At 57.6% G+C, this 57,671-nt stretch carries 50 protein-coding genes and 1 other RNA gene (1 of these 51 running past the window's edge); 12 read left to right on the forward strand and 39 right to left on the reverse strand.

The features are described 5' to 3' along the window. On the forward strand, positions 1–1,345 hold the 3' portion of the coding sequence (locus tag RGU44_RS15230; RefSeq protein ID WP_322181774.1) for an AmpG family muropeptide MFS transporter. Its footprint begins 215 nt before the window's first position; 1,345 of the gene's 1,560 nt are visible here — the last part of the coding sequence; the start codon falls outside the window, past its left edge; it ends in the stop codon at positions 1,343–1,345. A 60-nt stretch (positions 1,346–1,405) separates the two neighbouring features. Here the strand turns inward: RGU44_RS15230 and RGU44_RS15235 are convergent, their stop codons facing one another. Both RGU44_RS15235 and RGU44_RS15240 read right to left on the reverse strand, forming a co-directional pair. Continuing rightward, positions 1,406–2,248, reverse strand: a complete 843-nt coding sequence (locus RGU44_RS15235; RefSeq protein ID WP_322217929.1) for a mechanosensitive ion channel family protein — start codon at positions 2,246–2,248, stop codon at positions 1,406–1,408. Positions 2,249–2,259: 11 nt separating this feature from the next. Continuing rightward, entirely contained in the window at positions 2,260–2,739 is a 480-nt protein-coding gene (locus RGU44_RS15240) for a YajQ family cyclic di-GMP-binding protein (RefSeq protein WP_219062239.1), read from the reverse strand. A gap of 175 nt (positions 2,740–2,914) precedes the next feature. Between RGU44_RS15240 and RGU44_RS15245 the strand changes: the two genes are divergently transcribed. From RGU44_RS15245 to RGU44_RS15255, 3 genes are all read left to right on the forward strand, one after another. After that, on the forward strand, positions 2,915–3,832 hold the full coding sequence (locus RGU44_RS15245) for a putative 2-dehydropantoate 2-reductase (RefSeq protein WP_322217932.1): 918 nt from the start codon (positions 2,915–2,917) through the stop codon (positions 3,830–3,832). Positions 3,833–3,911: 79 nt separating this feature from the next. Next, complete coding sequence (locus RGU44_RS15250; RefSeq protein WP_322181781.1) at positions 3,912–5,948, forward strand: sensor histidine kinase; 2,037 nt, start codon at positions 3,912–3,914, stop codon at positions 5,946–5,948. A 2-nt stretch (positions 5,949–5,950) separates the two neighbouring features. Next, on the forward strand, positions 5,951–6,526 hold the full coding sequence (locus RGU44_RS15255) for a cob(I)yrinic acid a,c-diamide adenosyltransferase (RefSeq protein ID WP_322217934.1): 576 nt from the start codon (positions 5,951–5,953) through the stop codon (positions 6,524–6,526). A gap of 11 nt (positions 6,527–6,537) precedes the next feature. Here the strand turns inward: RGU44_RS15255 and RGU44_RS15260 are convergent, their stop codons facing one another. The 4 genes from RGU44_RS15260 to secA all read right to left on the reverse strand — a co-directional run bounded on the left by RGU44_RS15260 (position 6,538) and on the right by secA (position 12,280). Then, on the reverse strand, positions 6,538–7,482 hold the full coding sequence (locus RGU44_RS15260) for a Nudix family hydrolase (RefSeq protein WP_322181785.1): 945 nt from the start codon (positions 7,480–7,482) through the stop codon (positions 6,538–6,540). After that, complete coding sequence (locus tag RGU44_RS15265) at positions 7,479–8,111, reverse strand: glutathione S-transferase family protein (RefSeq protein ID WP_322217936.1); 633 nt, start codon at positions 8,109–8,111, stop codon at positions 7,479–7,481. Before RGU44_RS15265 ends, RGU44_RS15260 begins: the two co-directional genes overlap by 4 nt. 90 nt (positions 8,112–8,201) lie before the next feature. After that, a complete protein-coding gene (argJ, locus tag RGU44_RS15270; RefSeq protein WP_322181789.1) occupies positions 8,202–9,419 on the reverse strand; it encodes a bifunctional glutamate N-acetyltransferase/amino-acid acetyltransferase ArgJ in 1,218 nt (405 codons plus the stop codon). Between the two features lie 125 nt (positions 9,420–9,544). Continuing rightward, positions 9,545–12,280 carry a preprotein translocase subunit SecA gene (secA, locus tag RGU44_RS15275; protein WP_322217939.1) on the reverse strand — a complete coding sequence of 912 codons (2,736 nt, stop codon included), beginning with the start codon at positions 12,278–12,280 and terminating at the stop codon, positions 9,545–9,547. A 306-nt stretch (positions 12,281–12,586) separates the two neighbouring features. Between secA and RGU44_RS15280 the strand changes: the two genes are divergently transcribed. After that, positions 12,587–13,042, forward strand: a complete 456-nt coding sequence (locus RGU44_RS15280) for a DUF721 domain-containing protein (protein WP_322181793.1) — start codon at positions 12,587–12,589, stop codon at positions 13,040–13,042. A gap of 93 nt (positions 13,043–13,135) precedes the next feature. Here RGU44_RS15280 and RGU44_RS15285 read toward each other — a convergent pair whose 3' ends face one another. The 22 genes from RGU44_RS15285 to rsmI form a co-directional block, all read right to left on the reverse strand. Further along, complete coding sequence (locus RGU44_RS15285; protein ID WP_322217941.1) at positions 13,136–13,903, reverse strand: DUF6708 domain-containing protein; 768 nt, start codon at positions 13,901–13,903, stop codon at positions 13,136–13,138. A 415-nt stretch (positions 13,904–14,318) separates the two neighbouring features. Further along, positions 14,319–17,759: a toxin VasX gene (locus RGU44_RS15290; RefSeq protein ID WP_322217943.1), complete on the reverse strand. Its 3,441-nt coding sequence runs from the start codon at positions 17,757–17,759 to the stop codon at positions 14,319–14,321. Further along, positions 17,756–18,631 (reverse strand): DUF4123 domain-containing protein, encoded by an 876-nt coding sequence (locus RGU44_RS15295; RefSeq protein ID WP_322217945.1) that lies wholly within the window; start codon positions 18,629–18,631, stop codon positions 17,756–17,758. Before RGU44_RS15295 ends, RGU44_RS15290 begins: the two co-directional genes overlap by 4 nt. After that, positions 18,624–20,666: a type VI secretion system tip protein TssI/VgrG gene (gene tssI, locus RGU44_RS15300; RefSeq protein WP_322217947.1), complete on the reverse strand. Its 2,043-nt coding sequence runs from the start codon at positions 20,664–20,666 to the stop codon at positions 18,624–18,626. The genes RGU44_RS15295 and tssI overlap by 8 nt, the downstream gene beginning before the upstream one ends. 201 nt (positions 20,667–20,867) lie before the next feature. Next, complete coding sequence (gene lpxC, locus RGU44_RS15305) at positions 20,868–21,779, reverse strand: UDP-3-O-acyl-N-acetylglucosamine deacetylase (protein WP_219062250.1); 912 nt, start codon at positions 21,777–21,779, stop codon at positions 20,868–20,870. Between the two features lie 112 nt (positions 21,780–21,891). Beyond that, positions 21,892–23,082 carry a cell division protein FtsZ gene (ftsZ, locus tag RGU44_RS15310; protein WP_219062251.1) on the reverse strand — a complete coding sequence of 397 codons (1,191 nt, stop codon included), beginning with the start codon at positions 23,080–23,082 and terminating at the stop codon, positions 21,892–21,894. Positions 23,083–23,148: 66 nt separating this feature from the next. Next, positions 23,149–24,402 (reverse strand): cell division protein FtsA, encoded by a 1,254-nt coding sequence (gene ftsA, locus RGU44_RS15315; protein WP_219062252.1) that lies wholly within the window; start codon positions 24,400–24,402, stop codon positions 23,149–23,151. A gap of 14 nt (positions 24,403–24,416) precedes the next feature. After that, the gene (locus RGU44_RS15320; RefSeq protein WP_322181807.1) at positions 24,417–25,283 is read right to left on the reverse strand and encodes a cell division protein FtsQ/DivIB; all 867 of its coding nucleotides are present in this window, start codon (positions 25,281–25,283) and stop codon (positions 24,417–24,419) included. 4 nt (positions 25,284–25,287) lie between these two features. Continuing rightward, positions 25,288–26,247 (reverse strand): D-alanine--D-alanine ligase, encoded by a 960-nt coding sequence (locus tag RGU44_RS15325; RefSeq protein WP_322181809.1) that lies wholly within the window; start codon positions 26,245–26,247, stop codon positions 25,288–25,290. After that, complete coding sequence (murC, locus tag RGU44_RS15330; RefSeq protein ID WP_322181811.1) at positions 26,244–27,704, reverse strand: UDP-N-acetylmuramate--L-alanine ligase; 1,461 nt, start codon at positions 27,702–27,704, stop codon at positions 26,244–26,246. The genes RGU44_RS15325 and murC overlap by 4 nt, the downstream gene beginning before the upstream one ends. After that, positions 27,697–28,767 carry an undecaprenyldiphospho-muramoylpentapeptide beta-N-acetylglucosaminyltransferase gene (murG, locus tag RGU44_RS15335; RefSeq protein WP_322181813.1) on the reverse strand — a complete coding sequence of 357 codons (1,071 nt, stop codon included), beginning with the start codon at positions 28,765–28,767 and terminating at the stop codon, positions 27,697–27,699. Before murG ends, murC begins: the two co-directional genes overlap by 8 nt. Then, positions 28,757–29,968 carry a putative lipid II flippase FtsW gene (ftsW, locus tag RGU44_RS15340; protein ID WP_219062358.1) on the reverse strand — a complete coding sequence of 404 codons (1,212 nt, stop codon included), beginning with the start codon at positions 29,966–29,968 and terminating at the stop codon, positions 28,757–28,759. The genes murG and ftsW overlap by 11 nt, the downstream gene beginning before the upstream one ends. Further along, positions 29,968–31,314 (reverse strand): UDP-N-acetylmuramoyl-L-alanine--D-glutamate ligase, encoded by a 1,347-nt coding sequence (gene murD, locus RGU44_RS15345; protein ID WP_322217951.1) that lies wholly within the window; start codon positions 31,312–31,314, stop codon positions 29,968–29,970. Before murD ends, ftsW begins: the two co-directional genes overlap by 1 nt. 5 nt (positions 31,315–31,319) lie before the next feature. After that, a complete protein-coding gene (gene mraY / locus RGU44_RS15350; protein ID WP_322181817.1) occupies positions 31,320–32,402 on the reverse strand; it encodes a phospho-N-acetylmuramoyl-pentapeptide-transferase in 1,083 nt (360 codons plus the stop codon). Continuing rightward, on the reverse strand, positions 32,402–33,769 hold the full coding sequence (locus tag RGU44_RS15355) for a UDP-N-acetylmuramoyl-tripeptide--D-alanyl-D-alanine ligase (RefSeq protein WP_322217953.1): 1,368 nt from the start codon (positions 33,767–33,769) through the stop codon (positions 32,402–32,404). Before RGU44_RS15355 ends, mraY begins: the two co-directional genes overlap by 1 nt. After that, on the reverse strand, positions 33,762–35,225 hold the full coding sequence (locus RGU44_RS15360) for a UDP-N-acetylmuramoyl-L-alanyl-D-glutamate--2,6-diaminopimelate ligase (RefSeq protein ID WP_322181821.1): 1,464 nt from the start codon (positions 35,223–35,225) through the stop codon (positions 33,762–33,764). The genes RGU44_RS15355 and RGU44_RS15360 overlap by 8 nt, the downstream gene beginning before the upstream one ends. Further along, a complete protein-coding gene (locus RGU44_RS15365; RefSeq protein WP_322182851.1) occupies positions 35,225–36,961 on the reverse strand; it encodes a penicillin-binding protein 2 in 1,737 nt (578 codons plus the stop codon). Before RGU44_RS15365 ends, RGU44_RS15360 begins: the two co-directional genes overlap by 1 nt. Then, on the reverse strand, positions 36,961–37,254 hold the full coding sequence (ftsL, locus tag RGU44_RS15370) for a cell division protein FtsL (protein WP_322181823.1): 294 nt from the start codon (positions 37,252–37,254) through the stop codon (positions 36,961–36,963). Before ftsL ends, RGU44_RS15365 begins: the two co-directional genes overlap by 1 nt. Continuing rightward, positions 37,251–38,192, reverse strand: a complete 942-nt coding sequence (gene rsmH / locus RGU44_RS15375; RefSeq protein WP_322182853.1) for a 16S rRNA (cytosine(1402)-N(4))-methyltransferase RsmH — start codon at positions 38,190–38,192, stop codon at positions 37,251–37,253. The genes ftsL and rsmH overlap by 4 nt, the downstream gene beginning before the upstream one ends. A gap of 2 nt (positions 38,193–38,194) precedes the next feature. Further along, entirely contained in the window at positions 38,195–38,650 is a 456-nt protein-coding gene (mraZ, locus tag RGU44_RS15380; protein WP_322181825.1) for a division/cell wall cluster transcriptional repressor MraZ, read from the reverse strand. Between the two features lie 308 nt (positions 38,651–38,958). Then, an RNA gene (rnpB, locus tag RGU44_RS15385) (RNase P RNA component class A) lies at positions 38,959–39,316 on the reverse strand. Positions 39,317–39,402: 86 nt separating this feature from the next. After that, positions 39,403–40,257, reverse strand: a complete 855-nt coding sequence (gene rsmI, locus RGU44_RS15390) for a 16S rRNA (cytidine(1402)-2'-O)-methyltransferase (RefSeq protein ID WP_322278452.1) — start codon at positions 40,255–40,257, stop codon at positions 39,403–39,405. Positions 40,258–40,546: 289 nt separating this feature from the next. On the opposite strand from rsmI, the gene RGU44_RS15395 reads away from it, so the two are divergent. The 4 genes from RGU44_RS15395 (at position 40,547) to RGU44_RS15410 (ending at position 44,042) form a co-directional block, all read left to right on the forward strand. After that, positions 40,547–42,361, forward strand: coding sequence for a penicillin-binding protein activator (locus RGU44_RS15395; RefSeq protein ID WP_322217955.1), 1,815 nt, complete (start codon positions 40,547–40,549; stop codon positions 42,359–42,361). Then, a complete protein-coding gene (locus RGU44_RS15400; protein WP_322181829.1) occupies positions 42,361–42,732 on the forward strand; it encodes a YraN family protein in 372 nt (123 codons plus the stop codon). Before RGU44_RS15395 ends, RGU44_RS15400 begins: the two co-directional genes overlap by 1 nt. Positions 42,733–42,873: 141 nt before the next feature. Next, positions 42,874–43,467, forward strand: coding sequence for a phosphoheptose isomerase (locus RGU44_RS15405; protein ID WP_219062266.1), 594 nt, complete (start codon positions 42,874–42,876; stop codon positions 43,465–43,467). Then, positions 43,464–44,042, forward strand: coding sequence for a BON domain-containing protein (locus RGU44_RS15410; protein WP_322181831.1), 579 nt, complete (start codon positions 43,464–43,466; stop codon positions 44,040–44,042). The genes RGU44_RS15405 and RGU44_RS15410 overlap by 4 nt, the downstream gene beginning before the upstream one ends. A gap of 93 nt (positions 44,043–44,135) precedes the next feature. On the opposite strand, the gene RGU44_RS15415 is transcribed toward RGU44_RS15410, so the two are convergent. The 7 genes from RGU44_RS15415 to rplM all read right to left on the reverse strand — a co-directional run bounded on the left by RGU44_RS15415 (position 44,136) and on the right by rplM (position 49,091). Then, positions 44,136–44,549 (reverse strand): ClpXP protease specificity-enhancing factor, encoded by a 414-nt coding sequence (locus RGU44_RS15415; protein WP_322181832.1) that lies wholly within the window; start codon positions 44,547–44,549, stop codon positions 44,136–44,138. Between the two features lie 17 nt (positions 44,550–44,566). Next, a complete protein-coding gene (locus RGU44_RS15420) occupies positions 44,567–45,184 on the reverse strand; it encodes a glutathione S-transferase N-terminal domain-containing protein (protein ID WP_219062269.1) in 618 nt (205 codons plus the stop codon). A gap of 232 nt (positions 45,185–45,416) precedes the next feature. Then, positions 45,417–46,196 (reverse strand): cytochrome c1, encoded by a 780-nt coding sequence (locus RGU44_RS15425; protein ID WP_322181834.1) that lies wholly within the window; start codon positions 46,194–46,196, stop codon positions 45,417–45,419. Then, a complete protein-coding gene (locus RGU44_RS15430; RefSeq protein WP_322181836.1) occupies positions 46,196–47,407 on the reverse strand; it encodes a cytochrome bc complex cytochrome b subunit in 1,212 nt (403 codons plus the stop codon). Before RGU44_RS15430 ends, RGU44_RS15425 begins: the two co-directional genes overlap by 1 nt. Then, a complete protein-coding gene (gene petA, locus RGU44_RS15435; RefSeq protein ID WP_219062272.1) occupies positions 47,407–48,000 on the reverse strand; it encodes a ubiquinol-cytochrome c reductase iron-sulfur subunit in 594 nt (197 codons plus the stop codon). Before petA ends, RGU44_RS15430 begins: the two co-directional genes overlap by 1 nt. 255 nt (positions 48,001–48,255) lie before the next feature. Continuing rightward, positions 48,256–48,648 carry a 30S ribosomal protein S9 gene (gene rpsI, locus RGU44_RS15440; protein WP_219062273.1) on the reverse strand — a complete coding sequence of 131 codons (393 nt, stop codon included), beginning with the start codon at positions 48,646–48,648 and terminating at the stop codon, positions 48,256–48,258. Between the two features lie 14 nt (positions 48,649–48,662). Further along, positions 48,663–49,091, reverse strand: a complete 429-nt coding sequence (gene rplM, locus RGU44_RS15445; protein WP_322181840.1) for a 50S ribosomal protein L13 — start codon at positions 49,089–49,091, stop codon at positions 48,663–48,665. 249 nt (positions 49,092–49,340) lie between these two features. Here rplM and RGU44_RS15450 point away from each other — a divergent pair, with 249 nt between their 5' ends. Then, positions 49,341–50,378: an NADP(H)-dependent aldo-keto reductase gene (locus RGU44_RS15450; protein WP_322217957.1), complete on the forward strand. Its 1,038-nt coding sequence runs from the start codon at positions 49,341–49,343 to the stop codon at positions 50,376–50,378. A 17-nt stretch (positions 50,379–50,395) separates the two neighbouring features. On the opposite strand, the gene RGU44_RS15455 is transcribed toward RGU44_RS15450, so the two are convergent. Beyond that, positions 50,396–51,532 (reverse strand): acyl-CoA dehydrogenase family protein, encoded by a 1,137-nt coding sequence (locus RGU44_RS15455; protein WP_322217960.1) that lies wholly within the window; start codon positions 51,530–51,532, stop codon positions 50,396–50,398. 219 nt (positions 51,533–51,751) lie between these two features. Between RGU44_RS15455 and RGU44_RS15460 the strand changes: the two genes are divergently transcribed. Then, on the forward strand, positions 51,752–52,672 hold the full coding sequence (locus RGU44_RS15460; RefSeq protein ID WP_322278453.1) for a GlxA family transcriptional regulator: 921 nt from the start codon (positions 51,752–51,754) through the stop codon (positions 52,670–52,672). Between the two features lie 38 nt (positions 52,673–52,710). On the opposite strand, the gene zapE is transcribed toward RGU44_RS15460, so the two are convergent. From zapE to RGU44_RS15475, 3 genes are all read right to left on the reverse strand, one after another. After that, positions 52,711–53,805, reverse strand: coding sequence for a cell division protein ZapE (zapE, locus tag RGU44_RS15465; RefSeq protein ID WP_219062277.1), 1,095 nt, complete (start codon positions 53,803–53,805; stop codon positions 52,711–52,713). Positions 53,806–53,872: 67 nt separating this feature from the next. Then, entirely contained in the window at positions 53,873–55,216 is a 1,344-nt protein-coding gene (locus tag RGU44_RS15470) for a tryptophan--tRNA ligase (RefSeq protein WP_322217963.1), read from the reverse strand. 54 nt (positions 55,217–55,270) lie between these two features. Further along, the gene (locus tag RGU44_RS15475) at positions 55,271–55,900 is read right to left on the reverse strand and encodes an alpha/beta hydrolase (protein ID WP_322278455.1); all 630 of its coding nucleotides are present in this window, start codon (positions 55,898–55,900) and stop codon (positions 55,271–55,273) included. A 145-nt stretch (positions 55,901–56,045) separates the two neighbouring features. Between RGU44_RS15475 and RGU44_RS15480 the strand changes: the two genes are divergently transcribed. Then, positions 56,046–56,480 (forward strand): YhcB family protein, encoded by a 435-nt coding sequence (locus RGU44_RS15480; RefSeq protein WP_322181852.1) that lies wholly within the window; start codon positions 56,046–56,048, stop codon positions 56,478–56,480. Positions 56,481–57,671: the final 1,191 nt, after the last annotated feature.

A 57,671-nucleotide genomic window follows, 5' to 3' on the forward strand; every position in this document is an offset into this window, starting at 1 on the left:
ATTGGACCAATGGCGCCTGCCTTTTCTTGGCAAACTTGGCCGCCGACGATCATGGCTGGTGTTGTCTCAATCCCTGATAGTGCTTGGCTTGATCGGCATGGGTTTTTGCGACCCACAAAAACACCTGTCCTGGCTGATTGCTATTGCCGTGCTGGTTGCGTTCTCGTCTGCGACGCAAGACATCGCCATCGACGCCTATCGTCTGGAAATCGCTGAAGACAGCCGCCAGGCCGCCCTGGCAGCGAGCTACATGTCCGGGTACCGCGTTGCGGCTCTGCTTTCCACTGCGGGGGCGCTGTATTTTGCCGAAGGCTTCGGCTCGACTGGCTTCAGCTACAAACATTCGGCGTGGGCGGGCACTTACATTCTGTTCGGCCTTTTGATGCTGCCCGCACTGGTCACCACGATGGTCATGCGAGAGCCACCGGTACCGTTGCGCACCCAGCTGTCCGCAGCGCGCTATGGATTCAACCACCAGTTGGCGTCAGTCTTTGTGCTGATCATCTTGCTGGTTTCAGTACCCGCGATGTTCACCCAGCTGTACTACACGGACTTTGCCAGCGTGCTGTTCAACGGCACCAGCTGGGTCACTCTGCTGCTCGAAGACCGAGCGTTTCTACGCGCCATCCTGTACATCACACTGACCACCCTGTGCCTGTCATCCTTTGGTCGACGCGGGCTTGCACCCGTCCTGACTCCCGTTAACGACTTCATCAGGCGCTATCGCTGGCAGGCTTTTCTGCTGTTAGGTCTGATCGCAACCTATCGAATGTCAGACACGGTCATGGGTGTCATGGCTAACGTATTTTATATCGACCTGGGCTTCACCAAGGACCAGATTGCCAGCGTCAGCAAGCTCTTCGGCCTGGTCATGACCCTGTTGGGCGCGGGCTTTGGTGGGTTGTTGATCGTTCGTTTCGGCATTCTGCCGATCCTGTTCATCGGCGGCTTTGCCTCAGCGGCCACTAATCTGCTGTTTTTAATGCTCGCAGACATGGGCCCGAACCTGCGGATGCTCATAGTGACCATCTCCCTGGACAACTTCAGCGCAGGGATGGCTACGTCTGCTTTCGTCGCCTATCTGTCGAGCCTGACCAACCTCAAGTTCTCGGCGACACAATACGCGCTACTCAGCTCGATCATGCTCTTGTTGCCGCGCCTGATAGGTGGCTATTCCGGGGTAATGGTAGAAAGGTTTGGCTACCACACCTTCTTCCTGATCACCGCCGTGCTCGGGTTACCAACCCTGGTGATGATCGCCCTGCAATGGGCTCAGGAGGCACGACGGGCCAAAGCGGTGCAGGTGCCGGAAGCGATTGAAACATCGGTCAGCGAACAGCCTTAGGTTGCGCGGCAAGCAAAAAGCCCCGACTCGCGGGGCTTTTTGTTTTTCAGCAGAGCCGGCTTATTGTGCGGCCGACTCCTGCACCACGCGAACCATCCGCTGTGGTGCAGGGATATTGATGTTGGCGGCCTTCAAACGATCCCGCGCTTCAATATTGAAATGAGCGACGACATCGGCATAGTCGCCGGTCTTGGTCCATGCACGCAACGACAGGGTAATAGCATTCTCGCCCAACGTCGTGACCACCGCCTGAGGCGCCGGATCCTGTAGCACGCGAGGATCCTGAGCCATCTCCAGCAACACCTGCAGGGCTTGCCGCAGATCAGCGTCATGCTCCACACCAATGTCAAAGACCACCTTGCGAGTTGGCTGACGGTTGGTGTTGGTGATGATGCCATTGGACAGGATGCCGTTAGGCACGATCACGGTCTTGTTATCACCCGTGCGCAGAACCGTATGGAAGATCAGGATGTTGTCGACCGTGCCGCTGATGTTTTGGGCTTCGATCCAATCACCAATGCGGAACGGGCGAAACAGCAAAATCAGCACACCGCCAGCGAAGTTCGCCAGACTGCCCTGCAACGCCAGACCGATGGCCAGACCCGCAGCACCGATGGCGGCCACGAACGAGGTCGTTTCGACACCGATCATCGACGCGACGCTGACGATCAGCAGCACTTTGAGGACGATGTTGGCCAGGTTGCTGATAAATCCCTGTAACGCCAGGTCGGCATTGCGCAACGCCAGTAGCCCACCCAGTTTGCGCGTCACTTTGTTGATCAGCCACCAGCCGATACCCAGAGTAACCACGGCCAGCAACACTCGGCTGCCATACTGCAGAAACATGGGAACCCAAGACTGGGATACCTTTACCAAATGATCAACTTCAGCATTCAAATCCATTGAGGTCACCTTTAGTCGCGAAAGTTGTTGAACTGCAGGGGCATGCCGAACTCATGACCCCGCAGTACCGCCATCGCTTCTTGCAAATCATCACGTTTCTTGCCGGTCACACGGACTTGCTCGCCCTGAATAGCGGCCTGCACCTTAAGCTTGGCGTCTTTGATATGAGCGACGATTTTCTTCGCCATCTCTTTATCAATGCCTTCCTTGAGGGTGGCTTCCTGCTTCATCAATTTGCCGGACGCATAAGCATCCTTGAGCTCAAGGCATTGCACATCAATCTTGCGCTTGACCAGGCACAGCTTGAGGATTTCGACCATCGCCTCTAGCTGAAAATCTGCCTCGGCGGTGAGGTTCACGGTCAACTCCTTGAACTCGAATGTGCCTTTGCCTTTAAGGTCGTACCGACGATCCAGCTCTTTGATGGCATTGTCGACGGCGTTAGTGACTTCGTGTTTATCCAGTTCGGACACTACGTCGAACGAGGGCATGTAATTTCTCCAGATAAACGGCGCGGCTCGATATGAAGATGGAGCACGCCTGACTTGACGGTATGAATGCGCCGTCATTATAACGAGACTTTCCCCACCGTCGCTGCGAGCCTGCCATGTTGAATTCCAATTCCTTCATTCAACACCCCGTCATGCCTTCGCCAGTGAATGGCTGATGGCTGTTATCTGGCACGTTTTGGGCGTCGGCAGCCTCGGCAGCCTGTGGGCGACCCGCCTGGCGCGCGCCGGATTACCGGTACGCCTGATTTTGCGCGACCCAACGCGTCTGACGGCCTACAAGGCCGCCGGCGGTCTGACCCTGGTCGAGCAAGGCCACGGCCACACCTTGGCCATCCCCGCGCAAACATTCGACGCCGCCGAACCCATTGAACGCCTGCTGGTAGCGTGCAAAGCCTATGACGCCGAAGCCGCCGTCGCTCGTCTGGCTCCGCGATTGAGCGCCAATGCTGAACTGATCCTGTTGCAAAATGGCCTCGGCAGTCAGGATGCGGTCGCGGCAAAGGTGCCCCATGCCCGCTGTATATTTGCATCGAGTACCGAGGGTGCTTTTCGTGACGGCGACTGGCGTGTGGTATTTGCCGGCCACGGCTACACCTGGCTCGGCGATGCCAAGGACCCGACGCCGCCCACATGGCTGAACGAGCTACAGGCCAGCGGCATCCCTCATGAGTGGACCCCGGACATCCTCACCCGGCTCTGGCGCAAGCTGGCGCTGAACTGCGCGATCAACCCACTGACCGTACTCCATGACTGCCGCAACGGCGGGCTGGCAACCCACCACTGCGAAGTCGCGACACTGTGCGCTGAATTGACCGAACTGCTCGGTTGCTGCGGCCAGACCGCGGCAGCCGAGGACTTGCACAGCGAGGTCGAGCGGGTGATTCAGGCGACGGCAGCCAACTATTCGTCGATGTATCAGGACGTCGCCCACGGCCGCCGCACCGAAATCAGCTATCTGTTGGGCCACGCCTGCGCGGTAGCGGCGCGTCATCAGTGCTCGCTGCCGCACCTGACTCAGCTGCAAGCGCGACTGATCGCCCATTTGCAGTCACGCGGGTTGCGCACCGACTAGATTACGGCGCGGCCAATATTGCTCAGTGCCTGAACCCCGCGTTACCCTGCGGGTTCATCAATCGCCTGTGATTTGCCCGATGCCATTGCGCCAGCGCCTAGAAAACCTACCGGTAGGACAGAAGCTTCTGGCCGCCTTGCTGGTCTTGTTGACCACGGTATTGTTGGTGGCCAACCTGACCTTCATCAGCGCCGCCTATTACATCTCCCAAGAAAGCATGGCCCCACAAGCCTTGCAGACCATTGGCCGACTGCTCAGCAACCCCGGTCTCAGCCAGGACGCGTTAACGTCGGAAAGCAACGCCAAAGCTTTGCTCAAGGAGCTCAAGAGCTATAGCTCATTGCGTGCGGCAGCACTGTACGACAACAACGGTGAGCGTCTGGCGCAGGTACAGCAGGGCGAAAAACTCAACTTGCCCGAACGCTACAAGAACATAGAAGGTTGGCGCCTGACCGAGTTTCGCAGCACTCAACTGATTCCCATCCCCAAAGCAGGAGAAGCTCCAGGCTACCTATTGCTGGTGGCCAGCAGTGAGCTGCCGATGGCGTTTTACACCGGCACGCTCACCGCCAGCCTGGGGATTCTGGTATTCAGCGTATTGCTGTGGCTGATCATCGCCCGGCAGATTCGGCGCCTGATCACCGAGCCGATCTACCAGCTCGAACAGCTGTCGCGCCAGGTGACCCGCGAGGAAAACTACGCACTGCGTGCCAAACGAGGCAACGACGATGAAATCGGCAGCCTGGCGGAAGCCTTCAACACCATGCTTTCGCGTATTGAAGCCCGGGAGCAGCAACTCAAACGTGCGCGGGACGACTCTCAAGACGCCTACGACCAAGCACAGGGCCTGGCAGAAGAAACCCGCCACACCAACCGCAAACTCGAACTCGAAGTGCAGGTGCGCAGCAAGATCGAGAAGAAACTCACCGGCTTCCAGAACTACCTCAACAGCATCATCGACTCGATGCCGTCAGCGCTGATCGCGCTGGACGAACAGCTGTATGTCACGCAATGGAACCAAGAGGCCAGCGCCCTCTCCGGCACACCTCTGGATGAAGCCCTCAATCAGCCGATTTTCCTCGCCTTTGAGCCAATGAAAGCTTTCCTGCCGAAGATCAAACACACGGTCGAGCGACACACGGTCACCAAGATCGAGCGGGTCACCTGGATCAAAGATGAAGTCCCTCACCACTATGCACTGACCTTTTATCCGCTGACAGGCGGCGCAGGCCGTGGCGTGGTGATCCGCATCGATGACATCACCCAGCGGCTGTCGCTGGAGGACATGATGGTGCAGTCGGAGAAGATGCTGTCGGTCGGCGGGCTTGCGGCCGGCATGGCGCATGAAATCAACAACCCCCTAGGCGCAATCCTGCACAACGTGCAGAACATTCGCAGACGCCTGTCGCCGGATCTGCCGAAAAACATCGAGCAGGCCGAACAAAACGGCATTGATCTGGCGCAGGTCAATCGATACCTGGAAAGCCGTGAAGTGCCTAAATTACTCGAAGGCATCCAGCAGGCCGGCGCCCGCGCCGCCAAAATCGTCAGCCACATGCTCAGTTTCAGCCGACTCAGCAACCGACAGATGGCGCCCTGCGACTTGCCCGCCTTGATCGATCAGGCCGTAGAGATCGCCAGTAACGACTTCGACCTGACCATCGGCTTCGACTTCAAGGGCCAGGCCATCATTCGCCAGTTCGACCCCAACCTGGGCCCCGTACCCGGTACGGCTAACGAGCTGGAGCAGGTGCTGCTCAATTTGCTGAAGAACGCCGCGCAGGCCATCCATCAACGTGCAAATGATAGTGAACCGGGACGCATCATCCTGCGTACCCGCCTAAACCCGCCTTGGGCCGAGATCCAGGTCGAAGACAATGGCATCGGGATGTCTGAGAACGTACGAAAACGCACCTTCGAGCCGTTTTTCACCACCAAGGAAATCGGTCAAGGCACAGGGCTCGGTCTGTCCGTGTCGTACTTCATTATCACCAACAACCACAAAGGCCAGATGGAAGTGCAATCGACCCCAGGCCAAGGCACTTGCTTCACCCTGCGCCTGCCGCTGGCCGGCAGCGCAATCAACGTTCAGGAACAGTCCCTTTCGGAGTTATAACCATGGGCTTTCGCCTGTCGAAAATTTACACACGTACGGGCGACAAAGGCGAAACCGGCCTTGGTGATGGCCGCCGCGTACCCAAGGACCACCCGCGTATCGAGGCCATTGGCGAGGTCGACACATTGAACAGCCAAGTGGGCGTATTGCTCGCAGGGTTGGCGGAGCAGGTCGAGCATTATCCGGGCTTGAGCGAGCTGATCGAGGTACTGACGCCTTGCCAGCATCGGTTGTTCGATCTGGGTGGCGAGTTGGCGATGCCTGCGTATCAAGCGCTCGACAACGCTGAAATCGAGCGCCTGGAGGCAGCCATCGATCTATGGAACGAGACGCTGGGTCCGCTGGAAAACTTCATTCTGCCGGGCGGTTCAGCATTGATCGCGCAGGCCCACGTATGTCGCAGCCTGGCCCGCAGCGCCGAACGCCGTTGCCAACACCTGAATGCCCTCGAACCACTGGCAGGGGTTGGCCTGGCCTACATCAACCGACTGTCGGACCTGCTGTTCGTGGCGGCGCGTTTGATTTCCAAGCGTCAGGGCATTGCCGAGATTCTTTGGCAGGCGGCGCCAAAACCGTAGGGGCGAGGCGGTCAGACCTCTGGCCAAAACGCCCGAATCCCTGCCACGCCCTGCGCGCCGCTTTCCCAGGCGCGCTGACGATCATCGACACCGACACCGCCTAGCAAAAACACGGGCTTGCTGAAGCCGGCGATCAACTGCGTCGCCTGCTCCCACCCCATCGGCAGCGCGTCTGGATGGGTTTGCGTAGCTTGCACCGGAGACAACGTGACGAAATCCACCCCCATCTGCTCGGCCAGCGCCAATTCCTCAGCGTTGTGACAGGACGCCGCCAGCCAGCGTGCAGCAGGGAACGGTCGGCCTGCGCTGGCGAGTTTGCGCAACTGCGCCGCCGTCAGGTGCCACCCAGCAGCCGGGAAGTCACCCAGCCACTCCAGCGGCCCTTTGAGCATCAACTGCGCCTTGCCTGCGCAGAGTCCAACGGCATCCACCGCCAAGTCGCGATATTTCGGGTCGTACCCGTTCGGCGAGCGCAGCTGTACCAGCTTGATGCCTCCGGCTATCGCCTTCTGCAAACCGCGCAGCAATTCTGGCGTTTCCAGCCCCTCGGGGGTAATCAGGTACTCGCCAGGCAAGCGTGCTGCCGCGACGATAGGCTGATTCGCCGCCGGAAAGTCATAGTCCACCAGCTCGCGCGCAGACGCCCACGCCAATGGCTGGCCTTCGGCGCCATGCGGCTCACCGATGAATGCCGATACTTCCCAGACATCCAGCAACACCTGCTTGTCCGGGTAGTCGTGCTGAACCTTGATCAACGGACGAGCGGTGACAACCACGATACCCAGCTCTTCCAGCAGCTCGCGTGCCAGCGCGACCTCGACCGTTTCACCGGTCTCGACCTTACCGCCGGGAAACTCCCACAAACCGCCCTGATGCTGAGTATCGGCACGTCGTGCGATAAGGATCTTGCCGTCGTTACCACGGATCACTGCCGCTGCTACATGAACTCGTTTCACCGCACCACTTCCTCTAAACCTGCTTTCTGCCAGCGCTGAAAAGCAGGCCACTGGTAAATTGTTTCAACATACGCCTGCGCCTCTGCGGGCAATGCCACACGATAGGTCCGCAGGCGCACTGCAACCGGAGCGAAAAACGCATCCGCCGCGCTCAGCTTACCAAACAGATAAGGACCACTCTCAACGGCCGCGGCACGACACTCAGCCCACAACGCAACGATACGATCGATGTCGGCCTGAGCGTCGGCAGGGATCACGTCCAGCGCCGCATCACGCCGAAGGTCGAACCCCATGTGCGTGCGCAAACCCATGAACCCGCTGTGCATCTGCGCGCAGGCTGAGCGCGCCTGGGCCCGGGCAGCGATATCCTGCGGCCAGAGTCCCGCCTCGGGAAAACGCTCGGCCAGGTACTCAATAATCGCCAAAGAGTCAGCAATGGTCCCGTGTTCGGTTTTCAGGAGAGGAACTTTGCCGGTTGGCGAATGCTCAAGCGCCCGTTGCCGACTGTCTGGCTGATTCAGCCAAATCACTTGCTCGGTATAGGGCACGCCGATCATATCCAGCGCCAGCGCAGGACGCAGCGACCAGGAAGAAAAGCGTTTGTCGCCGATAATCAGGTGCAAGCTCATGTTCGGGACTCTCCAGGAGGGCGGATCGATCACCTCAGGTGGGAGCAAATACATTCGCGCCCACCTGTTCAGCTAAAATGCGCGTCCAGATTACGTACGGTATTCCGCGTTGATCTTCACGTACTCGTGCGACAGGTCGGTGGTCCAGATAGTTTCGCGGCATTCACCACGGCCCAGCTCGATGCGGATGGTGATTTCAGCTTCGGCCATGACCGCCGAGCCCTGAGCTTCGGTGTAGGTGGTTGCACGGCAGCCCTGGCTGGCGATGCACACAGCACCGAGGAAGACGTCGATCTTGCTGACGTCCAGATCCGGCACACCCGCGCGGCCCACCGCAGCAAGGATCCGGCCCCAGTTGGGATCGGAGGCGAACAACGCGGTTTTGATCAACGGTGAGTGCGCCACGGCGTAAGCCACGTCCAGACATTCCTGATGATTGCCGCCGCCATTCACTTCAACTGTGACGAACTTGGTTGCGCCCTCGCCATCACGGACGATGGCCTGAGCCACGTCCATGCATACTTCGAACACCGCTTGTTTAAGCGCGGCGAACAATGGACCTTTAGCCTCAGTGATCTCCGGCAATGCGGCCTTGCCCGTCGCGATCAGCATGCAGCAGTCGTTGGTCGAGGTATCGCCGTCGATGGTGATGCGATTGAACGACTTGTTGGCCCCGTCACGCAGCAGGTCCTGCAACACACTCTGCGCGACCTTGGCGTCAGTAGCGATGTAGCCGAGCATGGTCGCCATGTTCGGACGAATCATCCCTGCGCCCTTGCTGATCCCCGTCACGGTGATGGTCACGCCTTCATGCTGAAACTGACGGCTCGCCCCCTTGGGCAAAGTGTCAGTGGTCATGATCCCGGTTGCCGCGGCGGCCCAGTTATCCACAGACAGATCGTCCAGGGCGGCTTGCAGCGCGCCTTCGATTTTCTCCACGGGCAATGGCTCGCCAATCACCCCGGTGGAGTAAGGCAGCACCGCATTGGCGTCGACACCCGCCAGCTCCGCGAGCTTGGCGCAGGTACGCGCGGCGGCTGCTAGCCCCGGCGTACCGGTGCCCGCGTTGGCATTACCGGTGTTGGTCAGCAAATAACGCACAGGGCCTTGTACACGCTGCTTGGCCAGAATCACCGGCGCGGCGCAGAACGCGTTCAGCGTGAACACGCCCGCCACACTGGAACCTTCAGCGCAGCGCATGACCACCACGTCTTTGCGCCCTGGGCGCTTGATTCCGGCAGAGGCAATGCCAAGTTCAAAACCAGGAACCGGGTGCAACGTCGGCAAAGGACCAAGACCAACAGCCATGAAGTGCGCTCCTTGAAAGCTATCTGCGCCGCCCGCATCGGTACGGCTCAATCGATGGAAAAACGCCGCGACGGCTGGGCCGGTCGCGGCGCGGGGTATTTCAGGTTAACAACGCCAGGCTGAACTTAGTTGATCTGGCCGTGGCAGTGCTTGAACTTTTTGCCCGAACCACACCAGCACACTTCGTTGCGACCCAGTTTCTGATCGTTGCGAACCGGTGCCGCTGCGACGGCAACATCGCCCTCCTCCAGCAGCGCTTCGGGCTGATCCAGACCTGGAGCCTCGGCGTGTTCGAACTGCATGCGGTGAGCCAGCTCCTCGGCGTCGCGACGCAGACGGGCTTCTTCTTCGGCCGGGTCTTCGCGGCGAACCTGAACGTGAGACAGCACACGGATAGTGTCGCGCTTGATCGAGTCGAGCAGTTCCTGGAACAGCGCGAAGGACTCGCGTTTGTATTCCTGTTTCGGGTTCTTCTGTGCATAACCCCGCAGGTGGATACCGTGACGCAGGTGGTCCATGGTCGACAGGTGGTCTTTCCACAGGTCGTCGAGGACACGTAGCAGAATCTGCTTCTCGAACGTGCGCAGCGCTTCGGCACTGGCTTGTTCTTCTTTATCGTTGTAGGCGGCCAGCAGCTCTTGCAAGAGCTTCTCGCGCAGGGTTTCTTCGTACAGATGATCGTCTTCGTCGAGCCACTGCTGGATCGGGAGCTGAACGCCGAAATCGCTGTTCAGCGCCGCTTCCAAGCCCACGACATCCCACTGTTCTGGCAGCGACTGTGGCGGAATGTGCTGGCTGACAAGGCTGTTGAGCACGTCCAGACGGAAGTCAGCGATGGTGTCACCAATGTTGGTCGCAGCCAGCAGACTGTTACGCATGTGGTAAATCACTTTACGCTGTTCGTTGGAGACATCATCGAACTCAAGCAGTTGCTTGCGAATGTCGAAGTTACGGCCTTCGACTTTACGCTGCGCTTTTTCGATCGCATTGGTCACCATGCGGTGCTCGATCGCTTCGCCGGACTGCATGCCCAGCGCTTTCATGAAGTTTTTCACCCGATCAGAGGCGAAAATGCGCATCAGGCTGTCTTCCAGCGACAGGTAGAAACGGCTGGAACCTGTATCGCCCTGACGACCGGCACGACCACGCAGCTGGTTATCGATACGGCGCGACTCATGACGCTCGGAAGCAATCACATGCAGACCACCCGCTTCGATCACTTGCTGATGGCGTTTCTGCCAGTCGGCTTTGATCTGAGCGATCTGCTCAGGGGTCGGCTCTTCCAGGGCCGCGACTTCCACTTCCCAATTGCCGCCCAACAGAATGTCGGTACCACGACCGGCCATGTTGGTGGCAATGGTCAGCGCACCCGGACGACCGGCCTGGGCGATGATTTCGGCTTCTTTTTCGTGATACTTGGCGTTCAGAACCTTGTGATCGATGCCTTCCTTGATCAACAGGCTGGACATGTGCTCGGAGGTTTCGATGGTTGCCGTACCCACCAGTACCGGACGCCCCTGGGCCAGGCACTCTTTGATATCGGTGACGATGGCGGCGTATTTTTCTTCGGCGGTCAGGTAGACCAGGTCGTTGAAGTCTTTACGCGCCAGCGGCTTGTTCGGCGGAATAACCGTTACCGACAAGCTGTAGATCTGATGGAACTCGAACGCCTCGGTGTCCGCTGTACCGGTCATACCGGACAGCTTGTTGTACAGGCGGAAGTAGTTCTGGAAGGTGGTCGATGCCAGGGTCTGGCTCTCAGCCTGAATATTCAGCACTTCCTTCGCTTCGATGGCCTGATGCAGACCTTCGGACAGACGGCGACCCGGCATGGTACGACCGGTGTGTTCGTCGACCAGCAGGATCTGACCGTCCTGGACGATGTACTCGACGTTGCGATGGAACAGTTTGTGTGCGCGCAGACCGGCGTAAACGTGGGTCAAGAGGCCCAGGTTGTGCGCCGAGTACAGGCTTTCACCCACCGCCAGCAGGCCGACTTCAGTCAGCATCTCTTCGATGAACTGGTGACCGGCTTCGTTCAGTTCAACCTGACGGGTTTTCTCGTCAACGGTGAAATGCCCGGCCTTGGTAACAACACCTTCCACTTCCTCGATGTGCTGCTCGAGTCTCGGGATCAGTTTATTGATTTCGGTGTATAGCTTGGAGCTGTCTTCAGCCTGACCGGAAATGATCAGCGGCGTACGCGCTTCATCGATCAGGATCGAGTCGACTTCGTCGATTACAGCGAAGTTAAGCTCGCGCTGGAACTTGTCTTCCATGCTGAAAGCCATGTTGTCGCGCAGGTAATCGAAACCAAATTCGTTGTTGGTGCCGTAGGTGATATCCGACGCATAAGCAGCGCGCTTCTCTTCCGGCGGCTGGAAAGGCGTGACGACGCCGACGGTCAGACCGAGGAATTCGTAAAGCGGACGCATCCAGTTGGCGTCACGACGAGCCAGGTAGTCGTTCACAGTAATAACGTGCACGCCCTTACCGGCCAGCGCGTTCAGGTAAACCGCCAGTGTCGCCACCAGGGTCTTGCCTTCACCGGTACGCATTTCAGCGATCATGCCTTCGTGCAGGGCTGTGCCGCCGATCAACTGGACGTCGAAGTGGCGCATACCCATGACACGCTTGCCGGCTTCTCGGGCAACCGCAAAAGCTTCAGGCAGAAGTTGATCGAGGGTCTCACCTTTGGCTAAACGGGCCTTGAACTCTTCGGTCTTGGCACGCAATTGCTCGTCCGAAAGGGCCACCATTTGCTCTTCGAAGGCATTGACGGTGACGACCGTCTTGAGCATGCGTTTGACTTCACGCTCGTTCTTGCTTCCAAAAAGTTTCTTTAACAAAGGCGCAAACATATCGACAGGATCTTCCACACATAGGGATGGAGGGCGGCCCCGTGAGTCGCCCGTGCAGCCCTTATGGCCGCATGCGAACGAGCATTCTACCCGGAAACGGTGGTGAGGAAAGTGGCGTTATTCCACGATACCGGCACAACGCTCTAATGGGGCAGCTTTACAATAGGGCCGTTTTTTCGGACTTCAACCCATTGAGGGGAAAAGTGACGCATTGAATGTGTCCATAAAAGCACGGAAAACCCATCTAACGAAGCCGTGCGGGCGCTTTCTGCTACCATGGCCGCTCTGTAACTCAAGGTGTCCCACATGGCATTTCGTCCCCTCTCGGCAAGGGCGCCGGCCGTCTTGCTCCGCGAGGCGAAGCCGCTTAAAGCCATATTCCACCACGCTCAACGCCTGGCCCACTTACAGCGCCTGCTCGAAACCCAGCTGCAACCGGCTGCTCGTGAACACTGCCACGTCGCGTCCTGGCGTGAAGGCAGCCTGTTGCTGATCGTGACCGACGGTCATTGGGCCACGCGCCTGCGCTATCAACAGAAACGCCTGCAACGACAGCTGGTCGCTTTTGAAGAATTCGCCAGCCTGACGCGCATCCTGTTCAAAGTACAACCGCCTACCGTCCAACAGGGCGCAACAGGACACACCATCCATCTGTCGGCCAACGCCGCAGAAAGCATCCAGGCCACGGCAGAGGGTATTACCGACCCTAATCTGCGTGCCGCGCTGGAGCGGCTAGCGAGTCATGGCAAGCCCAAGGGCTGAAGAAACACTGCCGGACGCTGCCGCTATTGATACGGCGTGCGCAACGCTGGCACCGCGCCCATGCGTCCTGATCTGCAGGGATGCGCCTATTGGTCACTGAGTCTTCTTACCCAGCAGTGCGCAGGCGTTCATGAAGGTCATTTTCTGTTTACGCATTGCGTCTTCCACCGTGCGAGTGGCTTTTTGCAGGGCGGGACTGGGTTTGGCCCATTGATCGGCGGGGATCGGTTGCGACCAGCGCTGCACGTGTTCGGGCAACACGGGCGAGCCGGCTTTGTGACCCCACTCGGCGATCATGTACGGCATTTTCCAGAAGGTTAAAACCCGGCGCACGTACCACCAGCGCACGGGCCAGCGGGTGCGAGGCTCAAGGCCGACTCTGGCGAGATACTCATCACTCAACGGGCAGTGCAAATCGCCCATGTCTTCCTTGATCCGCCGCTCCACGTCCCACGTGTGTAGCCCTTCGTAGGGTCGAAGTTCATCCTCGGTCAACTCCCGCCCCAACAGCATCTTCAGCCAGTCGCCCGTTTGATCCTTGGGAATGCCTTGCTCCATGTACATACGAATGGCCTCCCAGGTGCCAATGGCATGGGCCTGGCTGGGTTTACCGACCAATACGAACTGCACGGTGTCGTTTTTCTCGTCCTCCAGCCCCATGCCGAAGGTGTAGAACTGGGTGGCACCGTATTGGCTGACCATTTCTGATTGAGACACCCAGGCGACCACGCGCTCCCATGGCACGATCAGGACTTCGTGGGTGTCGCTGTCGACGAAACAAACTTCGCGACGTTGGCGGTTGAAGCGCAGGGGGTATTGTTTGGCTTGGGTGCGAACGCCAGAAATAACGGTTTCAATCATAATTCCAATGCATATCGGAGCGACCCAAAGCCCTAAATTCAAGAACCAAGAAAATAATATGTTCCAGTCATTTGAAAATGAGTTATTAGTATTGGGCGGCGTCGCAGCTAACAAAATCAATGCAAGCATGAGCGGGCAGATAAATATCAAGAAAATCATTAGCCACATAACCCAAGCCAACAATTTCCCCTGAAAAACCATACCGTTGTTGCTGCCGCCCATCTGCAGATACACATCATTCATCGCTGAGAAATCCTGCATGCTCACGGGCGCTTGACCGGTACACACCGGCAACGGTGCTAAATACAGTGTTTCCTCAAGGCCATGCTTCCGCACCTCGCCAACAGTAGGACGATTGTCTGTAATGTCCTGCGCTGCCATGGACGGCGCAGGGGGTTCTTTACGATTGAATACTCTACTCAGCATCGAGGTACTTCAACTCGTCTTGCTTCAAGAACCAGGGTTCGATGGGTCTGAGCCGAGCAGGAAGTTCTTTGTGCGGTTTGTAGTTGAACGTCCCCTGTTGCTCAATCCTCACCCCGTACACAGTAGAGCGATGAATATCCAGAACATGAAAAATCGTCCGATGGCGCAGCGGACGATGGTCTTCCACCTTGTAGCTAACGGCCCATGCCAGGCCGAAAGAGTCGGATAATTCCAGGGACAAAATAGGCAGTCTCAAGACCAGCCCCTCATTTCCCTGGCTGAGTACCGTAAGTCTGTTGGCAACGTATTCGCTACGTTCCTCCCAGTAAGGTGGAACATACACTGCTCGCCCAACGCGCTTGTAAGGTTGCTCGCTGGGTTGACGCTGATACACTTCAATTGACACTTCGCGACGGTCCAGTTCGGCGGTTCTTACCCCTGGGAAGGTCAGGCGCAGCTCAGTACCTTTACCATTACGAATCAGCTGACACAGGGGCTGCTGGACCACGGCAGCCAGATCACTCCAGTCATCCTCCAGACCCTGCTTGACGTCGTCGTGGCCCCATGCACTGTGATGCATCCATTTTTTCATGCCATCCAGATTGAAGTAGTTATAGAGACCTTCACCGACCAGTTGCAATGCCATGCCAATAACGCCAATCACATTCGCTCGTACGGCAACGTTGATCAGTCGCGGACTTTTCTCCGCCCACGCCAGAGCGCGCAGTTCTCGCGGCAGCCTCAAAATCTCGGTGGTGATTGAATAGGTGTGCTTGAACCCCCATCCGTTAGTGCCCATTAAAATTGCATCGCCACTCATTTGTAATGAAGTAGCGGCCAGTTTTTTACCGTCACCTTGCGATAACGCTATACCCCATTGCCTAGCATGTTTTCCAAAGTCAATGGTGGCTGCCGCGAATCCAAAAGCAAAGGCTCCCAGTCCGGCAATAGCAGACCATTGACCCAATCGAGCCATCGAACTGAGCTTGCCGGCGGAACTTTCCATTTGGCCGATATGATATTGCAATATGCTTACTGCTAATCCTTGCGTGGCAGCAAAGCCTGCGGATAGTACGAACACTAATGCTTCGCTGAACTGCGCTAACTCTCGTAGTCCCCTGCGATCTCTTTCTGCGATATCCCCTATAACACTCACAAACTTCATCGCATGCAAATAAAACAACACTACCGCAATCTGATCGCCCTTGGACTTGAGCACACTCGCCACCGGTCCTTTGAACGTGCCACTGCTCCGGTAATCACGCACGGTGCGTTGCATCTCTTCGCTCAACTCGGCATCCATGCTGCCCAGCACCAAGCCAAACTGGCTGGGGCCCTTGCCACCTGGCGTCAATGCCTGGCTCAAGCGATCTTCTACCGGTGCCATTCGGGCTTTAAGGGCGACAATCTGATTACTCAGCCCCTTAACGTCGCGCTCCCAAATCAGGTCGTGACGACGTTGTTTGTACAGCTCCTTGAGTTCGTGGCGCATGTTCAGGGCGGTACTACGGTCATTGGTAAAGTTCTGGATTTCAATCGGTGTAGCTGCACGTAATGTCAGGCCACTGGTAGCGTAAGCGCTCAGCAGGCGCAATCTGGCTGCCGAACCAATGTTTCGGATAAATTCATTGGGATTAATGTTGGCACCGCGCTGAAAGTCTTGCTGCATGATGTCCAGGCGATGTGCCGTCCGCATCTGCCTCGCCGGGTCATACGCCCCGCCCAACAAACTGCTCAACCCCTGAAACTCCCCAGTCAACCGCTGATAGTTCGGCAAGCGCTGCCGCATCAAACTGTTGAACTGGTTAGCCAGTGCATCCAGCTCCGCCACAGCGCCGGGGGCGTCGGTCAGCTTGATGCTGAAGTTGCCGAGGTCGGCGAGTTTTTTCTTCAGATCCAACTGATCGGCGCTGCCGAGGGTATCCAGCCCTGGCACCTGGACCAGCGGATTTTTCTCCAGATAGGCTTCCAGTTGCACCATGGCCTCACGGTCATCGCAGATAGCGGCGACGCACTCGAGCTCGGTTTCCAGTCGATGTCTGATCTGCTCGTTTTGCTGGAAATCGTAGTACCACGCAGCGCGATGGAAATGGCCTTCGACGATCATCTTCAGGCGGTCGGCGCGGATGCGTTTGAGCTGGCCTTGCCAGTGTTGCAACAGGGTTTGTTGTTTGAGCACAAAGGCTTGCATGGCGTGCCGATTCACCAGGTCATCGATACCGCGCTCACCCGGTTCGGCACCGTGCAGGGCTTCGTAGGTCTGGAAGTTCAGCTCGACGATGGCCTCTCGATGGCGTTGCCAACGCGGGTCACCCAGCGCATCACGTAATTCCATGGAGGCTTTGGCGAAGGGATTGGTCTGCGCCAGCTCACGCCAGTGACTCTCGTCGCCGTACACCCCCGGCCCGTGATAATCGCGTTTGATGCGTAAGTAGTTCAGCAGCGTCTCGCGTTCTGATTCGGTGGTGTCCTTGATCAACGCGGCATAACGCGGGTCATCGGTGGCCAGCTCGCTCAAGCGTTTCTGGCTGACGTCGTACAGGGACTGAATGTAAGCGCCCGTGAGGTACTGGCGTTGCAGGGCGTCATCGTCGCTCCACTGACCGATCCAGTCAGCGACCTTGAGCTGGGCGGCGGCCAGGTCGCGCATGATGCCGATGTCGTCACGTACCACCAGAAACAGGAAATCGCGCTGGTGTGCGCCATCGACCTGGCTGGTCAATTCTTCGATCCAGGTGTGGCGAAACAGCGGCGTGTGTTCCCAGATGTAAGCGGTGTTTTCTTCCGTGCTTGCGCCGTCGGGCAGGGTCTTGCCCGGGGCTTGATCGACCGGGCCGCGACCGCCGGTTTCGCAACGATTTTCCGCCACTTCCGCCAGCCAGTCTGTGGCCTGCTTTTCGGTCAGTAAATGCTGGCCTGTGTGCTCACTGCTGGTGGCGGTCAGGTCGACGCGTTGCATGAAGTGTTCGCGCTCGGTGGCGTGCCGGATCACTTGCGAGCACTTGTAGGCGGTCCACTGAATTTCCGAGTAGGCCACGTACACCGTGCTGCGGCGAGCGAGGGTCAGGGTGGACCCACCTTCGATGGCATGCTCACGGACATCGCTGGCGACCTCGGTGCCCTGCCACAATAATTTGCTCAGAGAACCTTGTTCCACGAAGTACTCGTGCAGATAACCGGTCGTGTTATCGATGACGTACAAGTAACCGTTGCGCAACAAGCGAATGCCCATGGCCTTGCTCTGCAAGGTGTGGGGCATGGGGATGTCAGAGGGAGGCGTAAGGTGCTCCACCAGGCCGTAGCGGACCGGCAGCAACTGGATCGTGGTTTTGGTCAGTGGGCACACCCCTCCAGCGCTGACGTTATCGCGACTGCGGGACTGGGCGATCAAATTAGCCAAATGGCCACGGGGGGTCATGAGGTCGGTCATGGGTGGCTCCTGCGCTCGACCAACGTGGTGATCATTGCGATACGCGTGCTGGGTGGGAGTGGGGACGCGGGGTTCAGCAGGCTGGCGATTTCTGGATCGGCCACAAGCCGCTGTTCGCCTAGAAAACCATGGGCATTGGCGTACAACCAGATGTCGGCCTCGCTTTCAAAGCCGAGTTCGACTGCCCGCTTTGCCAGGCCACGCAAGTGCTGCCAGCGCTGTTGGGGCTGCAAATCCATGCGGTAGTCGGGAAAAAATTCGCCCATGTGCCCGTAGAGTTCGGTCACATTTTTGTCGAAACTGGCTTCATTCAGAAGCTCCACCTGCCGCTCGTTCAGTCGGTACAACGCGGCGTGGTTCGGAGCGGGTCGCTCACCGGCACGGGTGTAGTGGCGCCAACCGTCGCTCACCGCGTTGACGACCATGACCCGCAGGCAAGGTCCAAACAGAGTGGACGTCGAGGATACTGTGTCGCTGAACACCGCATGGGCCACTGCCGGATCGGCGATGCGCAGCAGCATTTCCTCACCCGAGGGGTGTTCGACGCTTGCCAGCCAGCGCCAATGCGCGGCCACCTGCTCCCATGGGGCATCGCAGGCCAATAGATAACTCCAATGCTCTCCGACATGGGCCAAAAACTGCTCAAGAATGGGGTCACTCGGCTCTTTCAGGCGTACAAGACAGGGAGAGAGCGCCCTGAATTGCGCAAACCGGGTCCGCAGATAAATAACCTCGACGATCACCTCGGGATCCCATTGAAACAGACGCGGCAGCAGCGTCTTGACCTGTACCGCATCCAGCAACAGCGCAACGGTATGCTCCCAGGAAAAGTCGTCGGGCAAACACAGGGTTGGCTTTTTTGCATTAATCATGGGTCTGCTCCGTGTTGGCTAGCACGCACAGCGGGCACAGCAGTGGCATGCGCGAAGCGGTATCGGTTTGCCCTTTTGACGCGAAGACGATCGACGGCGGAACCCCTCCTGCAATCAGTGCTTGAGTGTCGCCGGGGGCCAACGGCATTGCAGGGGTCCCCGGTACCGGTGCGCCGCCGACCTGGATCGGTGTGCTGCTGAAAATCCCCGCCGGATTGATGACGATGTGCTGACCGTTGATCGACAGCGTCAAGCTGAGGCCACCGCTGATGACGATATTGTCACCGCTGATGTGCACTTCTTGCCCGGCGGCCATCAACAAGTCGCCACCGACGCGGGTGTGACTGCTGCCAGCGACGTCGAGGTGATCGTCGGCCAACAACTGCACTTTGCGGGCGCCGGTGACGGTGACGTTTTCCTCGGCCTTGAGCACGGTGGTGCTGTTGCCTTTGATGGTTTCCAGACGTTCGTTGCCGATTTCGATGCGGCTGTCGTTCTGGATCAACTGCTCCATGTCGCGCTGGGCGCGGAGGTAGATCAGCTCTGCCCCGCTCTTGTCTTCCAGGCTCAGCTCATTGAAACCAGACGTTTTTCCGGTGCTTTTACTGCGCAACACGGTTTTGGTCTTGTTGTCCGGCAGGTTGTAAGGCACTTGATGGGTGTTGTTGCTCAGGCATCCGACCACAATCGGCTTGCAGGCGTGCCCTTCTTCAAAGGCGACCAACACTTCCATGCCCACGCGCGGGATGGTGACCGCGCCGTATCCGGCGCCGGCCCAGCTGGAGGCCACCCGCACCCAGCAGCTGGTGCTTTCGTTTTCTTCACTGCGGTCCCAGTGAAAACGGACTTTTACCCGCCCGTATTGATCGCAGTGGATTTCTTCTTCGGCAGGGCCGGTCACCACGGCGGTTTGCATGCCTTGAATCTTCGGGACTGGATGTTTGAGGGCAGGCCGAAATTGCACGGTCTCGCGGATAGCGATGAACTCATTGCGATAACCCTGAGCGATTCGACCGGACTCCACCGGCTCGTCACTGACTGCGTATTCCTCTAATACAGCAGGCTGGCGACCGTCATGAAACACCCAAGTCGGTAGCCAGACCATGTTCCAACCCGGCTCCGGGTGTTCTTCTACCTTTAACGGCGTGCCACTGCGCAGCAAAGGCTGGTCGCTCTGACCTTGAGCGAGCTCAGCATCGCCGCGAAGCCTCTCCAGCGCCCGGCGCGTTCGCACCCGCCCTTGGTGCGCGGTATCAAACTCTCCGGGGTAGATGTACGTCTCAAGGTTCGGAAATACCTTGGAGTCCCGGTCCGCTTCCAGCGAGAGGTGTGCGTTTTGGAAGTCGTAATCGCGGTGGGTGACGCGGCTGGCGTGGGTGCTCAGGCCTACGCCGAACGCCTGGATCACCGGATGCTCTGCCGCCATGCCGTTGATCGGCCGAAACGGCATCACCACGGTGGGATTGCCCGCGTGATAGAACTCGGTTTCCTGATCGGCGAAGATCAGTTGGTGCCCTTCCGGGGAGTGCTTGAAGTAATAGAAGTAGACTTCGGCCTCGCACAAACGGCTGACGAAATGCAGGTCAGATTCATCGTACTGAACGCAATATTCGTGCGGGACCGGTTTTTCCGGGCCGATGTTGAACAGCACGTGCAAACCGTTCAGCAAACCATGCCCCTTGAGCACGTCGCGGAGGATGGCTTCAGTGGTCAGGTTCTGGAAAATCCGCCGATTACTGGCGTGCTGCAAATAGCGCAGAAACGGCACCATTACCAGTTGGTAGTGGCTCAGCCGGGTGCCCACTTTGCCTTTCCGGATGGAGTAGATATGGCCGTGCAGGCCCCGATCGCCAAAAGCCAGATAGGCTTCTTTGTGCAGCAGGCTTTCCAGCTCGCGCGGCGGTCGGTCTGTGACCACATCGACGGTGATTTCGAAGCACTCGCTGATGGCCTCTTCGCCGGAAAAGGCTAGAACAAGTAACTCGTTGTCTTTAGCTCCTTTGATGCTGAGCGTGAACGTTGGGGCAGTGGGCATCGCCGTTCTTCATATCGGAATGAACGGTAATTTTGGGTAGATAAACCGACTAAAGGTATCCCACCCTGCCGACAAACCCAGTAGGAGACGTCTCTCAATTTCGCAGGGTTATTCTTACATTCTCCCTGCACTCTTCAACAACCATAAAAAAAGGCCACCCGAAGGCAGCCTTAAAAAATAAAAGGAAAGAGAGAGTACTAATTACACGGCCGCAACAGGACGCATGTAAGAGATCGGGGCGGTGCTGGCGTCTTCGAAGGTCACGATTTCCCAAGCATCTTTCTGCGCAATCAATGCGCGAAGAAGGACGTTGTTCAGTGCGTGCCCAGACTTGAAGCCTCGGAACTCGCCTATCAGGCTATTGCCCAGCAGGTAAAGGTCGCCGATTGCATCCAGGATTTTGTGTTTGACGAATTCGTCCTCGTACCGCAGGCCGTCCTCGTTAAGCACGCCGTCCTTGTCGACCACGATGGCATTTTCTACGCTACCGCCAAGTGCGAGATTGTGCTTGCGCAGGTACTCGATATCACTCATGAACCCAAAGGTACGGGCGCGGCTGACTTCTTTAACAAAAGAAGTACTGGAAAAATCCACGGTTGCACTTTGGGTACGGTTACGGAAAACAGGGTGGTCGAAGTCGATCTCGAAACTCACCTTGAACCCTTCGAAAGGCAGGAAAGTGGCGGTTTTGCCGTCCTCTTCCACAGTAACTTCTTTCAGGATACGAATGAATTTCTTGGCTGCGTCCTGTTCTTCCAGGCCGGCAGATTGAATCAGGAATACGAAGGGTCCCGCGCTGCCGTCCATGATTGGAACTTCGGAGGCAGAGAGTTCGACGTAGGCGTTATCGATGCCAAGGCCAGCCATGGCCGAAAGCAAGTGCTCTACCGTGTCCACCTTGGTGTCCCCGCTGACCAAAGTGGTCGACAGGGTGGTGTCACCGACGTTTTCCGCACGGGCAGGGATCTGCACCACAGGGTCGAGGTCGGCACGACAAAACACGATGCCGGTATTCACAGGTGCGGGCTTGAGGGTCAGGTAAACCTTTTCCCCCGAGTGCAGGCCTACACCTGTGGCACGGATAATATTTTTCAGGGTGCGTTGTTTAATCATGGCATTGGCCGCTTCAGCGCAAGTTGCGAACTGGTATCAACAAAGGCTGGCGATAATAGCAGACCCGGCCTTTGCTGAACACCAATCACCCTAATACCCCTGATACATTTCATCAATCGGCCTGGCGACGCAGGAAAGCCGGGATATCCAGATAATCCAGGTCATCGTGCGGGTTCATCTTCGCAGCAGCGGCAGCACCGGCGTGAGCCTGGTTGCGCATCACAGTCGGACGGTCCAGATCGCGGTAATTCACCGACGGCAGCTCCTGACGTGCAGAAGGTTGCACTGCAGCATGTTGTTGCGAGGTCTGCAGGGTGTTGTCGATCACCTTCACAGGTTTCTCGATTTTCGCGCCCAGGCCAGTGGCAACCACGGTCACGTGCAACTCGTCGCGCATGTCCGGATCGATAACCGTACCGACCTTGACCATCGCGTGCTCGGAGGCGAACGCTTCAATGATGCTACCCACGTCCGAGTACTCACCCAGGGACAGGTCAGGACCGGCAGTGATGTTGACCAGGATGCCGCGAGCACCTTGCAGGTTGACGTCTTCGAGCAGCGGGTTGCGGATGGCTGCCTCAGTCGCTTCACGTGCACGGTTCGGACCGCTGGCGCAGCCAGTGCCCATCATCGCCATACCCATTTCGCTCATCACGGTACGTACGTCAGCGAAGTCGACGTTGATCATGCCCGGACGTTTGATGATGTCGGAGATACCGCGAACAGCACCGGCCAGTACATCGTCAGCCTTGGCGAAAGCCGACAGCAAGCTGGCGTCCTTACCGAGGATGGTCAGCAGCTTCTCGTTAGGGATGGTGATCAACGAGTCAACGCTTTCCGACAACAGGCGGATGCCTTCATCGGCGATCTGCATGCGTTTGCGGCCTTCGAACGGGAACGGACGAGTCACCACTGCAACGGTGAGAATCCCCATTTCCTTGGCCACTTCGGCGATGATCGGTGCAGCACCGGTACCGGTACCGCCGCCCATGCCAGTGGTAATGAACACCATGTTGGTGCCCTGTAGCACTTCAGCAATGCGCTCACGGTCTTCCAGTGCAGCCTGACGACCTACTTCAGGGTTGGCACCAGCACCCAAACCTTTGGTCACACCAGTGCCCAATTGCAGGATGGTCCGTGCGCCGATGCTTTTCAGCGCTTGTGCGTCAGTGTTGGCGCAGATGAATTCCACACCTTCGATGTTGCTCTTAACCATGTGGTTAACAGCATTACCACCACCACCACCAACACCGATAACCTTGATTACCGGGCTTTGCGGGACGTTGTCTACGAGTTCGAACATTTTCCCTCTCCTTTCATTTTCTCTAGTTTTTTCGCCTACTGCCTACCACTACTACTGCTTTGAAACTTAGAAATTGCCTTGCACCCAGCGCTTGAGGCGCTCGAATACCGGTGTTTTAGGTTCATCGCTATAGCTGCTGCTACTGATGCCGGACAACGAAATACCGTCGGATTGCTTTTGCAGCCCGTACAGCAACAGCCCCACACCAGTGGAATAGATTGGGTTGCGGACGACGTCCGAGAGCCCTTTGACACTGTGCGGCACGCCGAGGCGTACCGGCATATGGAAGATTTCCTCGGCCAGTTCGACCGCGCCTTCCATTTTTGAGGTACCACCGGTCAGCACGATGCCGGCCGGGATCAAGTCTTCATAACCACTGCGACGCAGCTCGGCCTGAATCAATGTGAACAACTCGTCGTAACGCGGCTCGACCACTTCAGCCAGCGCCTGACGGGACAACTCACGTGGTGGACGGTCGCCGACGCTTGGTACTTTGATCGTTTCGCCGGCGCCAGCCAGTTTGGCCAGGGCACAGGCGTAGCGAATCTTGATCTCTTCGGCGTATTGGGTAGGTGTACGCAACGCCATCGCGATGTCGTTGGTAACCTGATCGCCCGCAATCGGGATGACTGCGGTATGACGAATAGCGCCTTCGGTGAAGATGGCGATGTCGGTGGTGCCGCCGCCGATATCGACCAGGCAAACGCCCAGTTCTTTCTCATCATCCGTCAGCACCGAATACGCGGAAGCCAGCTGTTCGAGAATGATGTCGTCAATTTCCAGCCCGCAACGACGCACGCATTTTTCAATGTTTTGTGCGGCATTGACGGCGCAAGTCACCACATGAACCTTGGCTTCCAGACGTACGCCCGACATCCCCAAAGGCTCACGAACGCCTTCCTGGTTGTCGATCACGTAGTCCTGCGGCAGGGTGTGGAGCACCCGCTGATCCGCTGGAATCGCCACGGCCTGGGCGGCATCGAGTACACGCTCCAGATCCGCCATGCTGACTTCACGGTCACGGATCGCCACGATGCCGTGGGAGTTCAGGCTGCGAATGTGGTTGCCCGCTACACCGACGAAAGCCGAGTGAATACGGCAACCGGCCATCAGCTGAGCTTCTTCAACGGCGCGCTGGATCGATTGCACGGTGGACTCGATGTTCACCACCACGCCCTTCTTCAGGCCACGGGAAGGATGCGTGCCGATACCGACGATTTCCAGGGTGCCATCCGCCCCGACTTCGCCCACCAACGCCACCACTTTGGAGGTGCCGATATCCAAGCCGACGATCATTTTCCCGCTTTGCACGTTTGCCATGGTCCTGCCTCTTATCAATTCTTCGCGACGGCGGGTTTGTCCGTCGTAGGCGCAACCTGCTCACGCCATCCCACGGCAAGGCCGTTGGAGTAACGCAGGTCGATGCGCGCAATATTCGTCATCTGTTCTTTAAGCGTTTTTTCATAAATGGCAATAAATCGGCGCATTTTTTCCACCAGGTGGTCGCGTCCCAGTAACAACTCGATACCCGGGCCCGCACTGCCTGCACCAGTGGTCAAAAACCAACTGCCACGTTCACGTAATTCCAGACGTACGATGGAAAAACCCAACGGCCGTAACATCTGACTCAACACCTGATACTGCTGCATCACCTGCTGCTGGGCACGTTGAGGGCCAAACAGTTGAGGCAGATGCTCGTAATTGGCCAGCTCGCGCGGGGTAAACGCCTGACCCTGGTTGTTCAGCAGCGCCTCTTCACCCCAGCGCGCCACCGGCAATTGTTCTTCCAGACGAATGACCACCTGATCGGGCCAGACACGCCTGACTTCGGCGTGGGCGATCCAAGGCATTTGTTCCAGTTCGGTGCGCATCCCTGCGAGGTCGATGGTGAAGAAGCTCGCCGCCACATAAGGGGCAATGCGCTGCTGCACCGCTTGCTGGCTGATGTAGCTCAGATCACCCTGCACATTGATCCGGGTAATTGGCCGGTCGGCATACGGCAACAGCCGCTGCGCGGCTTCGTAGGTACCGAAGCCCAGAACGACCAACATCACAGGCCAGAACAGGCGCTTGAAGAATCCGAGGTTTGCTTTAGGCAGACGCATCGACAGCGGCTCTTTGGCCACCATCCGACTGGCACCACGCGGCACCGGCTTGCGGCCGGGAACGGGTTGCTGATGACGTAGCATCGCGCCTTGCATGGGATTAACCTCGCGCCTCGACACTGTCAGCCAGAATCGCTAACACTAACTGCTGAAAATCCAGGCCCGCCGCTCGTGCCGCCATCGGGACCAGACTGTGATCGGTCATGCCGGGGACGGTGTTCACTTCCAACAACCAGAACTTGCCATCAGCATCCTGCATAACGTCCGCACGCGCCCAACCTGCAATGCCAACGGCCTCGCAAGCACGCGCAGTAAGATCTTTAAGCTCTTGTTCTTTTGCACTGTCGAGCCCGCAAGGGATCCGATACTGAGTATCGGAAGCCAGGTACTTGGCGTCGTAGTCGTAGAAACTGTGGGGAGTGCCCAGACCGATGGGCGGTAATATCTGGTCACGCAGAGTCGCGATAGTAAACTCCGGACCCTGGATCCATTGCTCGACCAATACTTGTGAATCGTAGGTGCTGGCAGCTTTCCATGCGGCGATCAACTCATCGACGCTGGTCACCTTGGCCATACCGATACTCGAACCTTCATGGGCAGGTTTGACGATTAAAGGGAAGCCCAGTTCCGTTGCCGCAGAAATACAATCAGCCTCAGTGCTCAATGCGGCATGCCGAGGTGTCGACAAGCCCAGACTTTGCCAGATCTGCTTGGTCCGCAACTTGTCCATGGCCAGCGCAGAAGCCAGTACGCCGCTGCCGGTGTAGGGGATCTCCAGACACTCCAGCAGGCCTTGCATGCTGCCGTCTTCGCCGCCACGACCGTGCAAGACGATAAAAGCACGATCAATTTTTTCGCTGACCAGACGCTGCAGGAAGTCGTCACCGACGTCGATGCCGAACGCGTCGACACCTGCACTTTGCAGGGCCTCAAGCACTGCCTGACCGGATTTCAGCGACACTTCGCGCTCAGCGCTTTTACCACCAAACAGGACGGCCACACGGCCGAAAGCCTTGGGTTCGAGCGTGGACAACAAGGTGGATTGCAGGGTTGAAGTCATTTCAGTTTACCCTCGGTCGGGGCCACGACAGCACCTGCAAACAGCGGGCTTCGAAGCAGTTGCGGCGCGAGGCCACCAATGTCACCGGCGCCCTGGCACAGCAAAATATCGCCAGCACGCAACAGTGGTTTGACCAGCGGTGCCAACTCGACGCCACGCTCGATGTAGATCGGGTCCAGCTGACCACGTTGACGAATGCTGTGGCACAAGTTGCGACTGTCGGCACCTGGAATCGGTTCTTCACCGGCTGGATAGACTTCCATCAGCAACAACACGTTGGCTTCGGCCAGTACTTGCACGAAGTCATCGTAAAGGTCGCGAGTACGGCTGAAGCGATGAGGCTGGTAAACCATGACCAGACGACGATCCGGCCAGCCGCCACGGACAGCATTGATTACCGCAGACACTTCACGCGGGTGATGGCCGTAGTCGTCGACCAGCATCACATTGCCGCCTTCGACCGGCAGCTCGCCATAGATCTGGAAGCGTCGACCAACACCCTGGAAGCCTGACAGCCCCTGGACGATAGCCTCGTCGCTGACGCCCTCGTCGGTAGAGATTGCGATGGTCGCCAACGAGTTCAGAACGTTGTGGTTGCCCGGCATGTTTACCGAGACATCCAGCGGCGCGCGGTCACGACGCAGCACCGTAAAGTAAGTCAGCATGCCTTCCTGACGCACGTTGATGGCGCGTACGTCGGCTTCTTCGCTGAAGCCGTAAGTCAGCGTCGGACGCTTGATCAGCGGCAGAATTTCACGCACCACTGGATCATCGATGCACACCACGGCCAGCCCATAGAACGGCAGGTTGTGCAGGAACTCGACGAAGGTTTTCTTCAGTTTGTTGAAGTCGCCTTCGTAGGTCGCCATATGGTCGGCGTCAATGTTAGTGACCACGGCCACCAACGGCTGCAAGTGCAGGAAGCTGGCGTCGCTTTCATCCGCTTCAGCGATCAGGTAACGGCTGGTGCCTAACTGAGCGTTGGTTCCAGCAGCATTCAGGCGACCACCGATAACGAACGTCGGGTCCAGGCCACCGGCCGCGAACACCGAAGCGATCAAACTGGTGGTGGTGGTTTTGCCATGCGTGCCAGCGACTGCGATGCCGTGGCGATAGCGCATCAGTTCGGCCAGCATTTCGGCACGCGGGACCACAGGAATGCGACGTTCCAGAGCCGTAGCGACTTCCGGGTTCGCGGTATTGACTGCACTGGAGACCACAAGCACGTCAGCCGTCGCGATGTTCTCGGCGCGATGGCCGATGAACACCTTGGCGCCGAACGATTCAAGACGTTCAGTCACTGGTGAAGACTTCAAGTCGGAGCCGGACACTTTGTAGCCCAGGTTAAGCAGAACCTCGGCAATACCGCACATGCCCACCCCGCCGATACCGACGAAATGGATGCGACGGATGCGGCGCATTTCCGGCTGGGGCATCGCCCTCTTGCTCTCAACCATGAGCCACCTCCAGACAGATATCGACCACAGTGCGCGTTGCGTCAGGTTTGGCCAGGTGGCGAGCCGTGCGGGCCATGTTGTTCAATTGTTCGGGTTGCATCAAAACCTCTTTCAGGCGTGCGGCCATTTCGGCTGCGCCAGTTGTCGCTTGTGGCATGACGAAGGCTGCACCTTCGCGGGCCAGATAGTCGGCATTACGGGACTGGTGGTCGTCGATCGCGTGGGGCAACGGCACCAACAGCGACGGCAGGCCAGCCGCAGCCAGTTCACTGACGGTCAGCGCGCCTGCGCGACAAACCACCAGGTCGGCCCAGCCATAGGCTTGAGCCATGTCTTTGATGAAGGGCGCCACTTGCGCCTCGACATCGGCAGTGCGATAGCGCTCTGCGGTGATCTGGTCATGATTCTTGCCGGCCTGATGAAACACTTCAGGTCGCAACTCCAGCGGCACCTGTGCCAATGCAGCAGGCAGCAGTTTGTTCAGCGGTTCAGCGCCCAGACTTCCGCCAAGGATCAGCAGACGGGCTTTACGTCCGCCCAGCGCCTGACGCGGCGTTTCGAGAAACAACTCGGTGCGTACCGGGTTGCCGGTGGTACGGCGTTTTGCCGAAGCCGAAAACGTATTCGGGAAGGCTTCGCACACACGAGTGGCAAACGGCGCCAGGCTGCGATTGGCTGTACCGGCGACGGCGTTCTGTTCATGAATGATCAGCGGTACCCCCGCCAATTTCGCTGCCAAGCCGCCAGGGCCGGTGACAAAACCGCCCATTCCCAGTACGCAGACCGGTTGCAACTGACGGACGATCTTGCGCGCCTGCAGCAACGCCCTGAGCAGCACAAACGGCGCTTTCAACAGCGAAATCACGCCCTTGCCCCGGAGGCCGGTCACGTTGATCAAATGCAGCGGCAAGCCCGCTTGAGGGACCAGTTCGTTTTCGATACCGCGCGGCGTGCCGAGCCAGTGCACGCGGTAGCCGCGGGCCTGGAACTCGCGCGCACAGGCCAGCGCCGGGAAGACGTGCCCACCCGTACCGCCCGCCATGATCAGCACGTTAGCGCCCATGGGTCGGCTCCTCGGTGAAGTCGCTTTCATTGAATTCCGTTTCTTCACTGCCGGTATTGGTCCGCGCCTCCCACTCGATGCGCAGCAACAAGCCCAGGCTTGCGCAGCAGATCACCAACGAACTGCCGCCATAACTGAGGAAGGGCAAGGTCAGGCCTTTAGTCGGCAGTAGCCCGACGTTTACGCCAATGTTGATCAGGAACTGACCAATCCACAGGAACGCCAGACCGTAAGCCACATAGGCAGCGAAATATTGCTTGGCCCTTTCGGCCCACATGCCGATGTACATGGCCCGGATACTGACGAATACAAACAGGCCCACAGTGATCAGCGAGCCAACCACGCCCAACTCTTCCGCGAGCACGGCAAACACGAAGTCGGTGTGCGCTTCAGGTAAATAGAACTGTTTCTGCACGCTGTTACCCAGACCGACGCCGAACCATTCGCCACGGCCAAAGGCAATCAGGGCCTGGGTCAGCTGATAACCGGAGCCAAACTGATCGGACCAGGGGTCGGTGAAGGTGATCAGGCGCGCCATACGATAGGGCTGCGCTTGAACCAGCACGAACACCGCGCCCACCGCCAACACCACCATCAGGGTGAAGCGGAACAGCCCTACGCCACCGAGGAACAGCATCGCAGCAGCAGCCCCCATCATTACCACGGTGGCACCGAAGTCCGGCTCCATCAGCAGCAAACCTGCCATGGGCAGCAAAACGATGAATGGCTTGAAGAAGCCCATCCAGCTTTCGCGGACTTCCTGCTGGCGCCGTACTAGGTAACCGGCAAGAAAAATCACCACGAAAACCTTGGCGATTTCCGAAGGCTGGACGTTGAACATCCCGAAGCCGATCCAGCGCATCGAACCGTTAACCTCACGGCCCAGCCCCGGCACCAATACCATCACCAGCAAGCCGAAGGCGCCAATCAACATCAGCCAGCCCAGGCGCTGCCAGGTTGAAACCGGAATCATCATGGTCACGCCACAGGCGCCCAAACCGATGACCAGATACACCAGGTGACGCATCATCATGTATAGCGGGTTGCCGGACTGCACGGCGGCCACTTCTGACGAGGCAGAAGTGATCATCACCAGGCCCAGGCCCAGCAGCGCAAGGCAACCGGCCAACATCGGAAAGTCGACATCAATGCCGCGACCGCTGATCAGCGGCGATGGATAAGGCTTGATCACACCCAGAATCATGACAAGCCCTCCACGGCATGAGCGAACACACGCCCGCGCTCTTCGAAATTCTTGAACATGTCCAGGCTGGCACAGGCGGGAGACAGCAATACCGCATCCCCGCTCTGCGCCCATTCGGCAGCACGTTGCACAGCTTCTTCCAGGGTTTTGACGCGGACTAAAGGCACCGCATCGCCGAAGGTTTTGGCAAGCAATTCAGCATCGCGGCCCAACAACACAACCACGCGGCAATAGGCGGCGACAGGGGCACGCAAGGCACTGAAGTCAGCACCCTTGCCATCTCCACCTGCGATCAACACCAACTTGCCCGCGATATCCACGCCCAAGCCTTCGATGGCAGCCAGCGCGGCGCCAACGTTGGTGGCCTTGGAGTCGTCGTAATAGTTGACACCTGCACGCTCCCGCAGCCATTGGCAGCGATGCGCTAGGCCGGTGAAGGTGCGCAAGGCGCTGAGCATGGCGTCGAACGGCAAGCCCACCGCATGCCCAAGCGCCAACGCAGCCAAGGCGTTGGACTGATTGTGCGCGCCGCGAATTTTCAGCTCGCGGACCGGCATCAGGTTGTCGAACTGGAAGGCGAGGTATTTTTCGCCGTTCTCTTCGCGCAGACCGAAGCCGTGGAAATCTGGTGTATTCAGACCGAAGGTCCAGCACGGCAGGCCTTCACCGATCAGCGGCCGCGACAGTGCGTCCTGACGATTGACCACCACTTGCCGGGCGCCACGAAAAATCCGGTGCTTGGCCAAGTGATACGCCGGCAGACCGCTGTAACGGTCCATGTGATCTTCGCTGACGTTCAACACTGTCGCCACTTCGGCGCCAAGCTGGTCAGTGGTTTCAAGCTGGAAGCTGGAGAGCTCGAGCACGTAAAGCTCGACCGAGTCATCGAGCAAGTCCAGCGCCGGAGTGCCGAGGTTGCCGCCGACTGCAACACGCCTACCCGCTGCGGCCGCCATTTCACCCACCAGCGTGGTGACCGTGCTTTTCGCATTCGAACCGCTGATTGCAACGATGGGCGCCTTCGCGTTACGCGCGAACAATTCGATATCACCCGACAGTTTCACGCCACGGGCTGCCGCTTGCTGCAATGCAGGGGTCGCCAATGCCAGACCGGGGCTTACGTACAGCTCGTCGGCACGGCAGAGAAACTCCACATCCAGCTCGCCGCAACGTACTTCCACTTGCGGGTAGTCCTGACGCAACGTCGCCAACTCAGGCGGATTGTCCCGCGTATCAGCCACAGCAAACGACACACCCTGCTTCGCCAGGAAGCGAACCAGGGACATGCCGCTCTTGCCGAGGCCGACAACGATGCGGAAGTGGTCAGAAACGATCAGAGACACTCGCTCTACCTCAGCTTCAGGGTGGCAAGGCCGATCAGCACCAGAATCACGGTGATGATCCAGAAACGGACAATCACGCGCGGCTCGGGCCAGCCTTTGAGTTCAAAGTGGTGGTGAATCGGTGCCATGCGGAACACACGGCGACCGGTCAACTTGAAGGACGCGACTTGGATCACGACTGAAAGGGTTTCCATCACGAATACACCGCCCATGATGAACAGGACGATTTCCTGACGAACGATCACCGCGATGGTGCCCAGTGCGGCGCCCAGCGCCAGGGCACCGACGTCGCCCATGAAAACTTGCGCCGGGTACGTGTTGAACCAAAGAAAGCCAAGGCCTGCGCCAATCAACGCGCCGCAAAATACAATAAGTTCACCCGCGCCCGGTACATAAGGGATCAGCAGGTATTCAGCGAATTTCACGTTACCCGACAGGTAGCAGAAGATACCCAGCGCACCGCCAACCATCACCGTCGGCAGAATCGCCAGACCGTCGAGGCCGTCGGTCAGGTTGACCGCGTTGCTCGAACCGACGATCACGAAGTAAGTCAAGACCATGAAGCCAATGCCAAGCGGGATACTGGCGTCTTTGAACATCGGCACGATCAAGGTGGTTTCAACCACGCTAGGCGCAGTCGTATAAAGGAAGATCGCCGCGCCGAGGCCGAACACCGACTGCCAGAAGTATTTCCAGCGGCTAGGCAAACCCTTGGAATTCTTCTCGATCACTTTGCGGTAATCGTCGACCCAACCAATGCCACCGAACAGCAACGTGACGATCAACACGACCCAGACATAACGGTTACTCAGGTCAGCCCACAACAGGGTGCTGACGGTAATCGCTGAAAGGATCAACGCCCCGCCCATGGTCGGCGTGCCCGATTTGGACAGGTGCGACTGAGGACCGTCATTACGTACCGATTGGCCGATCTGGCGATTCTGCAGGGTGCGAATCATCCATGGACCCAGGCACAGCGAGAGCGACAATGCAGTGAGCACGCCGAGAATCCCGCGCAGGGTCAGGTATTGAAAGACCGCGAAGCCTTTGTAGAACTGTTGCAGATATTCCGCCAGCAGCAGCAGCATTAGTGTTTCTCCCGGCTAGAACCACACAAAGCCGCGACGACGTTTTCCATCGCAGCGCTGCGCGAACCCTTGATCAAAATAGTGGTATTAGTGTCCTGCTCGGCGCCCAGCGCCGCGATCAGGTCAGTCTGGTTAGCGAAGTGGCGAGCATGCTGGCCAAAAGCGCTCACGGCATGAGTCATAAGAGGCCCTACCGCGTATAACGCCGACACCTTGCCCGCAGCGTATGCGCCGACCTGGCGATGGCCTTCTTCAGCCCACTCGCCCAGCTCGCCAATATCCCCGAGCACCAGGACGGTGCGCCCGGAAAAGCCGGCGAGTATATCAACGGCAGCGCACATTGAGGTGGGGTTAGCGTTGTATGTGTCGTCGATTACGCGGATACCATTAGGGGTCAGTTGCGCGACCGCACGACCGTTGACCGGCTGTACCGCATTCAATCCTGCAACGATACCTTCCAGCGAAACACCCAACGCATGCGCCGCCGCCGCAGCAGCCAGTGCATTGGTGACGTTGTGCGTGCCCAGCAGGTTGAGCTGGACAGTCGCCGCGCCGGACGGACCGTGCAATGTGAAACTCGGGCACCCGCGAGCATCGCGGGTCAGATCACGCGAGTAGAAATCAGCAACGTCGTCGCTCAAGGCAAAGCTCACGACCTGGCGTCCATCCGCCCGTGCGTGCCAGATGGCGAAGGCCTTGTCATCACGATTGAGTACCGCGATACCGGCTGGATCGAGGCCATCGATAATTTCACCCTTGGCCTGGACAATTTTTTCCGGGCCGCCGAACTCACCCACATGGGCGGTTCCGGCATTGGTGATCAGTGCGACATGGGGTTTGGCCAGGCTGACGGTGTAGGCAATTTCGCCAACACGCGAGGCGCCCAGCTCGATCACGGCGGCCGTGTGTTCAGCCGCCAGCTCAAGCAGGGTCAGTGGGACCCCCAGGTCGTTGTTCAAATTACCGCGAGTGGCCAGTACCGGCCCGCGCGTGCGCAAAATGCTCGCAAGAAGTTCCTTGACCGTGGTCTTACCGCTGGAACCGGTGATCGCGGCAAGCGGCTTGTCGAACGCATTGCGATTCAGTGCACCGAGCTGCGCCAGCGCCTGACGGGTATCTTCGACCACCAGTTGCGGCAGAACGGAACCTGCGACCTCACGCTCGACCAACGCACCGACCGCGCCTTTGCCCGCGACGTCATCGAGATAATCATGGCCGTCGAAACGTGGACCGGTCAGCGCTATAAACAACTGGCCCGGAACAATGGCGCGGCTGTCGATGCTGACACCGGTAAAGCTGCAATCCGCATTGACCTGACGGGCAGCGAGTGGCGCGATCAGTTGACTGAACGTCAGTGGCTTAAGCATGTGCCACCTCCCATGCAGTCAAGGCTTTGCTGGCTTCTTCCAGATCGGAGAACGCATGACGCTGCCCCTCGATTTCCTGATAGTCCTCATGACCTTTGCCTGCCAACACGATCACGTCCGCCGCGCTGGCGCTGGCAATCAATTGGGCAATCGCCTGGCCGCGACCGGCAACGAAGCTGACTTTATCGACGGCAACAAACCCTTGGCGGATGTCATCGAAAATCTGCGCAGGCACCTCTGTCCGTGGATTGTCATCGGTGACCACAACCAAATCCGCCAGCCGCTCAACCACTTCAGCCATCAACGGACGCTTGCCGCGATCTCGATCCCCGCCACAACCGAACAGGCACATCAGCCGGCCCTTGGCGTGCGGGCGCAGTGCTTCGAGGACTTTTTCCAGTGCGTCGGGTGTGTGTGCGTAATCAACCACGACCAACGGCTGGGTGCCGCCGCCCAAGCGCTGCATGCGACCGATCGGGCCTTCCAGTTTCGGCAGCACGCTTAAAATTTCATCTAGCGCGTAGTCCAGGCCCATCAACGCGCCGACCGCCGCCAGCACGTTGCTCAGGTTGAAACGCCCCAGCAGGCTGCTTTGCAGGTTGTGCTCGCCTTGCGCGGTGACCAGGATAGCGCGCACGCCATCGTCATCGAAGTGTGCATCACGGCAGTAAAGGTCTGCACGGGGATCGTCAAGGCTGTAGCTGATCAGGCGCGACTCTTGTCGTTCTTTGACCAGTTGCCGACCGAAATCGTCATCCAGATTGATCACTCGACAATGCAGATTGGGCCAGGCAAACAATTTCGCCTTGGCGGTTGCGTAGGCTTCCATCGTGCCGTGGTAGTCCAGGTGGTCACGGGACAGGTTGGTCAGCACTGCAACGTCGAACGCCAACGCAGTCGCACGCCCTTGATCCAGTCCATGGGAAGACACTTCCATCGCCACCGCACGAGCGCCCGCTTTCTTCAAATCGGCCAGCGTCGCTTGCACGGCTATTGGATCAGGCGTGGTATGGCGGCCGCTTTGCAGCGCACCATAAAATCCGGTGCCCAGGGTGCCAACAATCCCACAGTGCTGCCCAAGCTGATCCAGCGCTTGCGCGACCAACTGGGTGACACTGGTTTTGCCGTTAGTGCCGGTGACGCCCACCAGATTCAAACTGCGGCTCGGGTCACCATAAAAGCGCCCGGCGATGTCGGACAGTTGTGCAGCCAAGCCCTTGACCGGAATCAACGGCACATCAGTGATGGGTAAAACGCTTGCGCCTTCAACTTCATAAGCAACTGCGGCAGCGCCCCGTTTGAGTGCATCGGCGACATGCGCACGACCATCGAGCTTGCCGCCCGGCACCGCCAGAAAGAGATCGCCGGCACGTACATTACGGCTGTCGAGGGTCAACTCGCGGATCAACAGATCGCGGTCGGCATGGGCAAAGATCTTGTTCAGGCTAACAGGCATTAACCACGCCCTCCTTTAACAACAGGCGCAGCATTGACTTGTTCCTGCGTGGGAATTGGTGCCAGATTATCCGGCGTAACGTTCATCAGTCGCAGCGTGCCGGACATGACCTTGCTAAATACTGGAGCCGACACCAGTCCACCGTAGTAGCCCGCTTTGCCGGGTTCGTCGATGACCACGACTACCGCGTACCGCGGGTTGCTCATCGGACCAAAGCCCGCAAACAAAGAGCGATAGGAGTTTTCGGCGTAACCCTTGGTGCCCACCGCTGTTTTACGTGCGGTACCGCTTTTGCCGGCCACATGGTAGGACGGCACACGAGCGCGGAACACACCGCGCGGGTCTTCGATCACTTGCTGCAACATGCCTTGTACTGTTTTTGCGGTAGCCTCCGGAATCGCTTGAGTAGCCTCCGGTGGCGTGTCGGTTTTCAGGATGGTCAGCGGCACGATACGGCCATTGTTGGCCAGCGCGGAGTAGGCGTGCACCAACTGCAACGCGGTGACCGACAGACCGTAGCCATAGGACAAGGTTGCGGTTTCTGCTTTGCGCCACTCACGGTAGTTAGGCAAATTGCCAACGCGCTCGCCAGGGAAACCCAAGCCAGTGTATTGGCCCAGCCCGACTCGCTGCATCGCACGGAAAATCGCTTCGCCGCCGACGTCGAAGGCCACCTTACTCATACCGACGTTACTGGAGTTGATCAGGATCCCGGTCAAATCGAGGATCGGGCCCTCGGTCTTGGTAACGTCACGAATGGTGTATTTGCCGATCTGCAGCGTGCCAGGGTAAACCTCGACTTTGTCGGTAGGTTTCCAGCGACCACTGTCCAGAGCGGCGGTCATGGAGATCGGCTTCATGGTCGAGCCCGGCTCGAACACGTCGATGATGGCGCGGTTACGCATCGCCGCCGGCACCATGGTGCGACGGTTGTTGGGGTTGTAGGTCGGTGAGTTGACCATGGCCAGCACTTCGCCAGTCTTCACGTCCATGATCACCAGGCTGCCAGCCTTGGCGTCGTTTTCCTGAATGGCGTTGCGCAACTCGCGGGTGGCCAGGTATTGCAGGCGCAGATCAATAGACAAAGCCAAGGTCTTCCCGGCCTTGGCGTTTTTTGTAACCTGAACATCCTTGATAAGTCGTCCGCGCCGGTCCTTGATGACCTGTCGCTTACCCGGTACACCGGCAAGCCAGTCGTCATACGCCAGTTCGACCCCTTCACGACCATGGTCGTCCAGGTCGGTGAAGCCCACCATGTGTGCAGTGACATCGCCCGCCGGATAGAAACGCCGGAACTCTTCGATGCCATAGACACCAGGGACTTTCAGGTCGAGCACGACTTGACCTTGTTCCGGCGTCAGGCCGCGAACCAGGTAGATGAATTCTTTACCGGCCTGAGCATCCAGACGGTCGCCGAGCAGTTTTGCGTCCTGCCCCAGAGCGGCGGCAAGCGCAGGCCATTTCTCTTTAGCCTGCTGCATTTCTTTCGGGTTGGCCCACAGCGTCGTCACAGGAGTACTGACCGCCAATGGCTCGCCGTTACGGTCGGTGATCAAGCCACGGTGAGCCGGGATAGGGATGTGTCGTACGCTGCGAGCATCGCCCTGACCTTTCAAGAAGTCATGGTCTATCACCTGCAGATCGATGATGCGCCAGCAGATCGCGCCCACCATAATGCCCAGCAGCCCCACCACCACGCGAAAGCGCCAGGGATAGAGGGCGCCCTCGAGCTTCATCATGGCGCCACCATCCGCACTTCAGCAGCGCTGGGAATACGCATTTTGAGTTGTTCGCTGGCCAGCGTTTCAATCCGGCTGTGGGCGGTCCAGGTGCTTTGTTCAAGAATCAGCCGACCCCACTCTGCCTGCGCCTTGTCACGCACGCTCAACTCGGAGTACAGGGAGTTAAGTAACTGCCGGTTCCAGTGGGCGCTGTAAGCCACACCGATCGCCGAAACCAACACGGCAAGGAACAGCAGCAACATAATGAAACTACCGCCAGGTAGAGGCTTGAGGAAAAGGCGGCTCACCGGAGCTTCTCCGCCACACGCATGACAGCGCTACGCGAACGTGGATTGGCTTTGGTTTCAGTCTCGGAGGCAAACTGCGCCTTGCCCAGAATTTTGATTTTTGGATCAAACGCCTGAAACCGAATTGGCAGGTCGCGGGGCATTTTGTCGGCTTCGCCTTTGGCGAGCTTGCGCATGAACAGTTTGACGATGCGATCTTCCAGCGAGTGGAAGCTTATAACAACCAGCCGGCCACCGATTTCCAGCGCTTCAAGTGCAGCTTCAAGCCCGGTTTCAAGATCGCCCAGCTCGTTATTGACGTGGATACGCAAGCCCTGGAACGCACGGGTCGCTGGATTCTTGCCTTTTTCCCACGCGGGGTTGGCAACCTTGAGCACTTCCGCGAGATCACCCGTGCGTTCGAAACGCTGAGTCTCACGACGCTGAACCACGGCATTTGCCATGCGCTTGGCGAAGCGCTCTTCGCCGTATTCCTTGAACACGCGAGCGATTTCTTCTGCTGATGCAGTGGCGATAAAGTCGGCGGCGCTGATGCCACGCGTTGGGTCCATACGCATGTCCAACGGACCGTCGTTCATGAAGCTGAAACCGCGTTCTGGGTCGTCCAGTTGTGGGGAGGACACGCCAAGGTCGAGCAATATACCGCTGACCTTGCCTGCCAGACCGCGACTTTCGAGTTCAGAACCCAGCTCGGCAAAGCTGCGCTGCACAATGACAAAGCGGCCGTCTTCGGCCGCCAGCGCTTGCCCGGTGGCAATTGCTTGGGGGTCTTTATCGAATCCCAGCAAACGACCGCCCGGCCCCAGGTGCTGCAATATCAAACGGCTGTGTCCGCCACGCCCAAACGTGCCATCCAGGTAGCAGCCATCGGCACGCACCGCGAGAGCCTCTACGGCTTCGTCAAGCAGTACGGTGATGTGGGTAAAGCCGCTATTCATAGTCACAGGATCAAATCACGCAGTTCATCAGGCATAGCGCCCGGTTGTTGAATGGCCGCCAGATCCGCTTCAGCAAGAGCGTTCCAGGCGTCCTCGTCCCACAGTTGAAACTTATTAAGCTGGCCAACTAACATCACGCGCTTATCTAACTTGGCATAATCGCGAAGGCGCGGCGGGACCAGAAAACGGCCGCTACCATCGAGCTCCAAATCAACCGCATTCCCGATCAATAATCGTTGCAAGCGACGGTTCTCTTCACGAAATGTGGGCAAATCACGCAATTTGGCTTCAATCAATTCCCATTCGGATAATGGGTACAAACATAAGCAGGGACTGGCAGCATCAATTGTCACGATCAACTGCCCGGCACTACGCGAATCCAGCTCGTCGCGGTACCGGCTCGGCATAGCGAGACGGCCCTTTGCATCGAGATTGATTGCATTAGCACCACGAAACACAGCCGCGATCTCCAAATATTAACTTTTTACGCCGAAAAAAACCCACTTCATGCCACTTTTCGCCACTTGTGCACACTATAGGAATGCGCCCACCACACCGTCAAGGCGCGGTCCTAAGGAAAACCCTTACAGATCGGAGATTTAGGAGGGTAAAAACAGGTGAAGGAACAATTTCTCAATTGTTTTGACGAATAAACCTGAATTGACTCAGAGCACTGCAGCTCGAAGTTAAAGTGATTTATCAAGAGTAAGATTTTTTTGATATTACAAAAGCGCTTCTGCTACGAAAAAGCAGAGAGAGGGAAAAGGTGGAGAGTCGATCTGTAAGCCGGGTTCTGTCGAGGACAGTCATTCCTCTACGACGGCCATCACTGGACGCCTTTAGCAACCTACCCGGTTCCAGCGCGGGCCACGCCTTGGAACCCTATTTGGTCTTGCTCCGAGTGGGGTTTACCTTGCCACGAACTGTTGCCAGACGTGCGGTGCGCTCTTACCGCACCTTTTCACCCTTACCGGCACCGAAGTGCTTAGGCGGTTATTTTCTGTGGCACTTTCCGTAGGCTCGCGCCTCCCAGGCGTTACCTGGCACTCTGCCCTATGGAGCCCGGACTTTCCTCCCCCCCCTATTGCGGAACAATAGAAGGCAGCGACTGTCCAATCGACTCTCCGCCGCCAAGGTTAGCGGCACGGACGCTCAAGAACAAGCTTTAATAAGCCCCGCGCGTTTTGACTGTTAGGCCGAGAAGGATCTTTTATCCATCTTTCTGTTTCTCCAGCGCTACCTGATAAAGCAAATTCTTGCGCACACCCGTGATCTCCGCCGCCAATGCCGCCGCGCGCTTGAGAGGCATTTCTTCCAGCAGTAAATCCAGAATACGCCGAGCTTCGGTGCCGATGACATCCTCGTCTTCAGGCAACGTCCAGCCCGCGACCAGCACCACGCATTCGCCGCGCTGCTGATTACTGTCACCTTCGACGAACGCACGAAGCTCTGCCAAGGGCAGACCTTTGAGGGTTTCGAAGGTTTTAGTCAGCTCGCGCGCCAACAATGCTGGACGCTCAGGGCCGAACACCAATTCCAGGTCTTGCAGGCACTCGAGGATGCGGTGTGGCGCTTCATAAAAGATCAACGTGCGCGGCTCTTCTTTCAACAACTCAAGTCGCGCCCGTCGCCCTACCGCCTTAGCGGGCAAGAAACCTTCGAAAATAAACCGGTCCGAGGGCAAGCCAGCCGCTGACAAGGCGGCGATCAGCGCACAGGCACCCGGCACCGGGACCACCGCGATGCCGGCGGCACGCGCCTGTCGGACCAGGTGATAACCCGGATCAGAGATAAGCGGCGTCCCTGCATCGGAGATCAGTGCGATGTCATCGCCCGCGAGCAGCCGTGTAATGAATCGACTCCCCTCCTCACGCTCGTTGTGCTCGTGACAGGCAGCCAAGGGCGTGGAAATACCGAAATGCTGCATCAACCGTAACGAGTGGCGAGTATCTTCAGCGGCAATTAGCGCAACCTCGCGCAACACTTTTAATGCGCGCACGCTCATGTCATCCAGGTTACCGATAGGCGTGGCCACGACATAAAGCGAGCCAGCAGCGGAATTCAAAGCACCTAGAGCAGTCAAAGCGCACACCTCTTGAGTTAACAAAAAAACGCATTGTACAGATTACGGCATGAACCAATGGGTAGCCGGTCAAGGTCAGCACTTAAAAAAGAATGAAAAAAGCGTTTGCTTTCGCTGCAATAGAGGATGAACAGCATGAAAAAAGGCTGAATTCATCCTTATTTCCCGGCCCAACGACCAATATGACCGCTTTAACGCCACTAACATCGCGCCCCGGCCAGTGCTTGGGTACAATTCCCCGCTAATTTGCTCGAGTATCAGGAACACTTACATGATCGCTTGCCTGCGGCTGTTCTCTGCCCTCTTTCTTGCTGCCCTGTTGGCAGCTTGCGCCAGCTCGCCCTCGTCAAGTCTTGGCGAGCTTCCACGCACTCCTGACGCCAGCATCGAGCAATTGCTCGAACAAGCCGCTGCCGCCAAGTCGCCCGATAAAGCTGCACTACTGAGACTCAGTGCAGCCGATCAGGCCAATCGACAACGTGACCCGGGGCGTGCCGCGCGCATTCTCGAGCAGGTGCCTCTTGATCAGCTCAAGCCCGCGCAACAAGTGTATGCCAGCACACTATCGGCTGAACTAGCGCTGGGCCGAAACCAGCCCAAGGCCGCGTTGACAGCCCTGAGCCACCCAAGTTTGCAACGACTGGGCGAACTGCCAGTCGAGCAGCAGATCCGTACAGGACTGGTCCAGGCACGCGCACTGGAAGCCGACGGGCAGATAATGCCTGCCGCCAGCGAGCGGGTATTTATCGCGCCATTGCTCAAGGGCCCTGAAGCCAGCGCTAACCATGAAGCGATCTGGACACTGGTTGCTGCCTTGCCCACCGAGCAACTGCAAAGCACCAGCAACAATGACCTGAGTGGATGGCTGAGCCTGGCCCGCGCAGTCAAAGGCGGTGGCACCCTGGAGCAACAACAGGCGGCCATCGATACCTGGAAAGCGCAAAACCCACAGCACCCAGCGGCCCTGCAACTGCCGGCCCCACTGGCCCAGCTCAAAGCGCTGACCAGTGAACCGCTGACCAAAATCGCCCTGCTGCTGCCGCAAGATGGCCCGCTCGCATCTGTTGCCCGTGCATTGCGCGAAGGCTTTATGGCTGCCCACTACCAGGCGCAGCAGGCGGGCCAAAAGCCGCCAGCCATTGAAGTGTTTGACAGTTCGCACCTGACCTCTCTCGATGACTTCTACCGCCAAGCCAAAGCATCGGGTGTGCAGCTGGTCATCGGTCCGCTGGAAAAGCCGCTAGTCAAACAACTGAACAGCCGCCCGCAATTGCCTATCACCACACTGGCGCTGAACTACAGCGACGCAGGCCGGGATGGACCTCCACAACTGTTCCAGTTCGGCCTTGCCGCTGAAGACGAAGCCCGCGAAGTCGCACGTCGCGCCTGGGCCGACGGCAAGCGCAGCGCCGCAGCCATGGTCCCTAAAGGCGAATGGGGCGATCGCGTCCTGGATGCCTTCCGCCAAAGCTGGCAAGCGGCCGGCGGCACGTTTATCGTTGCTGAACACGTCGACCAGCCTGTGGCCCTGGCCCAGCAAATCGCTGATATGTTCCAGCTCCGGAACAGCGAAGCCCGCGCCAAGAGCCTGCAAAGCACCGTCGGCACGCAAGTAGCGGCACAACCGACACGTCGCCAGGACATTGATTTCATCTTCCTTGCGGCAACACCCCAGCAAGCGCAGCAGATCAAGCCAACGTTGGTATTCCAGTACGCAGGCGATGTTCCGGTATACGCAACTTCACACCTGTTCACCAACAGCGGCGACCAAGCACAGTATCTGGATCTGGAAGGCATTCGCTTCTGTGAAACGCCGTGGCTGCTCAACGCCAACGACCCACTGCGCCAGCAAGTGACCGTGCAATGGCCACAAGCGGCAGGCAGCCTTGGCCGCCTGTACGCCATGGGGATCGACGCTTATCGTCTGGCACCGCGCCTGGCACAGCTCAAAACCCTGCCAGACAGCCGCATCGACGGCCTGACCGGCAGCCTGAGCATGGGTTCGGGTCAACGTGTCGAGCGTCAACTGCCATGGGCCCAGTTTGTCGGCGGCAAGGTTCAGCATCTGCCGGACACTCCGCGTTAATGCCGAGCACCCCTCAGCAACAAGCAGGGCGCGAGGCTGAAGCCTACGCCCTGAAACATTTGCAACAACAGGGCCTGCGCCTGATCACGCAGAACTGGTTATGCAAACGAGGCGAGCTCGATCTGGTCATGCTCGACGGCGATACAGTAGTATTCGTCGAGGTTCGCTATCGACGTCACGCAGGCTGGGGCGGAGCGCTGGAAAGCGTGGATACCCGCAAGCGTGCAAAGCTCATACTTGCCGCACAGTTTTTTCTCCAGAAAGAGTCGCGCTGGGCAGATTCCCCATGCCGTTTCGATGTGGTGGCCATTAATGGCGACCCCGGCAGCGCGCCTCCGCTGGACTGGGTGAAGAACGCATTTGATAGCTGATTCATAGCGCCCGACTGGCCAACCCTGGACGGCGCGCTTTAAAGCCCTGATGTATAGAAAGTCCACACACCGATTTCGCTCTTTGCTTTGCAGGCTGCACTTTCTTGTGCCTGGAGCAGCCGCCCTACTTAAGGTCACCCGATGGACATGCAATCCCGAGTTCGCCAGCTTTTCCAGGCCAGCATCGACACCAAGCAGCAGGCGATGGAAGTTCTTGCCCCCTACATTGAGCAAGCCAGCCAGGTTATGGTGAATGCCCTGCTCAACGAGGGCAAAATGCTTTCCTGTGGCAATGGTGGCTCGGCCGGCGACGCACAGCACTTCTCCTCGGAGCTGCTCAATCGCTTCGAGCGTGAACGCCCAAGCCTGCCCGCGATTGCGCTGACCACCGACAGCTCGACGATCACGTCCATCGCCAACGACTACAGCTATAACGAAATTTTCTCCAAACAGATCCGTGCGCTGGGTCAACCGGGCGATGTCCTGCTGGCGATTTCCACCAGCGGCAACTCGGCGAACATTATTCAAGCCATCCAGGCCGCACATGATCGCGAAATGATTGTCGTAGCATTGACGGGTCGCGACGGTGGCGACATGGCCTCGCTGCTGCTGCCAGAGGACGTGGAGATACGTGTCCCGGCCAAAGTCACCGCACGGATTCAAGAAGTCCACCTGCTGACGATCCATTGCCTATGCGATTTGATCGACAGCCAACTGTTCGGGAGTGAAGAATGACCCCTAATCGCCTTAGCCTACTGGCTTTGACACTGTGCCTCAGCATCAGCGGATGCAGCTCGGTCCTGACCGCAACCCGCGACAAACCCATCGAGGATGATCGCGGCACCCGGACTTTCGGCAGCAAGATTGATGACTCCCTGATCGAAACCAAGGTCGCGGTCAACGTTGCCAAGGCCAACCCCGATCTCGATGAAGGCTCACACATCATCGTCACCAGCTTTAACGGCATCGTATTGCTCGCTGGCCAGACACCACGTGCCGATCTGAAAGCCCTTGCAGAGCAAGCCGCAAGCTCTGTACAGCGCGTCAAGAAGGTCAATAACGAACTTCAAGTCATGCCGCCCTCCTCGATCCTCGCTCGCAACAACGATGCCTGGCTGACTACCAAGATCAAGACGCAGATGCTGACTGACAACACCATTCCGGGCTCGCGCATCAAAGTCGTGACCGAAAATGGCATCGTCTACCTGCTGGGTCTGGTGACTCAACAGGAAGCCACCCGCGCAACCAACCTGGTGCAGAACGTGTCCGGCGTACAAAAAATCGTCAAACTGTTTGAGTATATTGATTAACGGCAACACACCCGTTTTGCCTTAACAGCAAAACCGCGAATCAAAAAAGGCGATCCCTGGGGATCGCCTTTTTTTTGACTCGTTTGCTTCAGATCACTTGACCACTTTCAGACTGGGCCTGCCGGTAGGTCGCGGTGGTTCGCTACCTGGTGGCGGACTGTCATCATCCGGCTCGATCACGTCGTCATCCTCCAGCGGAGGCTCCAGATCAAAAACCATACCCTGGCCATTCTCCCGGGCATAAATGCCCAGAATCGCAGCTACAGGGACGTACAACGTGTGCGGCACGCCACCGAAGCGGCCTTCAAAGCTGACGGCATCGTTATCCATGTGCAGATGACGCACGGCACTGGGCGATACATTCAAAACAATCTGGCCGTCATTGGCGAAGCCCTGAGGGACCTGCACCGACGGGTACTCCGCATTGACCAGCATATGCGGGGTGCTATCGTTATCGACGATCCACTCATACAAAGCGCGAATCAAATAAGGGCGACTGGAGTTCATTAACGGCTCCTTAAGCCTTAGCGCATATCGCGTTCAGCACCGGACAGACTTGTCTGGAAAGCTTCACGCGCAAATTGGCGCTCCATGTAATCAAGCAGCGGCTTGGCTGGCCGCGGCAATTCTATACCCAGGATCGGGAGACGCCAGAGTATGGGCAATAGACAACAGTCGACCAAACTTTGATCTTCACTGAGGAAAAAAGGTTTATCCGCGAACAGCGGAGAAACGCCAGTAAGGCTTTCACGCAGCTCTTTACGCGCCTGAACACGCGCGGGCTCTTTGCTGCGCGAATCCAGAATCAAATCCACCAGACCACACCAATCACGCTGAATACGATGAATCAGCAGACGGCTATTGGCACGCGCGACCGGATAGACCGGCAGCAGAGGTGGATGCGGGTAACGCTCATCCAGATATTCCATTATCACTGTCGACTCGTACAGCGCCAGGTCACGATCGACCAGTGTTGGCACGCTGCCGTACGGGTTCACCTCGATCAGCTTCGGCGGATGACGACCCGCCACTACATCAATGATCTCAGCGCTGACACCTTTCTCTGCGAGCACAATGCGCACGCGGTGGGAATAGTGGTCGGCGGGGTCGGAGTAACAGGCCAACCGATTGGTCACGCCCATGGCGGTCCTCCTCGCTTGTTAAAGTTTTCAGAAGCAGAAAAACGAGCGCGCCCAAAGGGCGCCTCCGATATCGACTGCGCAGAAACAGGTGGCCGTTGAAAGCAGCCCGGCGGCTCATCCATCGAACATGAATGACCCAACCCGACCGCCCTCGCCCTACCTGCCCCACGCTCGTTATCTTTAAAGAGACGCCCTAGGGCGCGCATCGTTAACAGCAGGGATTACAACTTGATCAATGGACATCTTTCCAGTATTCGCGCTTCAGCAGGTAAGCGAATACGAAGAAGAACGCCAGGTAGAGCAACACATACGTACCGATGCGCTGATGCTCCAGCTTCACCGGGTTCGCCGAGTAGGCCAGGAAGGTCACGATATTCTTGACCTTCTCATCGAACTGCTCTTCGGTCAGCGCACCGGTTTTCGGCAACACGGTCAGTTGATCGCACGCTTCATGAGTCAGCGGAGTACCGGTCAATGGATCATATTGCTTCTTGCCGTCCTCAACCACTTGCACTTGCTTGCAACCAATCACCTGACGACCTTGCAGGCCTGCCAGAACGTTTGGCATGCCGACGTTCGGGAAAATCACGTTGTTCACGCCCCAAGGACGTGTCGGATCTTCGTAGAACGAGCGCAGGTAGCTGTAGAGCCAGTCAGTACCACGCACACGAGCCACCAGGGTCAGATCGGGCGGTGCCGCGCCGAACCAGGCTTTCGCATCAGAAGGCTGCATGCCGATACTCATGTGGTCGCCAATTTTGGCGCCGGTGAATATCAGTTTTTCCTGCATCAGATCGTGAGGGATGCCCAAATCGTCCGCAACGCGTTCATAGCGCTGAAACTTGGCACTGTGACAACCCATGCAGTAGTTGGCGAAGGTACGCGCCCCATCCTGCATCGCGGCCTTGTCAGACACGTCGATATCGACCTTCTCCAACTCAGGGCCCTCTGCGTTTGCAAAGGACAGGGTAGGCAGAAGCGCAAACATCAATACAGCAAATAGCTTTTTCATCAGCCAGTCACCCTTTCTGGAACCGGTTTGGTCTTCTCGAGCCGGGTATAGAACGGCATCAGAATGAAGTAGGCGAAGTACAGGAATGTACAGACCTGCGACAGGATCGTGCGCTCAGGGGTTGGTGGCAGAACACCCAACACACCCAGAATCACGAAGGCTATGCAGAACACTACCAACCAGCCCTTGCTCAGCCAGCCTTTGTAGCGCATGGACTTGACCGGACTACGGTCGAGCCATGGCAACACGAACAGTACGGCAATCGCAGCACCCATGGCGATAACGCCCATGAGTTTGTCCGGAATCGCACGCAGGATCGCGTAGAACGGCGTGAAGTACCAAACAGGAGCAATGTGCAATGGGGTCTTGAAGGCGTTCGCCACTTCGAAGTTAGGCTTCTCGAGGAAGTAACCACCCATTTCCGGGAAGAAGAACACGATCGAGCAGAAGATGAACAGGAACACCACCACGCCGACGATATCTTTCACGGTGTAGTACGGGTGGAAGGCAATGCCGTCCAGCGGTATACCGTTTTCGTCTTTGTGTTTCTTGATGTCGACGCCATCAGGGTTGTTCGAACCGACTTCATGCAGCGCCAGAACGTGCAACACCACCAGACCCAGAATGACGATCGGCAAAGCGACCACATGAAGGGCGAAGAAGCGGTTCAGGGTAATCCCGGAAATCAGGTAGTCACCACGAATCCACTGCGTCAGGTCGCCGCCAATCACCGGAATCGCACCGAACAGCGAGATGATCACCTGGGCGCCCCAGTAGGACATCTGGCCCCAAGGCAGCAGATAACCCATGAAGGCTTCAGCCATCAGCGCCAGGTAGATCAGCATCCCGAAGACCCACACCAACTCGCGCGGCTTCTGGTAGGAACCGTAGAGCAAGCCACGGAACATATGCAGATAAACCACGATAAAGAAGGCAGAGGCCCCGGTGGAGTGGAGGAGGCGCAGGATCGAGCCATATTCCACGTCACGCATGATGTATTCGACGGAAGCAAACGCCTCTTCAGCCGACGGCGTGTAACTCATGGTCAGCCAGACACCTGTAACGATCTGATTGACCAGCACCAGCAAAGCCAGCGAGCCGAAGAAGTAGAAGAAGTTAAAGTTTTTTGGTGCGTAATATTTGCTGAGATGGTCTTCCCACATTTTTGTGGCGGGAAAGCGCGCATCAACCCAGTCCATGAACTTGCTCATCACGCTTTCTCCGGATCGACGCCAATGACAATAACATTGTCCGACTCATAGGAATGCGGCGGCACTGGCAAATTCAAAGGGGCTGGTTGCGATTTGTAGACGCGTCCGGCCAGATCGTAGTGAGAGCCGTGGCATGGACAGAAGTATCCGCCCACCCAGTCTTTACCCAGATCAACGGGTGCGACTTCAGGACGAAACGTCGGAGAACAGCCTAAGTGGGTACAAATTCCGACCAACAGAAGAATCTCTGGCTTGATCGAACGTGTCTCCGGGTCGACGTAGGTCGGTTGTATTGAGTTCTTGGAGTTCGGATCGGAAAGTTGCCCTTCGATCTTCTTCAGATTTCCCAATATTTCTTCGGTACGACGAACGATGAACACCGGCTGACCTCGCCACTCAGCAATCATCTGCTGACCGGCTTCGATCTTGCTGACATTCACCTTTACCGGTGCACCTGCGGCTTTCGCCTTGGCACTGGGAAACCATGACCCCACGAACGGGACCGCAGCCCCCACCGCTCCTGCAGCACCCACGACGGACGTGGCTGCTACAAGGAAGCGACGCCGGCCTGCATTCACGCCGTCATTGCTCATTCCGTTCCTCTCCCATCAGCTCTGTGACCTGTTAAACCAGGCATCTACTAAGTAAAAATCTGAACTGTGTAAAAATTTTGCCGAATGGTAATGAAAAGCCCCTTAGTTGACAAGGTAATTACCATCCTGAAACGGCTTGAAGCCTTATAACACGCGGCGCCCGCTGATGTGGCAAGTTGTCACACCTAAAATGAACGCCCATAAAAAACGCCCAGCTCCGAAAGGAAACTGGGCGCTTTTGAACGAAGCAGCGAATTAACGCTTCGAGTACTGCGGACGCTTACGCGCTTTACGCAGGCCAACTTTCTTACGTTCAACTTCACGAGCATCGCGAGTCACGAAGCCTGCTTTGCGCAGAGCGCCGCGCAGGGTTTCGTCGTACTGCATCAGAGCGCGAGTGATACCGTGGCGGATTGCGCCAGCTTGACCACTTACACCGCCACCGATAACAGTGACGTAGATGTCGAACTTCTCGGTCATCTCGGTCAGTTCCAACGGCTGACGAACTACCATACGGGCAGTTTCGCGACCGAAGAACCCATCGAGGGTACGGTTGTTGATGGAGATGTTACCGGTACCAGGACGCAGGAAAACGCGAGCGGTTGCGGTCTTGCGACGGCCAGTGCCGTAATTTTGAGTCGCCGACATAATGAACTATTCCGTTAAAACTTCAGTTCTTGGGGCTGCTGAGCAGTATGAGGGTGTGCAGTGCCCGCATAGACTTTCAGCTTACGATACATGTCGCGACCCAGCGGGTTTTTAGGCAGCATGCCTTTAACCGCGGTCTCGATCACGCGCTCAGGAGCTTTGGCAATCAGCTTTTCAAAGTTGATCGACTTGATCCCGCCCGGAAAACCGGAGTGTGAGTAGTAGATCTTGTCGGTGGCTTTAGCACCGGTAACGCGGATTTGCTCAGCGTTGATAACGACGATGTAATCGCCAGTATCGACGTGCGGAGTGTATTCCGGTTTGTGCTTGCCACGCAGACGGCTCGCGATCTCGGTCGCCAGACGACCCAGGGTCTGACCAGCAGCGTCGACGACGAACCAGTCGCGCTTAACTGTTTCCGGTTTAGCAGTAAAAGTCTTCATTCTTTAATAGCCTCAGGGGCCGCCCTGATAAATTAGACGGCGGATCTTACTGAATAGTGCGTACTTTGACAAGGTCAAAGGCAGCCGGAAACAGACGCTGTCGGGGGCTCGGGTCGGCGCGTCCGTAATACGGCAAGATTCTTCGGCAGACGGCGCATCACTTCCACTGCAAAGAGCTGCGGAATTATGCCGATTGCGAAAAAAATTTCAACCTGCTTTTATGATTCCCCTCAATTTAAGGAGAAAAATATGGATTACCGCCGACTCGGCCGGACCGACCTGAATGTCAGCGCCCTGTGTCTGGGCACCATGACCTGGGGCGAGCAGAACAGCGAACCAGAGGCCTTTGCACAGATCGAAAGAGCCAAGGCTGCCGGGATCAACTTCATTGATACGGCGGAAATGTACCCTGTACCCCCCAAAGCCGACACCTACGCCACCACTGAGCGGTTCATCGGTAATTACTTCAAAACCCGAGGTGATCGCGCCGACTGGATTCTGGCCAGCAAGATCGCCGGGCCTGGCAACACCATTGATTACATCCGTGACGGCAACCTCAAACACAATCGCGAGCACATCGTTGCCGCCGTGGATGCCAGCCTCAAGCGCCTGCAGACTGACTACATCGACTTGTACCAGCTGCATTGGCCCGACCGCAGCACCAACTTCTTCGGCCAACTGGGCTACACGCACAAAGAAGGCGAGTTCACGCCCCTCGAAGACACCCTCGAAGCACTCGACGCGCAGGTCAAGGCTGGCAAAATCCGGCACATCGGCCTGTCCAACGAAACGCCGTGGGGCACAATGAAATTTCTGGAGTTGGCGCAAAGCCGCGGCTGGCCGCGTGCAGTGTCGATCCAGAACCCTTACAACCTGCTCAATCGGACGTTCGAGGTCGGCCTTGCAGAAATCGCCATTCGCGAGCAATGCGGCCTGCTGGCTTACTCGCCACTGGCCTTCGGCATACTGTCAGGAAAGTACGAAAACGGCGCACGACCGCCCAAAGGCCGCCTGAGCCTTTACAGCCGCTTCAGCCGCTATTTCAATCCGCAATCGGAAGCCGCCTGCAGCCGTTACGTCGCTCTGGCGCGTGAGCACGGCCTCGACCCTGCGCAAATGGCCCTGGCTTTCGTCACTTGCCAACCGTTCGTCACCAGCAACATCATCGGCGCGACCTCCCTCGAACAACTGGACAGCAATATCGCCAGTTTCGAGCTAAATCTTTCCGATGAAGTGCTGGCAGGCATCGAAGCGATTCACAAGGATCACCCAAACCCGGCGCCGTAATACGGCGCCAACCTGCGTTACAACGCCCGGGCGATGATCTCTTTCATGATTTCGTTGGTCCCGGCGTAAATCCGCTGCACCCGAGCATCCGCCCAAGCCCGGGCAATCGGGTATTCCCACATGAAGCCGTAGCCACCATGCAGTTGCACGCACTCGTCGAGCACCTTGCATTGCAGGTCCGTGCACCAATACTTCGCCATCGCGGCTGTCGGCACGTCCAGCTTGCCTTGCAGATGAAGCTCCAGGCAACGATCAACGAACACGCGACCGATCTGCACTTCGGTCGCGATTTCGGCGAGCTTGAAGCGAGTGTTCTGGAACTCGGCAATCGCCTTGCCGAACGCCTTACGCTCCCGGGTGTACGCCAACGTCCACGCCAACGCTGCCTCAGCCGATGCCAAGGCCCCTATGGCGACGGTGAGGCGCTCCTGCGGCAATTCCTGCATCAAGTACGCGAACCCCATGCCGGCCTGCCCCAAGAGGTTCTCCTTGGGCACACGCACGTCCTGGAAAAACAGTTCAGACGTGTCTTGCGCCTTCATCCCGACCTTTTCCAGACGCTTACCCTTGGCGAAGCCCGGTGCATCGGCTTCAACCAGGAACAAACTGGTGCCTTTGGCGCCCGCTTTGGGGTCGGTCTTCGCCACCACAATGACCAAATCGGCCAGAAAGCCGTTGGTGATGAACGTTTTCGAACCGTTGATCACATACTCGTCACCGTCCAGCACGGCGGTGGTCTTCACCCCTTGCAGGTCCGAGCCTGCGCCCGGCTCGGTCATCGCGATCGCGGTCACCATCTCGCCCGACACCAGCTTGGGCAGGTACTTGAGCTTTAACGCTTCGCTGCCGTAATGCAGGATGTACGGCGCAACGATGTCCGAGTGCAGAGAGAAACCAATACCAGTCAAACCCAACCGACCGACCTCCTCGATCACCACGGTACTGTAAAGGAAGTCAGCCGCCATGCCGCCATATTCCTCGGGCAGGTGCGAGCACAGCATCCCCTGCTCCCCCGCCTTGTTCCAAAGTGCACGGTCGATGTAGCCCTGTTTTTCCCATTGAGCATGAAAAGGCACGGCCTCCTGTTCGAGGAATTTACGTACGCTACTACGGAAAAGTTCGTGCTCGGAGCTGAACAGGGTTCTAGGGATCATGCGGCACCTGCGAAAGTGGGTAAGCCCGGATTGGCATGCAGAGCCTAAGCCCATGACCTGCGCGAGGACACTGGACACATCCGCCAAAAAATAAGACGATCCAGCCGTTGTTTGACCACTTTCCCATATAAGAACAAAAGAATTATGTCTACCCAACACTCCGCGCCCCTGCGGCGCGTCAGCATCCTGGCCATTGAGGGGGTATTCGCTTCAACCCTGATGCAAGCCAAAGATTTTTTCCATCTCGCCAGCCTGCGCTATGGAAAACAGCTGGGCCAGGGCCTCAAAACGACCTTCGAAACCCGTATCGTCAGCCCAGACGGGCTTCCTGTGCGCAGTTTCAGCGATGTGATCCTGCCCGTGGATGGCGGCCTGGAACACAGCGATGTGATCATCCTGCCCGCGTTCTGGGATGACTTCGATACACTGTGCCTGCGCTACCCTCAAGTGCTGCCATGGCTGCGCGAGCAACACGCCAAGGGCGCCGTACTGTGCGGCGAAGCCAGCGGCGTTTTCTGGCTGGCACAGGCAGGCCTGCTCGATGGCAAGGAGGCGACCACTTATTGGCGATTCTTCAGCGAGTTTGGCGAGCGCTTCCCTGCGGTGCTGCTCAATCAGGAAAAGCACCTGACCGATGCGGACAATGTGTATTGCGCGGGCGGCACGACGTCAGCCTGCGACCTGTACATCTACCTGATCGAGCGCTTCTGCGGGGCCAATGTCGCGCAAGCCGTAGCCCGCGACATTCTTTACGAGGTGCAACGCAACTATTCGCCGGGACGAATGGGTTTCGGCGGGCAAAAACTGCATCAGGACGTGATCATTCTGCAGATACAGCAATGGCTCGAAGAGCATTTTGCTGACAAGTTTCGCTTCGAAGATGTCGCCCGGGAACACAGCATGAGCATCCGCAACTTCATGCGCCGCTTCCAGACCGCCACGGGAGACAAGCCCCTGCATTACCTGCAAAGGCTGCGCATAGAAACCGCCAAGGGCCTGCTTTCCGGCACCCGCAAAAGCATCAAGACCATCAGCTACGAAGTCGGCTACGACGATGCCAGCTTCTTTGCCCGACTCTTCCGCCAGCACACCGAACTGTCACCGAACCAGTATCGACAACAGTTTCTGCAAGCGGCTTGAGGTGAATGGGCACACCCTACGAAGGCTGTGCATCCAGCCTAGGGCTTGTGTGCCCGCGACAGGAACTCATGGGACTGCATTTCCAGCAGACGGCTGAGCGTGCGCTGGAACTCGAAGTTCAAGCGGCCACCGGTGTACAGGTCTTTTAGCTCAACCTCGGCGGAAATGATCAGCTTGACGTTGCGGTCGTAGAACTCGTCGACCATGTTGATAAAGCGCCGAGCGATATCGTCAGTGGTCACACTCATCTGCTCGACGCCGCTGATCAACACGGCGTGAAAGATTTTGCCGAGTTCAATGTAGTCATTCTGGCTGCGCGGGCCGTCGCACAGTTCACGAAAATCGAACCAAGCCACGTCATCGCACGTCAGCAGCGCGCGAATCTCACGATTCTCGATCATCAGCACGTCGTCCTTGGTCGCTTGGGCGCAGTCCGGAGTCAATGCACGGAAACTCTTGCGCAGGCTCTCCTCGGCGGCAGCATCGAGCGGAAAATGGAACAGCTCGGCTTGCTCCAGATGGCGCAGACGGTAATCCACACCGCTGTCGACGTTAACGATTTCAGTGTGCTGCTTGATCAGGGCGATGGCAGGCAAGAAGCGCGCGCGCTGCAGACCGTCTTTGTACAGACCGTCCGGCACAATGTTCGACGTAGCGACCAGGGTTACGCCGTTTTTGAACAACTCTTCCATCAAGGTCCCGAGAATCATCGCATCGGTGATGTCCGAAACGAAAAATTCATCGAAGCAGATCACTCGCGCCTCATCGGAAAAACGCTTGGCAATCAGGACCAGCGGATTCTTCTCGCCGCTGAGAGTCCTCATCTCTTCGTGCACACGCTTCATGAAGCGGTGGAAGTGAGTGCGAACCTTTGCCTTGAACGGCAAGGCTTCGAAGAAGGTATCGACTAGGTACGTCTTGCCCCGGCCAACGCCACCCCAGAAGTACACGCCCTTGACGGGCACCTGCTCTTTCTTGCCGAACAGTTTGCCGAACATCCCTGGCTTGTTCTGCTGCGCGGCGACCAGATCGTCGTACAGGCGCTGCAAATGGCGCACAGCGTTTTCCTGCGCAGCATCGTGGAAGAAGTCGGGGTTTTTCAGATCAGCTTGATATCGTTCTAGGGGGGTCATATTCGTTAGCAAGGCAAGAAAAACGGGCCGCCACTGTAGCGACGACCCTTGAAAATGGCAATCAGACCTATTGCGGGGCCAGTGCCGTTTTCAGGTTTTCGATGGCTGCGTCACGCGCAACGCTGTCGGAAAACAGCGGACTGTCTGCCACACAAGCACCCTCCAGCCATACGCTAAAACGGTCTTCCTCACTGCGCAGGTCCAGTTCGCCGCCTTGCTGTAGCTGCTTGCTGACAGCACCGGCCGTCTTGCCGTCGGCAAAATTGCGCGACAGCAGCAATTGCTCACCATCGGCAGACAGCAGCCGGAAACGGAAACTGCCGTCATCTTCACGGAAGCTGACGAAGCGCGCGCCCTTCACTGCTTTTTTCTTACCGGTGTCCGCGCTTTGTACGACGCTGCGGAAAGAACGCAGGCCGACCGCCTCACGCAACTCACCGAGAAACGGTGTTGCGACGCTTCGCGCTTTTTCCGCACCCGCCAGAAGAATGTCTTCCAGATCGGCTGGACGCTCCATAAACCCGTGGTAGCGCTCACGCGCCTCGCTCAGCTCGCTCTCCAGCAGTTGGAACAAGCGCTGCTTGGCGTCGCCCCAACCCAGGCCCTGCAACAGCTCAGAACGGAACTCAGCGCCTTGCTCAGGCGTTGCGAAGGCCTGATAGAGGGTAAACAGGTGCGAATTATCAGGATCCTTGGCTTCGCCCGGCGCACGCGAGTCAGTGACGATGCGCGAGATCGCCTCTTTCATGTCCTTGGGGCTACTGAACAACGGGATCGTGTTGTCGTAGCTTTTGGACATTTTGCGCCCGTCCAGCCCCGGCAGCGTGGCAACGCCCTCCTCAATCAAAGCTTCGGGCATGACAAAGAATTCCTTGCCCTTGCCGAACAGATGGTTGAAACGCTGACCGATGTCGCGAGCCATTTCGACGTGCTGAATCTGGTCACGACCGACCGGCACTTTATGCGCGTTGAACATCAGGATGTCGGCGGCCATCAGCACCGGATAGCTGTACAAGCCCATGGTGATGCCTGCGTCCGGGTCTTCGCCGGCTTCGACGTTTTTGTCCACCGAAGCCTTGTAGGCATGTGCGCGGTTGAGCAACCCCTTGGCCGCGACACAGGTCAGCAGCCAGGTCAGTTCAGGAATTTCCGGGATATCCGACTGGCGATAGAAAGTGACCCGATTCACGTCCAGGCCAGAAGCCAGCCAGGTTGCAGCGATTTCCAGACGCGAGCGCTGAATGCGCAGCGGGTCATCGCATTTGATCAGCGCGTGGTAGTCGGCCAGGAAATAGAATGAATCGGCATCGCTCTGGCGGCTGGCGACGATGGCCGGACGGATGGCGCCGGCATAGTTGCCAAGGTGTGGCGTGCCGGAAGTGGTGATACCGGTCAGGATACGAGTGGTCATGGCTAGTCGCTTATAGGGTTAGGCGCCTATGGAGTCAGACGCTTGTGGCTGCAATCAATTCGAAAGGCGCGGCAGGACCAGCTCTTTGAGCTCGGTCAGCTTGCCATGAAAAAAGTGCCCACATTCTGCCACTTTCAGTAGCTCATGGGGGCGCTCAAGGGCGTCGGACCATGCGTAAACCGCTTGCGGGTCGACAACCTCATCAGCCTCGGGCTGAATCAGGGTCAGCGGGCAGTTCTGCGGCAGTACATGCTCATTACCCAGACGCGCCACCGCCGCAGCCACCATGAACAGATGACTCAGTTGCTCACCCTTGGCTTCCAGGCGTCCGCCCAGGCTGGCGGCGACAAAGCCGCCAAAGGAGAACCCAAACAGCGTGATCGGCAGTTCAGGATGCTGCTCACGCAACCATTGCGCTGCGGCTTCGGCGTCATCGATTTCGCCAGAGCCCATATCGTGTGCGCCAGCGCTGGCGCCAACCCCGCGATAATTGAAGCGCAGGGTGATCAAACCGGAGTCGCGAGCAGTGCGCTGCAACGTCGACACGACTTTATTGAGCATGGTTCCACCCTGCACCGGGTTAGGATGGCAGATCAGCGCCATGCCGCGGGCGTCCTCAAGATCGAGGTAAAGGGCTTCAAGCTGGCCTACCGGGCCATCAATCAATACAGGGGTTTCGCGGATGAGCAAGAATGAACTCCGTGACCTCGAAATGGGTCGACTCGTCTAGCTGATAGTCTGTGACTTGCATACCCGTGAGCGTGTCACGGTATACAGCACAGGTTCGAGCCGTTAACGTAAAGCAAAGCCGTTTATAGAGGAAGGACTCGTGGAACTCTCGCTCTCAGTTTGGTTGTTGCCGACGCTTGCCCTGGTTGTCGGCGTCGTCATTGGTTTCCTGGTCGCTCGTTTGCTGCCCAACGCCGCCCCTAACAGCACGCAGCGTCAGCTGGATGATGTTCAGGAGCGCTTCAACAGTTATCAGAACGAAGTGGTTACCCACTTCAACAGCACGGCAACCCTGGTGAACAAGCTTTCGCAGAATTTCCAGGAAGTACAGGACCATCTCTCCGATGGTGCCAACCGCCTGGCGCTGGACGAAGTGACACGTCAACGCTTGCTGGCCAGCCTGCACGCCGATGCGCCACAAGCGCCTCGCGACCGACTGACGCCACCCCGCACCACAGAAGCGCCGAAGGATTACGCGCCCAAAACACCGAACGCCCCCGGCATGCTCGATGAGCATTACGGTTTGAAAAAATAAACTGAGCTCAAAACACAAAAAACCGCCGCTCTGACCGAGCGACGGTTTTTTTATTTGGGCGGGAAGCGTAGTTGCAAACACGCTCACAGGGTTTTGTGTGCCGCAAACCTGTAGGAGCCCCTTGTCCGCGATGGCGGTGTGTCAGACACACCGCCTCATACCCATCAGATCGCGCCGCGGCTGCGTAGCAGTTCCAGAACTTGCTTGACGCTGTTGTCGAGTGGCAGCGATTCGATATAGATTTTTCCTACAACACTTTCGGACTGCGGAGTCTATATAACATTTCGACCTGAAACTGTGCTCTTCCGAAATTAGGAGGACATATGAAAACAATCGTAACGATCATCATCTGTGTACTGCTTTCAGGCTGCGTATCGGAAGACTGCTATAGAAACTGCTTCATGTTTAAAAAACACGACCCCGACCTAGATTTTAAATGCGACATCAACCCTGACAGGCCTGAGTGTGCCGAACGCCGCTAACGCCTACAATCGCATCTAATATCGTACCCCTTGAAAAATCACCAGAAGTCAAACCTCCAGATGGGATGCTCTTTTGACTGAAACAAAATTTTATATATTTTTGGCACAGATCGTCCAGGCACAAACCCAAAGCGAGCCCAGCATAAGGCCCCTGTTCGATTGTCGTAGATGACCATATTCCCGTCATCCTGCAAGGCCAAATAGCTGTTGTACCAGACTGACTTGTCACGCGTGTGGCTGCTCTCGGCAATCCAGGTACGGCTCCGGAGGCTGTCGTACAAGAAGCCACTGTTGCTCACAATGAAGCGCGGAGCCCCAACCATTTTCTTTTGAGAGGACAGAGTCTTGCTATAAGGTTGGCCAGTGTCAGCAATCTAGGCAACCACGCCGTGATCCTTGATCACCAAGTTCCCGTCGCCTTGCAACTCCAATCGGAAACGCCCATTCGGAGATACCAGAATCCTGGCGACATGATCTGATTGGGTGGCAATACTGAAGAACCACTTCCTTGAAACGGAACATATTGAATACTCATACTTATCTCTACAAACAATAATTGAGCACCCACTTGATCAGATTAATACCTCGCCCAGGCCATACATATGCATAGATAACTCAGACTATTATTTTGCGCTTTGACACCCACAAAACATCATCTGATGCACAACTTACAGGCCATAAAAAACCCTGCGAAGAATCACGCCTTCGC

The organism is Pseudomonas sp. 5C2 (genome assembly GCF_034314155.1).
Lineage (GTDB): Bacteria > Pseudomonadota > Gammaproteobacteria > Pseudomonadales > Pseudomonadaceae > Aquipseudomonas.

Coding starts and splice junctions, on each gene's coding strand:
- RGU44_RS15235 (WP_322217929.1), bottom strand. CDS start 2,248: ATGGATTTGAATGCTGAAGTTGATCATTTGGTAAAGGTATCCCAGTCT.
- RGU44_RS15240 (WP_219062239.1), bottom strand. CDS start 2,739: ATGCCCTCGTTCGACGTAGTGTCCGAACTGGATAAACACGAAGTCACT.
- RGU44_RS15245 (WP_322217932.1), top strand. CDS start 2,915: ATGGCTGTTATCTGGCACGTTTTGGGCGTCGGCAGCCTCGGCAGCCTG.
- RGU44_RS15250 (WP_322181781.1), top strand. CDS start 3,912: ATGCCATTGCGCCAGCGCCTAGAAAACCTACCGGTAGGACAGAAGCTT.
- RGU44_RS15255 (WP_322217934.1), top strand. CDS start 5,951: ATGGGCTTTCGCCTGTCGAAAATTTACACACGTACGGGCGACAAAGGC.
- RGU44_RS15265 (WP_322217936.1), bottom strand. CDS start 8,111: ATGAGCTTGCACCTGATTATCGGCGACAAACGCTTTTCTTCCTGGTCG.
- argJ (WP_322181789.1), bottom strand. CDS start 9,419: ATGGCTGTTGGTCTTGGTCCTTTGCCGACGTTGCACCCGGTTCCTGGT.
- secA (WP_322217939.1), bottom strand. CDS start 12,280: ATGTTTGCGCCTTTGTTAAAGAAACTTTTTGGAAGCAAGAACGAGCGT.
- RGU44_RS15280 (WP_322181793.1), top strand. CDS start 12,587: ATGGCATTTCGTCCCCTCTCGGCAAGGGCGCCGGCCGTCTTGCTCCGC.
- RGU44_RS15285 (WP_322217941.1), bottom strand. CDS start 13,903: ATGATTGAAACCGTTATTTCTGGCGTTCGCACCCAAGCCAAACAATAC.
- RGU44_RS15290 (WP_322217943.1), bottom strand. CDS start 17,759: ATGACCGACCTCATGACCCCCCGTGGCCATTTGGCTAATTTGATCGCC.
- RGU44_RS15295 (WP_322217945.1), bottom strand. CDS start 18,631: ATGATTAATGCAAAAAAGCCAACCCTGTGTTTGCCCGACGACTTTTCC.
- tssI (WP_322217947.1), bottom strand. CDS start 20,666: ATGCCCACTGCCCCAACGTTCACGCTCAGCATCAAAGGAGCTAAAGAC.
- lpxC (WP_219062250.1), bottom strand. CDS start 21,779: ATGATTAAACAACGCACCCTGAAAAATATTATCCGTGCCACAGGTGTA.
- ftsZ (WP_219062251.1), bottom strand. CDS start 23,082: ATGTTCGAACTCGTAGACAACGTCCCGCAAAGCCCGGTAATCAAGGTT.
- ftsA (WP_219062252.1), bottom strand. CDS start 24,402: ATGGCAAACGTGCAAAGCGGGAAAATGATCGTCGGCTTGGATATCGGC.
- RGU44_RS15320 (WP_322181807.1), bottom strand. CDS start 25,283: ATGCAAGGCGCGATGCTACGTCATCAGCAACCCGTTCCCGGCCGCAAG.
- RGU44_RS15325 (WP_322181809.1), bottom strand. CDS start 26,247: ATGACTTCAACCCTGCAATCCACCTTGTTGTCCACGCTCGAACCCAAG.
- murC (WP_322181811.1), bottom strand. CDS start 27,704: ATGGTTGAGAGCAAGAGGGCGATGCCCCAGCCGGAAATGCGCCGCATC.
- murG (WP_322181813.1), bottom strand. CDS start 28,767: ATGGGCGCTAACGTGCTGATCATGGCGGGCGGTACGGGTGGGCACGTC.
- mraY (WP_322181817.1), bottom strand. CDS start 32,402: ATGCTGCTGCTGCTGGCGGAATATCTGCAACAGTTCTACAAAGGCTTC.
- RGU44_RS15355 (WP_322217953.1), bottom strand. CDS start 33,769: ATGCTTAAGCCACTGACGTTCAGTCAACTGATCGCGCCACTCGCTGCC.
- RGU44_RS15360 (WP_322181821.1), bottom strand. CDS start 35,225: ATGCCTGTTAGCCTGAACAAGATCTTTGCCCATGCCGACCGCGATCTG.
- RGU44_RS15365 (WP_322182851.1), bottom strand. CDS start 36,961: ATGAAGCTCGAGGGCGCCCTCTATCCCTGGCGCTTTCGCGTGGTGGTG.
- rsmH (WP_322182853.1), bottom strand. CDS start 38,192: ATGAATAGCGGCTTTACCCACATCACCGTACTGCTTGACGAAGCCGTA.
- RGU44_RS15395 (WP_322217955.1), top strand. CDS start 40,547: ATGATCGCTTGCCTGCGGCTGTTCTCTGCCCTCTTTCTTGCTGCCCTG.
- RGU44_RS15400 (WP_322181829.1), top strand. CDS start 42,361: ATGCCGAGCACCCCTCAGCAACAAGCAGGGCGCGAGGCTGAAGCCTAC.
- RGU44_RS15405 (WP_219062266.1), top strand. CDS start 42,874: ATGGACATGCAATCCCGAGTTCGCCAGCTTTTCCAGGCCAGCATCGAC.
- RGU44_RS15410 (WP_322181831.1), top strand. CDS start 43,464: ATGACCCCTAATCGCCTTAGCCTACTGGCTTTGACACTGTGCCTCAGC.
- RGU44_RS15415 (WP_322181832.1), bottom strand. CDS start 44,549: ATGAACTCCAGTCGCCCTTATTTGATTCGCGCTTTGTATGAGTGGATC.
- RGU44_RS15420 (WP_219062269.1), bottom strand. CDS start 45,184: ATGGGCGTGACCAATCGGTTGGCCTGTTACTCCGACCCCGCCGACCAC.
- RGU44_RS15425 (WP_322181834.1), bottom strand. CDS start 46,196: ATGAAAAAGCTATTTGCTGTATTGATGTTTGCGCTTCTGCCTACCCTG.
- RGU44_RS15430 (WP_322181836.1), bottom strand. CDS start 47,407: ATGAGCAAGTTCATGGACTGGGTTGATGCGCGCTTTCCCGCCACAAAA.
- petA (WP_219062272.1), bottom strand. CDS start 48,000: ATGAGCAATGACGGCGTGAATGCAGGCCGGCGTCGCTTCCTTGTAGCA.
- rpsI (WP_219062273.1), bottom strand. CDS start 48,648: ATGTCGGCGACTCAAAATTACGGCACTGGCCGTCGCAAGACCGCAACC.
- rplM (WP_322181840.1), bottom strand. CDS start 49,091: ATGAAGACTTTTACTGCTAAACCGGAAACAGTTAAGCGCGACTGGTTC.
- RGU44_RS15450 (WP_322217957.1), top strand. CDS start 49,341: ATGGATTACCGCCGACTCGGCCGGACCGACCTGAATGTCAGCGCCCTG.
- RGU44_RS15455 (WP_322217960.1), bottom strand. CDS start 51,532: ATGATCCCTAGAACCCTGTTCAGCTCCGAGCACGAACTTTTCCGTAGT.
- RGU44_RS15460 (WP_322278453.1), top strand. CDS start 51,752: ATGCAAGCCAAAGATTTTTTCCATCTCGCCAGCCTGCGCTATGGAAAA.
- zapE (WP_219062277.1), bottom strand. CDS start 53,805: ATGACCCCCCTAGAACGATATCAAGCTGATCTGAAAAACCCCGACTTC.
- RGU44_RS15470 (WP_322217963.1), bottom strand. CDS start 55,216: ATGACCACTCGTATCCTGACCGGTATCACCACTTCCGGCACGCCACAC.